Annotated in this window: 45 protein-coding genes, 1 tRNA gene, 5 rRNA genes and 2 riboswitches (1 of these 53 only partly in view); of the genes, 46 read left to right on the top strand and 5 right to left on the bottom strand. The window is 31.5% G+C overall.

The window, feature by feature from the left end:
- From H5J23_RS02505 to H5J23_RS02475, 7 genes are all read left to right on the top strand, one after another.
- The coding region (locus H5J23_RS02505) for a chromosomal replication initiator DnaA (protein ID WP_185890880.1) at positions 1–1,426 on the top strand (1,426 nt) is incomplete at its 5' end.
- A gap of 225 nt (positions 1,427–1,651) precedes the next feature.
- The gene (locus H5J23_RS02500; RefSeq protein WP_023050032.1) at positions 1,652–1,915 is read left to right on the top strand and encodes an HPr family phosphocarrier protein; all 264 of its coding nucleotides are present in this window, start codon (positions 1,652–1,654) and stop codon (positions 1,913–1,915) included.
- Positions 1,916–2,006: 91 nt separating this feature from the next.
- Entirely contained in the window at positions 2,007–3,749 is a 1,743-nt protein-coding gene (gene ptsP, locus H5J23_RS02495) for a phosphoenolpyruvate--protein phosphotransferase (RefSeq protein ID WP_023050031.1), read from the top strand.
- A gap of 84 nt (positions 3,750–3,833) precedes the next feature.
- A complete protein-coding gene (locus H5J23_RS02490) occupies positions 3,834–4,883 on the top strand; it encodes an alanine racemase (RefSeq protein WP_185890878.1) in 1,050 nt (349 codons plus the stop codon).
- Between the two features lie 70 nt (positions 4,884–4,953).
- A riboswitch (SAM riboswitch) is annotated at positions 4,954–5,041 on the top strand.
- 76 nt (positions 5,042–5,117) lie between these two features.
- Positions 5,118–6,125 carry a methionine ABC transporter ATP-binding protein gene (locus H5J23_RS02485; RefSeq protein WP_185890876.1) on the top strand — a complete coding sequence of 336 codons (1,008 nt, stop codon included), beginning with the start codon at positions 5,118–5,120 and terminating at the stop codon, positions 6,123–6,125.
- Positions 6,115–6,765, top strand: a complete 651-nt coding sequence (locus H5J23_RS02480; RefSeq protein WP_023050028.1) for a methionine ABC transporter permease — start codon at positions 6,115–6,117, stop codon at positions 6,763–6,765. Before H5J23_RS02485 ends, H5J23_RS02480 begins: the two co-directional genes overlap by 11 nt.
- A 2-nt stretch (positions 6,766–6,767) precedes the next feature.
- Positions 6,768–7,538 (top strand): MetQ/NlpA family ABC transporter substrate-binding protein, encoded by a 771-nt coding sequence (locus tag H5J23_RS02475; protein ID WP_023050027.1) that lies wholly within the window; start codon positions 6,768–6,770, stop codon positions 7,536–7,538.
- Positions 7,539–7,574: 36 nt separating this feature from the next.
- Here H5J23_RS02475 and H5J23_RS02470 read toward each other — a convergent pair whose 3' ends face one another.
- Positions 7,575–8,018, bottom strand: a complete 444-nt coding sequence (locus H5J23_RS02470) for a DUF134 domain-containing protein (RefSeq protein WP_023050026.1) — start codon at positions 8,016–8,018, stop codon at positions 7,575–7,577.
- A gap of 2 nt (positions 8,019–8,020) precedes the next feature.
- Positions 8,021–8,392 (bottom strand): NifB/NifX family molybdenum-iron cluster-binding protein, encoded by a 372-nt coding sequence (locus tag H5J23_RS02465; RefSeq protein WP_051364130.1) that lies wholly within the window; start codon positions 8,390–8,392, stop codon positions 8,021–8,023.
- Between the two features lie 153 nt (positions 8,393–8,545).
- Here H5J23_RS02465 and H5J23_RS02460 point away from each other — a divergent pair, with 153 nt between their 5' ends.
- The 4 genes from H5J23_RS02460 (at position 8,546) to H5J23_RS02445 (ending at position 14,666) form a co-directional block, all read left to right on the top strand.
- Positions 8,546–10,303, top strand: a complete 1,758-nt coding sequence (locus tag H5J23_RS02460; protein ID WP_185890874.1) for a sigma 54-interacting transcriptional regulator — start codon at positions 8,546–8,548, stop codon at positions 10,301–10,303.
- 225 nt (positions 10,304–10,528) lie between these two features.
- Positions 10,529–11,815, top strand: coding sequence for a serine dehydratase subunit alpha family protein (locus H5J23_RS02455; RefSeq protein ID WP_147524928.1), 1,287 nt, complete (start codon positions 10,529–10,531; stop codon positions 11,813–11,815).
- A gap of 27 nt (positions 11,816–11,842) precedes the next feature.
- On the top strand, positions 11,843–13,186 hold the full coding sequence (locus tag H5J23_RS02450) for a CoA-disulfide reductase (RefSeq protein ID WP_185890872.1): 1,344 nt from the start codon (positions 11,843–11,845) through the stop codon (positions 13,184–13,186).
- 49 nt (positions 13,187–13,235) lie between these two features.
- Entirely contained in the window at positions 13,236–14,666 is a 1,431-nt protein-coding gene (locus tag H5J23_RS02445; RefSeq protein ID WP_023050021.1) for a cation:dicarboxylate symporter family transporter, read from the top strand.
- A gap of 35 nt (positions 14,667–14,701) precedes the next feature.
- Here the strand turns inward: H5J23_RS02445 and H5J23_RS02440 are convergent, their stop codons facing one another.
- Positions 14,702–16,411, bottom strand: a complete 1,710-nt coding sequence (locus tag H5J23_RS02440) for an ABC transporter ATP-binding protein (RefSeq protein WP_023050020.1) — start codon at positions 16,409–16,411, stop codon at positions 14,702–14,704.
- Between the two features lie 160 nt (positions 16,412–16,571).
- Positions 16,572–16,749: riboswitch (cobalamin riboswitch) on the top strand.
- Between the two features lie 124 nt (positions 16,750–16,873).
- Between H5J23_RS02440 and H5J23_RS02435 the strand changes: the two genes are divergently transcribed.
- The 29 genes from H5J23_RS02435 (at position 16,874) to H5J23_RS02295 (ending at position 42,926) form a co-directional block, all read left to right on the top strand.
- Positions 16,874–17,716 (top strand): sirohydrochlorin cobaltochelatase, encoded by an 843-nt coding sequence (locus H5J23_RS02435; protein WP_185890870.1) that lies wholly within the window; start codon positions 16,874–16,876, stop codon positions 17,714–17,716.
- Positions 17,717–17,760: 44 nt separating this feature from the next.
- Positions 17,761–18,621 (top strand): ABC transporter substrate-binding protein, encoded by an 861-nt coding sequence (locus H5J23_RS02430; RefSeq protein ID WP_185890868.1) that lies wholly within the window; start codon positions 17,761–17,763, stop codon positions 18,619–18,621.
- The gene (locus H5J23_RS02425) at positions 18,618–19,649 is read left to right on the top strand and encodes an iron ABC transporter permease (protein ID WP_185890867.1); all 1,032 of its coding nucleotides are present in this window, start codon (positions 18,618–18,620) and stop codon (positions 19,647–19,649) included. The genes H5J23_RS02430 and H5J23_RS02425 overlap by 4 nt, the downstream gene beginning before the upstream one ends.
- A gap of 2 nt (positions 19,650–19,651) precedes the next feature.
- Complete coding sequence (locus H5J23_RS02420; RefSeq protein WP_023050015.1) at positions 19,652–20,401, top strand: ABC transporter ATP-binding protein; 750 nt, start codon at positions 19,652–19,654, stop codon at positions 20,399–20,401.
- 135 nt (positions 20,402–20,536) lie between these two features.
- Positions 20,537–21,667 (top strand): M23 family metallopeptidase, encoded by a 1,131-nt coding sequence (locus H5J23_RS02415; RefSeq protein ID WP_185890865.1) that lies wholly within the window; start codon positions 20,537–20,539, stop codon positions 21,665–21,667.
- 70 nt (positions 21,668–21,737) lie between these two features.
- Positions 21,738–22,730, top strand: coding sequence for an iron ABC transporter permease (locus H5J23_RS02410; RefSeq protein WP_185890863.1), 993 nt, complete (start codon positions 21,738–21,740; stop codon positions 22,728–22,730).
- On the top strand, positions 22,730–23,512 hold the full coding sequence (locus H5J23_RS02405; RefSeq protein WP_185890861.1) for an ABC transporter ATP-binding protein: 783 nt from the start codon (positions 22,730–22,732) through the stop codon (positions 23,510–23,512). The genes H5J23_RS02410 and H5J23_RS02405 overlap by 1 nt, the downstream gene beginning before the upstream one ends.
- Positions 23,509–24,363 (top strand): ABC transporter substrate-binding protein, encoded by an 855-nt coding sequence (locus tag H5J23_RS02400; protein WP_185890858.1) that lies wholly within the window; start codon positions 23,509–23,511, stop codon positions 24,361–24,363. Before H5J23_RS02405 ends, H5J23_RS02400 begins: the two co-directional genes overlap by 4 nt.
- A 95-nt stretch (positions 24,364–24,458) precedes the next feature.
- Positions 24,459–24,839, top strand: coding sequence for a hypothetical protein (locus H5J23_RS02395; RefSeq protein ID WP_023050010.1), 381 nt, complete (start codon positions 24,459–24,461; stop codon positions 24,837–24,839).
- Between the two features lie 89 nt (positions 24,840–24,928).
- Positions 24,929–25,537 (top strand): MotA/TolQ/ExbB proton channel family protein, encoded by a 609-nt coding sequence (locus H5J23_RS02390; RefSeq protein ID WP_023050009.1) that lies wholly within the window; start codon positions 24,929–24,931, stop codon positions 25,535–25,537.
- Positions 25,538–25,541: 4 nt separating this feature from the next.
- Positions 25,542–25,931, top strand: a complete 390-nt coding sequence (locus H5J23_RS02385; protein ID WP_185890856.1) for a biopolymer transporter ExbD — start codon at positions 25,542–25,544, stop codon at positions 25,929–25,931.
- Positions 25,924–26,628 carry an energy transducer TonB gene (locus tag H5J23_RS02380; RefSeq protein ID WP_185890854.1) on the top strand — a complete coding sequence of 235 codons (705 nt, stop codon included), beginning with the start codon at positions 25,924–25,926 and terminating at the stop codon, positions 26,626–26,628. The genes H5J23_RS02385 and H5J23_RS02380 overlap by 8 nt, the downstream gene beginning before the upstream one ends.
- 69 nt (positions 26,629–26,697) lie before the next feature.
- Positions 26,698–27,903: an RNA polymerase factor sigma-54 gene (gene rpoN, locus H5J23_RS02375; RefSeq protein WP_185890851.1), complete on the top strand. Its 1,206-nt coding sequence runs from the start codon at positions 26,698–26,700 to the stop codon at positions 27,901–27,903.
- A gap of 90 nt (positions 27,904–27,993) precedes the next feature.
- The gene (bioA, locus tag H5J23_RS02370; RefSeq protein WP_023050005.1) at positions 27,994–29,331 is read left to right on the top strand and encodes an adenosylmethionine--8-amino-7-oxononanoate transaminase; all 1,338 of its coding nucleotides are present in this window, start codon (positions 27,994–27,996) and stop codon (positions 29,329–29,331) included.
- A 12-nt stretch (positions 29,332–29,343) separates the two neighbouring features.
- On the top strand, positions 29,344–29,997 hold the full coding sequence (locus H5J23_RS02365; protein WP_040406402.1) for a GntR family transcriptional regulator: 654 nt from the start codon (positions 29,344–29,346) through the stop codon (positions 29,995–29,997).
- Between the two features lie 178 nt (positions 29,998–30,175).
- On the top strand, positions 30,176–31,561 hold the full coding sequence (locus H5J23_RS02360; RefSeq protein ID WP_040406399.1) for an oxaloacetate decarboxylase subunit alpha: 1,386 nt from the start codon (positions 30,176–30,178) through the stop codon (positions 31,559–31,561).
- Positions 31,562–31,585: 24 nt separating this feature from the next.
- Positions 31,586–31,897 carry an OadG family protein gene (locus H5J23_RS02355; RefSeq protein ID WP_185890849.1) on the top strand — a complete coding sequence of 104 codons (312 nt, stop codon included), beginning with the start codon at positions 31,586–31,588 and terminating at the stop codon, positions 31,895–31,897.
- Positions 31,898–31,915: 18 nt separating this feature from the next.
- Positions 31,916–32,272, top strand: a complete 357-nt coding sequence (locus H5J23_RS02350) for a biotin/lipoyl-containing protein (protein WP_023050001.1) — start codon at positions 31,916–31,918, stop codon at positions 32,270–32,272.
- Positions 32,273–32,302: 30 nt separating this feature from the next.
- A complete protein-coding gene (locus tag H5J23_RS02345; RefSeq protein WP_023050000.1) occupies positions 32,303–33,421 on the top strand; it encodes a sodium ion-translocating decarboxylase subunit beta in 1,119 nt (372 codons plus the stop codon).
- Between the two features lie 21 nt (positions 33,422–33,442).
- On the top strand, positions 33,443–33,724 hold the full coding sequence (citD, locus tag H5J23_RS02340; protein ID WP_023049999.1) for a citrate lyase acyl carrier protein: 282 nt from the start codon (positions 33,443–33,445) through the stop codon (positions 33,722–33,724).
- A gap of 10 nt (positions 33,725–33,734) precedes the next feature.
- Positions 33,735–34,634, top strand: coding sequence for an aldolase/citrate lyase family protein (locus H5J23_RS02335; protein WP_040406397.1), 900 nt, complete (start codon positions 33,735–33,737; stop codon positions 34,632–34,634).
- Position 34,635: 1 nt separating this feature from the next.
- Positions 34,636–36,186: a citrate lyase subunit alpha gene (gene citF, locus H5J23_RS02330; protein ID WP_185890847.1), complete on the top strand. Its 1,551-nt coding sequence runs from the start codon at positions 34,636–34,638 to the stop codon at positions 36,184–36,186.
- Positions 36,187–36,246: 60 nt separating this feature from the next.
- The gene (locus tag H5J23_RS02325; protein WP_023049996.1) at positions 36,247–37,599 is read left to right on the top strand and encodes a 2-hydroxycarboxylate transporter family protein; all 1,353 of its coding nucleotides are present in this window, start codon (positions 36,247–36,249) and stop codon (positions 37,597–37,599) included.
- A gap of 126 nt (positions 37,600–37,725) precedes the next feature.
- A complete protein-coding gene (gene mfd, locus H5J23_RS02320) occupies positions 37,726–40,497 on the top strand; it encodes a transcription-repair coupling factor (protein WP_255494338.1) in 2,772 nt (923 codons plus the stop codon).
- Positions 40,484–41,236, top strand: a complete 753-nt coding sequence (gene mazG, locus H5J23_RS02315; RefSeq protein WP_185890843.1) for a nucleoside triphosphate pyrophosphohydrolase — start codon at positions 40,484–40,486, stop codon at positions 41,234–41,236. Before mfd ends, mazG begins: the two co-directional genes overlap by 14 nt.
- A 73-nt stretch (positions 41,237–41,309) precedes the next feature.
- On the top strand, positions 41,310–41,600 hold the full coding sequence (locus H5J23_RS02310) for an RNA-binding S4 domain-containing protein (RefSeq protein ID WP_023049993.1): 291 nt from the start codon (positions 41,310–41,312) through the stop codon (positions 41,598–41,600).
- Positions 41,600–42,460, top strand: coding sequence for a 4-(cytidine 5'-diphospho)-2-C-methyl-D-erythritol kinase (ispE, locus tag H5J23_RS02305; protein ID WP_185890841.1), 861 nt, complete (start codon positions 41,600–41,602; stop codon positions 42,458–42,460). Before H5J23_RS02310 ends, ispE begins: the two co-directional genes overlap by 1 nt.
- 32 nt (positions 42,461–42,492) lie before the next feature.
- Entirely contained in the window at positions 42,493–42,804 is a 312-nt protein-coding gene (gene spoVG / locus H5J23_RS02300; RefSeq protein ID WP_023049991.1) for a septation regulator SpoVG, read from the top strand.
- A gap of 47 nt (positions 42,805–42,851) precedes the next feature.
- A tRNA-Gln gene (locus H5J23_RS02295) sits at positions 42,852–42,926 on the top strand.
- 106 nt (positions 42,927–43,032) lie between these two features.
- Here H5J23_RS02295 and H5J23_RS02290 read toward each other — a convergent pair.
- Both H5J23_RS02290 and H5J23_RS02285 read right to left on the bottom strand, forming a co-directional pair.
- A complete protein-coding gene (locus H5J23_RS02290) occupies positions 43,033–43,953 on the bottom strand; it encodes a pseudouridine-5'-phosphate glycosidase (protein ID WP_185890839.1) in 921 nt (306 codons plus the stop codon).
- Positions 43,950–45,035, bottom strand: coding sequence for a carbohydrate kinase (locus H5J23_RS02285; protein ID WP_185890836.1), 1,086 nt, complete (start codon positions 45,033–45,035; stop codon positions 43,950–43,952). Before H5J23_RS02285 ends, H5J23_RS02290 begins: the two co-directional genes overlap by 4 nt.
- Before the next feature lie 154 nt (positions 45,036–45,189).
- Here H5J23_RS02285 and H5J23_RS02280 point away from each other — a divergent pair, with 154 nt between their 5' ends.
- From H5J23_RS02280 to H5J23_RS02255, 6 genes are all read left to right on the top strand, one after another.
- Positions 45,190–46,524: a DUF1576 domain-containing protein gene (locus H5J23_RS02280; protein ID WP_185890834.1), complete on the top strand. Its 1,335-nt coding sequence runs from the start codon at positions 45,190–45,192 to the stop codon at positions 46,522–46,524.
- Positions 46,525–46,746: 222 nt separating this feature from the next.
- Positions 46,747–48,259: ribosomal RNA gene (locus tag H5J23_RS02275) — 16S ribosomal RNA — on the top strand.
- Positions 48,260–48,435: 176 nt separating this feature from the next.
- Positions 48,436–51,352, top strand: a 23S ribosomal RNA gene (locus tag H5J23_RS02270).
- An 86-nt stretch (positions 51,353–51,438) separates the two neighbouring features.
- Positions 51,439–51,555: ribosomal RNA gene (gene rrf, locus H5J23_RS02265) — 5S ribosomal RNA — on the top strand.
- 313 nt (positions 51,556–51,868) lie between these two features.
- A 16S ribosomal RNA gene (locus H5J23_RS02260) occupies positions 51,869–53,381 on the top strand.
- A gap of 176 nt (positions 53,382–53,557) precedes the next feature.
- Positions 53,558–54,857: ribosomal RNA gene (locus tag H5J23_RS02255) — 23S ribosomal RNA — on the top strand; it runs 1,617 nt beyond the window's last position.
- Together the 16S, 23S and 5S rRNA genes form the textbook arrangement of a ribosomal RNA operon.

The following is a 54,857-nucleotide window of genomic DNA, read 5'->3' as shown; positions in this document are numbered from 1 at the left end:
TGAAATTTCAGACTTTATAGTTCATTTTTTAGGAAATAAAATGAATAGAACTTATTACACAAAAGTTGAACAAGCTTTAAAGAATTTAAAAAATACAGAATATCAGTTTATAGTTTCAAATCATACAAAATTAGGGAAATATAAATTTGAAGATGAGGAATTTAAACTTTTAACTTATCAAAAATTAAAAAAGGGTAAAAAAATATATTATAGAGTTACTCTTAATAAAAATATAAGAAAAAAAATAAGTGATAAAAGATATATAAAATATAACTCAAAGGCTTTAATGGAAATTTTAGCAAAAGATCCTATAGCTGGAAGAATTTATAAATACATTAGTAAAATTAGATATGAAAAGCAAGAAGATAGAATAAATCTAAGAACAATTGCTGCAATTATTCCATTAAAAACAGAACAAACAACAGAAAGAGTAAATAAAAATGGTGATACAAAAACTTATGTTCTTTGCAGAATGAAACAGGTATTAAAAAGAGTTGAAAAAGCATATGATGTATTAGTTGAGCTTGGATATGTAGAGTATTACAAATCATATCAAGATAAAAGTGAAGATACATATTATATAATTTATAAATTTAATAGTAAAAAAGATGGTGAATGTCATGTTTCATCATTTATAGAAAATTCAAAGTCAAATAAAACTAAAGAGATTACTTATTCAAAAGAGAAAGAGAGATATGTAGAAAAATCTAATTTTAATTCTGATGATATAGAAGAAGCTGAAATTGTTGAGATTATAGATGAAAAACCAAAAAAAGAAGAAAAATTAAAGATAGAGAGTAAAAAAGAAGTAAAAAAAGAAGTTGTAAAAAAATCTGAAAAAAATAATGAATTTATTTATCCAGATGAAGTAATAAAATATATTCAAAAAGCTAAGAAAAATATATATGTTTCAAGATCATGGGATAAAAGAACAGACACAAAGATAAAGAAAATTTTTATAGAAGAAGGAGAGATTATTCTAATCGAAGTCTTGAAAATTATATATAAAAATTTAAATTCTAATATTAAAACAACTTTAGTTCAATACATAAACGGTGTTCTAAAAAATCTCTTAAGTCAAGAAAATGATGTTTCAAAACAAAACTTAACTTTATTTAACAATATTGTTAAAGAAAAAGGATTAATAAGTAAAAAGAAAATAAATCAAGCGAGAAGAACAGTTAAAAAACCGGTTATAAATAGTTTAAAAGAATTGATTGATGAAACTGATATCTCTGTAGATATATTAAAGGTTTTTGACGAATATGATGAGTACGAAAAATTAAAAATTGAGGAGCAAGCTATTAAACTTTGTTCTCTAGAAGAAAATATAGATGTGAATTTTTTACTTACTATGAAAAGAAAATCAAAAAAAATCTATTTTAATACAATAAAAAAATATATTGAGAGAGTTATTAATGAGTAGATTTAACAAAACGTTAAATATGTTAAATCAGAGTGTATAAAATAGTTAAAATATCATAAAATACACAATTAAAGACTTAAAAATGAACATTTTTTGACAAAAAAACAATTCAAAATAAAAATTGACAAAATTTTGAAAATTAAGTATTCTATATTAGAATAATAGATTTAAACTTTATGTTTTTATATAATAATAAACAATAAATGTAGAAAGGTGAGTAGGATTATGGTAAGTAAAACAGTTGAAATTAAAAATGAAACAGGACTACATACAAGACCTGGTAACGAATTTGTAAGTTTAGCAAAAACATTTACATCTCAAATTGAATTAGAAAATGAAGAAGGAAAAAAAGTAAAAGGAACATCTTTACTAAAATTACTTTCTTTAGGAATTAAAAAAGGTGCAAAAATAACAGTTCATGCTGCAGGAGAAGATGAGAACGAAGCAGTTGAGAAGTTAGCTCACCTACTTGAAAATCTAAAGGACTAATAAATAGGACGATAGTTTAAAGTGTGAGAAGGATGGGGGTGACTCTGTCCTTTTTTTTGTCAAAAAATTAAAGTTTTGGGAGAGATAAAATATGAGAAAATTTGTAAAAGGTATAGACGCATCTCCAGGGGTAGCAGTAGGAAAAGTATTTTTATATAAAGAAGAGGAGCTTTTCATAGATAAAAGCGAATGCTCAAATATCGAGATTCAAAAAGAAAAGTTAATCGAAGGTAGAGAAAAAACTAAAGAGCAATTATTAAAAATTAGAGAAAAAACAGCTAGACAACTAGGTGAAGATAAAGCGGCAATATTTGATGGACATATAACATTATTAGAAGATGAAGATCTATTTGATGAAGTAACAGAGCTAATTGAAGATGAAAAAATAACAGCAGAAAATGCTTTAGAGCAAGGTATCAGCGGATATTGTGATATGTTAGCAAACTTAGAAGATGAGTATTTAAGAGAAAGAGCAGCAGATTTAAGAGATATAGCTAAAAGATGGTTATACAACATAGTAGGAATAGATATTGTTGATTTATCTTCACTTCCTGCAAATTCAGTTGTAGTAGCAAGAGACTTAACTCCATCAGATACTGCTCAATTAGACTTAAAAAATGTTGTAGCATTTATAACTGATATTGGTGGAAAAACAGCTCACTCATCTATTATGGCTAGATCTTTGGAGATTCCAGCAGTAGTTGGAACTGGAAATATAACTGAATTAGTAACTAATGAAGCTTCGATAATAGTTGATGCTTTAACTGGTGATGTTATAATTGAACCTACACAAGAGGATGTAGAAAAGTATTCAAAGAAAAGAGAGAAATATTTAGAAGAAAAAGAGTTATTAAAGCAATTAAAAGATAAAACAGCTACATCGAAAGATGGAATAACTGTTGGAGCTTGGGCAAATATAGGATCTCCAAAAGATGTTGCAGGAGTTCTAAGAAATGGTGCTAATGGAATCGGTCTTTATAGAACAGAGTTTTTATTCATGGCAAATGATAGATTCCCAACAGAGGATGAGCAATTTGAAGCTTATAAAATTGTTGCTGAATCAATGAAAGATGAAAATGGAAAATCATATCCAGTAACAATTAGAACAATGGATATAGGTGGAGATAAATCATTACCGTATATGGAGCTACCACATGAGGAAAATCCGTTCTTAGGATGGAGAGCTTTAAGAATATGTCTAGATAGACCTGAAATCTTAAAAACACAGTTTAGAGCGCTTTTAAGAGCATCAGCATTTGGATATATTAAAATAATGTTACCTATGGTAATTTCAATAGAAGAGTGTAGAAAATCAAAAGCTTTATTAGAAGAGTGTAAAGCTGAATTAAGAGCTGAAGGAATAAAATTTGATGAGGATATTCAATTAGGAATTATGATTGAAACTCCAGCTACAGCATTTAGAGCTAAATGGTTTGCACAAGAAGTTGATTTCTTCTCAATAGGAACGAATGACTTAACTCAATATACATTAGCAGTAGATAGAGGAAATGAGAGAATATCTCACTTATATGATACATACAATCCAGGAGTTTTAGCAGCTATTAAAGCAGCAATAGATGGAGCTCATGAAGGTGGAATCTCTATATCAATGTGTGGAGAGTTTGCAGGAGAAGCTAGAGCAACAGCTTTATTATTTGGAATGGGATTAGATGCATTCTCAATGTCAGCTATTTCAGTTGCAAAAGTAAAGAAAAATATAATGGCTATCGATAAAGCTTCAGCAGAGGCGTTAGTTGAAAGAGTAATGTCAATGAGTACAACAGAGGATATATTAGCAGAAATAGACAAATATAATGAAGAGCTATTAGGATAATACTTTCTAAAAAAGGTGAAACAATGTTTCACCTTTTTTTGTTTTTAGAGTATACTATTGTAAAAAAGTAATAGGGAGGGTGTTATGGGATTAAAAGATTTTAAAATAAAAGTTTCTAAAGAAAATATTCTACATAACTATCACTATTTAAAAAAACTTAGAAATAAAGAGATAATAGCTGTTGTAAAAGCTAATGCTTATGGGCATGGAATAGAAAATATAGTTAGATTTTTATCAGAAAATGGTTGTAAATATTTTGCAGTAGCTAGAGAGTGCGAAGCTGAAAAAATATTAAAGTTAAAAATAGAAAACATAAATATTATTATTTTAGAAACAATAGATGAAATAGAAATTTTAAAAAATAATAAAAATATTCATATGGTAATAAATAGTTTTAAAGATCTTTTAAATCTTTTAGATAAAGGAGTTTCAACACAACAATTACATTTAAAATTAGATTTTGGATTTGGAAGAAATGGAATTTTAGAAAAAGACTTTTTTAAACTAAAAGAGCTAATAAGAGAAAAAAATTTAAAATTTAAGGGTCTTTGTACCCATGTTTTTGCTGCAGATTATGATGATATGATTTTAATAGAAAAAAGATTTTCTCAGATGTTAAAAGAGTTAGGAGATGAGAGATTTGAGATTATTCATATGCAAAATAGTGCTGGAGTTATTTCAATAGAGGGTGAATTTTGCACTCATATACGGTGTGGAACTATTTTATTTGGACTTCAAGAAATAGGATACTATGATCCATGTATAAAAAGAGCTTTTAAGCTAAATGGTAGAATATTAGATATAAAAGATATAGATGATTTAAAATATATAGGATATGAAAAAAAAGAAAATTTAAATATAGGAAAATATAGAAAAGTAGCAAAAATTCGTTTAGGTTATGGAGATGGCTTTTCAAAAAGAAGTGAAGGTATTATGTCTATAATCAATAATAAAAAGTTTAAAATAGTTCATATTAGTATGGATAGTTCATTTATTTTAGTTGATGATTCAGTAAAAGAAGGGGATAATATTGAAATATTTCATGATTTAGAAGAAAGTATAAATCATTTAAAAGTTCCTCATTATGAATTTTTATCTTGTATAAATGACAGAATAAAAAGAGAATTAATATGACTATAAACAAAAATAAAATTTTATTTTAAAAAAATATTGACATTTTTTTTCAAATAAGATATTATACAGCAAACCATCAAGAGAGACCGAGGGACTGGCCCGATGACGTTTCAGCAACCTACCATTATGGTGTGGTGCTAACTCCAGATAGATGGGAGAAGTAGAAGTCTTGTTTACTTACTCTCATCTTAATTAAATATTAAGATGGGAGTTTTTTTTATACGGGAGGATAAAATGATTACTTTAGAAAGAGTGAATAAAATTTATAATAATGAGTTTCATGCTGTAAAAGATGTTTCTTTAAAGATTGAGAAAAGTGAAATATTTGGAATTATTGGATTAAGTGGAGCTGGAAAATCCTCTTTAATAAGATTATTTAATGGGTTAGAGCCATTGACAACAGGAAAAATAGAGATTGAAGGAGTAGATTTATCAAAACTTTCAAAAAAAGAACTATTAAATAAAAGAAAAAAAATTGGAATGATATTTCAACATTTTAATCTATTAAAATCTAGGACAGTTAAAGAAAATATAGCATTTCCTTTAGAAATTGATGGTTGGTCAAAAGTAGAAATTGATGTAAGAGTTAAAGAACTTTTAAAGTTAGTAGAACTTGAAGATAAAGAGGAATTTTATCCGACTCAACTCTCTGGAGGACAAAAACAAAGAGTTGCAATAGCTAGAGCCTTAGCTAATAATCCAGATATTCTCTTATCAGATGAAGCAACATCCGCTTTAGATCCAAAAACTACAAAGTCTATATTAAAACTAATTAAAGATATTCAAAAAAAAATGGGATTAACAGTTGTCTTAATAACTCATCAAATGGAAGTTATTAGAGAGATTTGTGACAGAGTAGCTGTTATGTCAAATGGTGAAGTTGTAGAAACTGGAAAAACATATGAAATATTCTTAAGTCCAAAAACAGAGATTACAAAAGAACTAATATCATATGTTCCACCTCAAGAAAAAGAGGAGATTGATTACATAAAAAAATCTGGAAATAAAGTTATAAAATTAATGTTTTTAGGCTCAGTAGCAGGAGATCCTATATTATCTAAAGCTGTAAAAAAGTTTAATATAGATATAAATGTCTTAGGTGGCGCAATTGATCTTTTATCAACTATGCAGGTAGGACATTTAATGGTTGAATTAATAGGGGATATGGATAAACAAAATGAAGCAATAGCTTGGTTTCCAAGTTTAGATGTAGGAGTGGAGGTTATTTACGATGGTATTTAATATGTTAATACAAGCGACGATAGAGACAATATATATGGTTTTATTATCTGCTGTGGTTTCATTAGGAATAGGATTTCCTTGTGGAATTTTAGCAGCAATTACATCAGATGGACATATATTTGAAAATAAGGGAATAAATAGAATTTTGAATGGAATTATAAATATAACAAGATCATTTCCTTATATAATTTTAATGATTTTATTATTACCACTATCTAGACTTATAATAGGAACGACAATAGGAAGTACAGCAGCAATAGTTCCTCTTTCTATATCGGCAGCTCCCTTTGTAGCAAGAATAGTTGAAAATTGTGTTTTAGAAGTGGATAGAGGAGTAATAGAAGCAAGTGAAAGTTTAGGAGCTAATAATTTTACAATAATAACTAAAGTAATGATTCCAGAATCGTTACCATCTCTAATCCAAGGAATAACACTATTAGTTATTAATTTAATAGGTTTATCTGCAATGGCTGGAGCTATTGGTGGTGGTGGACTTGGAGATTTAGCTATCAGATTTGGTTATAATAGATTTAAGTTAGATATAATGATTTATTCGGTTTTAATTATTATAGTTTTAGTTCAAGGAGTTCAATTAATTGGAAATTTAATATCAAATAGATTGAAAAAAAATGGGAGGTAGTTATGAAAAAATTAGTTTTAGTATTAGGTTTATTAGGATCAGTTATAAGTTTTGGGGCAAAATTAAAAGTTGGAGCTTCTCCAGTTCCTCATGCACAACTTTTACAATTAGTAAAAGATGATTTAAAAAATGAAAATGTAGAATTAGAAATAATAGAATTAACAGATTATGTAACACCAAATTTACTATTGGATTCAAAAGAGTTGGATGCTAATTTTTTCCAACATAAACCATATTTAGAAACTTTTTCTAAAGAAAAAAATTTAAAATTAGTATCAGCAGGTAATGTTCATGTAGAACCTTTAGGAGTTTATTCTAAAAAAGTTAATAAAATAGAGAATTTAAAAAAAGGTGGAGTGGTAGCAATACCAAACGATCCAACAAATGGTGGAAGAGCTTTAATTCTTTTACATAATAACGGTATTATAAAATTAAAGAATCCTCAAGATTTATTAGCTACAGAGTTTGATATTGTAGAAAATAAAAATAATTTAAAATTTAAGTCTTTAGATGCTGCTCAAATACCAAGAGCATTAGAAGATGTTGATTTAGCAGTAGTAAATGGTAACTATGCAATCGAAGCAGGACTTAATCCTTTAACAGAAGCTTTGATAATTGAAGGAAAAGAATCACCTTATGCTAACTTAATAGCTGTAAGAGAGGGAGATGAGAAAAAAGAGGATATTCAGAAATTAGTAAAAGCTTTACAAAGTGAAAAAGTAAAAGTTTTTATAGAAAATACTTATAAAGGTGGAGTAGTTCCAGCTTTTTAGAATAAAATAAAAAAGTGAGTTTTCAAACTCACTTTTTTATTTTATATCTAATTTGCAAACTTTTCTACATTTAACTTTCTTTTTTGTACAAAATATATCTTCTGAATTACAATTAGGACAAAAATCTAAATCTTTTTTTAATGTGGGAATAAAAGTTTGACCACAAGAGTTACATATAAATTGACAATGAGGAGTTTTAAAATCTCCTCCCTTTAATTGAATTCCATATCCCATAATAAGAGCTTCGGTTATTTTAACTCTTGCTGAATTAAGTATATTTTGAAAAGTTTGTCTTGAAACTCCCATTTTTTCAGCACACTCTTCTTGAGATAAATTTTCTAAATCTTTAAGTCTGATTGCTTCTAATTCTTCAATTTTTATATTATTAAAATGAATATTACAATTTTTACTTCCCTCAGGGATAAACTTTGTTTCATTTGGAATAAATTCTACACTTCTAACTTTAGTAGGTCTAGCCATATTTATTTTCCGCACTTACAATTACAAGAGTGTCCATGTCCATGATGATGTTCATGGTGATGCTCATGACTATTACATACTGCTTCTCCGTTAACTAGTATATGTTTAAAGAATCCATCAGCTATATCGTCACAAAATCCTTCTAGGCCAGAAAAAACTTTAATATCAAGAGATTTTAAGTTATTTAAAGCTCCTTCACCAATTCCACCACAAGCTACAAATTCAACGCCTAATTCCTTTAATTGTCCAGGAATAGCTCCGTGTCCATTACTTTTATGGTATTCTTTATTTGTACCATCATAAACAAAAAAACCTTCTGCTCTTCCAAAATGTTGACTAATTTTGTTATTTTCAGAAACAACTGCAATTTTCATAAAAACACCTCTTTTTTTAGTTATTGGCATATGCTATAATTAATATTAATTTTTTTTAGTAAAAAAGTCAAGAATTATTTTTTTAAAATTGACTGTTACGATTATTTTTGATAATATACATATATAAAAATGGTATAAATTAAAGGGAGTATAATGAAAACTGATTTATTAGTAATAAAAGATGAGTTAAAAAAATATGCAAAAACAATATCGAAACTATTTGCAATGGATGTTGGGATTTGTGATAAAAATCTTATAAGAATAACAGGAAGTGGACCTCAAAAAATAGGTGAAAAAATAAGAGGAAGAGCTAATAAAAAAACATTAGAAACCAAAGAAACAACAGTTATTTTAAATCCTAGAGAGGATGAGATTTGTAGTGGTTGTTCAGAAAAAGATTGTTGTTTAGAAGTATTAGAAATATCAACTCCAATAATGTATGAAGGAAAATTAATCGGTTTAATAAGTTTAGTTTCTTTTGATGAAAATCAAAAGAAAAGAGTTTTAGAAAATTTAAAAAATTATTTAGATTTTGTTGAACAAATGGCTGAACTGATAAGTATAAGATTTATTGAGTACAATGAAAGTTTAGAAAAAACAGAAAGAGAAAATGTTCTTACAACAATATTGAATACAATTCAAAAAGGTGTTTTGAGATTTAATAGTGAGGGGATAATAACAAGTATTAATAATTTTGCTTTGAAAAAGATAGAATCAGATAGTAGAATTCTTGGGAAAAAAATACAATTAAGCTCACAAAATGATTTTCTTATGGAAGAAGAGATATATAAATTGAAAGTTCAAGAAAAAGAGTTAACAGTTCTTGGAAAAATATTACCTTTTGAAGCTTTTGGAAAAAATGAAAAAATTTTTATTTTTGATGATATGAATAAGGTAAATGATGGAATTAGAGGCCTAGTTGAAACATCAAATAGTGTTTCATTAGAAAATATAATAGGTGATTCAGAGTTTACTAAACTATTGAGAGAAAGAATAAAACATGTTGCACCTTCAAAGTCAACGGTGTTGATAACAGGAGAAAGTGGAACAGGAAAAGAGCTAGTAGCGAGAGCTTTACACTATCATAGTTCAAGAAGAAATGCCCCCTTTGTTGTTATAAACTGCGCAGCAATTCCTGAGTCTCTTTTAGAAAGTGAACTATTTGGATATGTGAGAGGAGCTTTTACAGGTGCTGACAAAAATGGGCGTATGGGAAAGTTTGAGTTAGCAAATGGAGGAGTTATATTTTTAGATGAAATTGGAGATATGCCTTTATATTTGCAAGCTAAAATATTAAGAGTACTTCAAGAGAGAAAAGTAACAAGAGTAGGTTCAAATAGAGATATAGAGTTAGACATTAGAATTATTGCAGCAACAAATGTAGATTTAGAGAAAAAAATTCTTGAAAAAGAATTTAGAGAAGATCTTTATTATCGATTGAAAGTTATTCCTTTTGAAATAGCACCTTTAAGGGACAGAAGAGAGGATATTTTACCAATAACAAAAAATCTCATAAAAAAATATAATAGAATAACTGAAAAATACATAAGCTTTATTGATATAGAAGTAGAAAAGTTATTTTTAAATTATTCTTGGCCAGGAAATATAAGAGAATTAGAAAATGTAGTAGAGTTTATGTTTAATCTTTCAGATAATAGTGATATTTTAAGTTTATCCACAGTTCCTGAAAAGCTATTAGAAAATAGAAGAATAAATAATGAAATAGTTGTAGAGAAAAAAGAATCAAAAGATGTATCTTATATGGAAGATTTTCAAGTTGTGGAAAAAAGTTACATTGAAAAAGCACTCAAAATTTTTGGAAGAGATACAGAAGGAAAGAAAAAAATTGCAGATAAAATGGGAATAGGATTGACAACTTTATATAGAAAAATACAGAAATATAATATTTAGAATTTTCAAAATGAAAAAAACTATTTTCAAAATGAAAAAATTTTCAAAATGAAAAAAATAAAAATTAAATTTATATAAATATTGTTAAACTATATTTAAAGTTTACAGAAAATAATACAAAAAAAAATAAAAAATTACATAAATTTAATAAAAATATCTATTGGAATGAAAATTGCTTATTATATACTTGTATATTATAAAATAATTAGGTATTTAAAGGAGGAATTGAGAGTTATGATAGATAAAATTTTAAGTATTTTAAATGAAGAGATAGTTCCAGCAGAGGGGTGTACAGAACCGATAGCTTTAGCATATATAGGAAGTAAATTAACATCAATATTAGGTGGAGTTCCAGAGAAGGTTGATATCGCTTTATCAGGAAATTTAATAAAAAATGTTAAAAGTGTAAAAATACCAAACTCAGAAGGAATGGTAGGAATAGAGGCAGCTGTAGCTCTTGGAACAATTTTAGGAGATTCTAAAAAAGAGTTAATGGTTATATCAAGCGTTGATAAATCAAGATTAAATGAAGTTAAAGAGTATTTAGATAATAAAAAAGTTGTAGCTACTAAAATAGAAGGGGATGTAAAGCTTCATATGAGAGCTACAGGAGTTTTAGGACAAGATACAGTTACAATAGAGATTAAAGATTATCATACAAATATTGTTAAAATAGAAAAAAATGGTGAAATAATAAAAGGTGCATCTTGTGACGAAGTTGTTACTGGAGATATGATGACAGATAAAAGTTTTTTAACTGTTGAGTTAATCCATGATTTAGCTAAAACTATAGACTTAGCCTTAATTGCTCCAATTTTTGAAAAGGTTATAGCTTATAACTCAGCTATAGCAAACGAAGGTTTAAAAAATGATTATGGAATAAGTATGGGTAAAAGTTTATATGAAGGTATGCAAGAGGGAGTTTACGGTAAAGATTTAAAAAACAAAATTGTAAGTTTTGCAAGTGCTGGAAGTGATGCAAGAATGAACGGGTGTTCTATGCCAGTAATGACAACAAGTGGAAGTGGAAATCAAGGTATGTCTGCATCTTTACCAGTTATAAAGTACTGTGAAGAAAAAGGATTAACACATGAGCAATTAATAAGAGGACTATTCTTTTCGCATTTAACAACAATACATATAAAATCAAACGTTGGAAGATTATCAGCATATTGTGGAGTTGTTTGTGCTGGTGGAGGAGTAGCAGGAGCTTTAGCCTTTTTAGATGGAATGCCTTTAGACAGAATAGATGCAGCAATTGAAACAACTTTAGCAACATTATCAGGAATGCTATGTGATGGAGCAAAGAGTTCTTGTGCAACAAAAATAGCGAGTTCAATTGGAATGGCATTTGATTCATACTATTTATCTAAAAAGAAAAAGAACTTTGAATATGGAGAAGGAATAGTTGGTAAAGATGTTGAAGCAACTTTAGCCAATGTAAAGGTTTTAGCTCATGAAGGATTAAGACAGACAGATGAAGTTGTTTTAGAAATAATGTTAAATAACTAGTTTTAATATATGGTTTTAGGAGGAAAAATGAAAATAATAATTATCGGTGGAGTTGCCGCTGGAATGTCAGCAGCAGCAAAAGCAAGTAGACTTAACAAAGAAGCAGAGTTAGTAATTTATGAAAAAACTGAGGTTGTTTCATGGGGAGCTTGTGGGCTTCCATACTATGTTGGAAACTTTTTTGAAAGTCCAAATAATATGATAGCAAGACCAGTAGAGAAATTTATAGAAGCTGGAATGAACATAAAAATAAAGCACGAAGTTATAGCAATTGATGTAGATAAAAAAGAGGTAACTGTTAAAAATTTAGTAACAGGTGAAACTTTTATAGACAATTATGATAAATTAATGGTAGCTACAGGAGCTCATGCAATAATGCCACCAATTAAAAATTTATCTACTAAAGGTGTGTATACTTTAAAAGATTATACAGATGGAATAATCTTAAAAGAAGAAATGCTAAAAGATGAGAACCAAGATATCGTTATAGTTGGAGCTGGATATATTGGACTTGAAGTAGCAGAGGCAGCTAAACATTTAGGAAAAAGAAGTGTTAGAATAATTCAATTAGGTGATAGAGTTCTTTTAGAAAGTTTTGATAAAGAGATAACTGATGTTATGGAAGAGGAAATAAGAACTCACGAAGGTGTAGGACTGCACTTAGAAGAGATTGTACAAGAGATTGTAGAGGAAAATGGAAAAGTTGTAAAAGTAAAGACTAACAAAGGGGAATACCCAGCTGATATAGTTGTTGTATCAACAGGAGTAAGACCAAATACAGCTTTCTTAAAAGAAACAGGAATTGAAATGTTAGGAAATGGAGCTTTAGTAATAGATAACCATGGAAGAACAAGTATTGATTCAATCTACTCAGCAGGAGATTGTGCAACAGTTCCTCATTTAGTAAGAAAAGAAAATGTGTATATTCCTCTTGCAACAACTGCTAATAAAATTGGTAGAATAGTTGGAGAAAACTTAGCAGGAGTAGAAACTGAGTTTCAAGGAACTTTAGGATCAGCAGCAGTAAAAGTTATGGATGTAGAGGCTGGAAGAACTGGAATAACAGAATCTGAAGCAATAAAAATGGGAATAAACTATAAAACTGTATTTATAAAAGATAAAAATCAAACAAACTATTATCCAGGTAGAGAGGACATATTTGTAAAGTTAATTTATGATGCAGATACAAGAGTTCTTTTAGGAGGACAAATTGCAGGTAAAAAAGGCGCAGTTTTAAGAGTAGACTCTTTAGCAACAGCGATTTATGCTAAGTTAACAGTGGATGAGATTGGAATGATGGATTTCTGTTATGCTCCACCATTTGCTAGAACTTGGGATGTAATGAACGTAGCTGGTAATGTAGCAAAATAAAATAGGCTTCAATAAAAATTAAAATATAGAAACGGGAGAAAAAAAAACAATGAACAATGTATTTTTTGAACAATTTTTAATGATTAGTGATTTGAAAACTGTTGGTTTCTTAGTAGCATTATTAGTAATTTTATTTCTAATAAATATGTTACCAAAGAAAAAATTTAACTTTTCAGCAAAAGTTATGGTTGCAACAGTTGTTGGTTTAATTTTAGGATTAGCAATTCAATTTGTAGCTGGATTCCCAGAGAATCCAATGAATTTAACATTTGTAAAAGAGACAACACTATGGTATAGCTTACTTGGTGGAGGATTTATATCTTTAATTAGAATGTTAGTTATTCCATTAGTTATGGTATCAATCATACATGTTATTATTAACATGAAAGAGGATGCGAATTTAGGAGATTTAGTAAAGAAAAGTTTAATTATTACTTTAGTAATGGTTGCAATTTCTGTAGGTGTTGGATTACTTTTAGGAAATTTATTTGAAGTTGGAAAAGTTTCAACTGATGCAGTACAAGCTGTAGCAACAGAGGGTGGAAGAAAAATCAGAGAGGTTAGCAATATTGTTGATACATTGAAAGCTCTTATTCCTTCAAACCCAGTTGAAGCAATGGTTAAGTTAAATATTGTTGGATTAGTTATATTCTCAGCAGTTGTTGGAGTAGCAGCAAAGAGAATGTCAAAGAAATATATGGATACTGTAAAGCCATTCTTTGATTTAATAAATGCTTCTCAAAAAATTATAGTATCAATGGCAATGAGTATTATTAGATGGATGCCTTTAGCAGTAGTACCATTATTAGCAAACACAATTGCACAAAAAGGTATTGGAGCAATAGCAGAAGTAGGAAAATTCATAGCAGTTTTATACTTAGCAACAGCAGTTATGTTTGTAATACAGATGATAGCAGTATCATTCTTTGGATTAAATCCATTTACATATGTAAAGAAAAGTATCTCTTTAATGATTTTAGCATTTACGTCTAGATCAAGTGTTGGATGTTTACCAGTAACAATTTCAACATTAACTAATAAACTAGGTGTTAGTGAATCAACAGCAAGTTTTGTTGCAAGTTTTGGTACAACAGCAGGAATGCAAGGTTGTGCAGGAATATTCCCAGCATTAACAATTGTATTTGTTACAAATATGAGCGGACATCCAATTGATGCAACATTAATAGTAATGTCTATAATTGTTGTGGCAATTAGTTCATTAGGAATTGCAGGAATTCCAGGAACAGCAACAATGGCAGCTTCAGTTGCTTTATCAGGAACTGGATTAGCAGCTATGTTCCCTCTAATTAACCCAATCTTAGCAATCGATCCTATTATCGATATGCCAAGAACAATGTTAAACGTAATTGGATCAGTTACAAACGCATTAATGGTTGATAAGAGTTTAGGAAACTTAAATCATGAAGTTTATCAAGATGCAGAAGCAGGAAATGAAGCAAACTCTTCTGAGATTGAGTAATAATAAAAAAAGCCACCTTCAAGGTGGCTTTTACTTTATCTAATTCCATGATATAACCTATAGAATTTACCTTCTAATTTTAAAAGTTCTTTAAATGAACCAGATTCAACAATATTATCATCTCCCAAGACATAGATTTTATCAAAATCTTCAAGGATACTAAGTCTATGAGTTATTGCGATAACAATTCTATCATTATATTCCTCTTTTATATTTTTTAAAATAGATTTTTCATTGATAATATCTAAGGCATTAGTTGCTTCATCTAAAAGAATCAAATCAGGATTTTTTAAGAATAACCTAGCCATAGCAATTTTTTGTCTTTGTCCAGAGCTTACATGTACTCCACCTTCACCAATTATAGTATTTTCCTCTTGAGGAAATTTGTCAAAAATTTCATAAACATATGATTTTTCAATTGCAAAGTTTAATTCCTCTTCAGTACAATTTTCTTTTACAAGAGTGATATTATCAATTAAACTTCCATTTATAATATAATCACTTTGATCTACGATTCCAAGTCGTTCTAAATATGTTTTAAAAGTTATTTTATTTAATGGAATATTATTAATTAAAATTTCCCCATTTGTAGGAAGTAAAGCTCTTTTTAAAAGAGAAGCAGTAGTACTTTTACCAATTCCACTTTCACCAACTAGAGCTATTTTTTCTCCTTTTTCTATTTTTAAATTAAAGTTTTGTAAAATAGATTTCTCATCATAAGAAAAGCCTATATTTTTAAATTCAATTGAAGTGATAGGTTCTATTAGTGGTATATCTCCATCCATTCTATTGTTAAGATTTATAATTTCAGTAAATCTATTAACTCCAGATATTCCTTTTTGATAGATATCAACAAGTCCAACCATTCTCATAATTCTAAGTCTAAAACGATCAACTAAAAGCAAAAAAGATAAGATAATTCCCATTGTAACTCCATCTTTTATGTATAAATAACCTCCAGCAAGAATAATTATAAGTTGAGTTATATTAGAGTAAAAAGTTACTCCTGAAACAATTAAGCTAGATGGAATCATATTCTTCTTTTCACTTTCTAAAAGAGTATCATTTTTTTCAAGAAATCTTTTTTGAGCATAACCTTCTAAATAGTTATCTTTTAAAAAGGAGATAGTTCTCAAAATATCATGAAGATTAGCAGATAATAAACCTGAATTTTTTCGAACACTTCTATGACCAGCTTTCATTTTTTTATTTTCCTTATAAACAAAGATTAATGTTAGTGGTAAAGGAAATAAAGTAATTAGTGAAAGTTTTAAATCAAAATCTATCATTATAAAGATAGAAGCAATAATAGTTATAACTGAAAATATAAAATCCTCTAATCCTCTATGACAAAGAGTGGAAACACTATCTAAGTCATTAATAACTCTAGAAATTAAATCACCACTTTGATTTTTTTTAAAAAACTCACTAGGTTGATTTAAAAGTTTTTTTAATAGATCATTTCTCATACTTTGTTTTATTTTACTTCCCATTAATTTTCCGTTTGCTTGAGAATTAACGGCAAAAAATAGACGCAAAATATAAAGAATAATTAGTATAATAGAAAATTTTAACAATAAATCAATATTTTTAGATGGAAGAGCATCATCTATTAAATTTTTAATTAAAAGTGGTGAGTAAACATCAATAGCAGTCATAGCTAATCTCACACCTAAAAATAGAAGAAGAAGCTTATTTTCCTTTTTTAAATAGTAAATAAGAGTTCCAAAAGATGTTTTTTTCATAAAAAGTTCTCCTTAAAATACATTTATTTCTAAATTAATAGTAACTTTTTTTATACCTAAAAGTCAATACTTCATGATATAAATAATATAAATAATAGATGATAATGTTATAAATTTTAGATAATTTGATTGAAATTTGTACGATAAAGTGTTAATATTAATTAGATAAAAATGTAATGGTTCAACTTGATTAAAAGGGAATTGAGTGAAAATCTCAAACGGTCCCGCCACTGTATAGAGGATGAAAACAGTAATACCACTGAGGATATAAACCTTGGGAAGGGCTGTGAGTAGGATGAATCTAAGTCAGGAGACCTGCCATTATTTAGAATTCTGCGAGGACAGAGAAGGTAAAGGTTTTTACACTTCTCTTTTAGTATTTTCAAAAGGGAGGTTTTTTTTATTGGTGAGAAATTTTAATTTAAAATAAAAATAAAGAAAAATAATACAGGGAGATTAATGATGAACTTTTACAAAACTATGGAAAAGGGCGCGATTGTAGCAGCACATTTTGGAACGACACATGAAGACACAAGAGAAAAAACAATAGATATAATAAATAAAAAATTAAAAAATGAGTTTGATAAATTAGATTTTTTTCAGGTTTATACATCAAGAATTATAAATAGAATACTTTCAAAAAGAGGTATTGAAAATTTAAATACCACTCAAATTTTAGAAAAACTAGTAGAGCAAGGATATCAACATGTAATTATTCAACCAACATATATAATAAATGGAACTGAAATGGAAGCTTTAAAAAGAGAAGTGGATATGTTTTCTGATAAATTTGAAGATATAAGAGTTGGAACTCCATTATTAACAGAAGTAGATGATTATTTTAAGTTAATTGAAGTAATAGAAAAAGAAGTTGGAGTTTTAAAAGAGGATGAAGGAGTTGTGATGATAGGGCATGGCACAGAGCATCCTGCATTGTCAGCTTATCCAATGTTAGCTTATGTTACAAAAGACTTAGAAAAACCGATATACATAGGAACGGTAGAAGGATATCCAGGGCTAGATAATGTAGTAAGAGAGTTAAAAAGAGATAATAAAAGAAAAGTTACGTTAATGCCTCTTATGTTTGTAGCTGGAGATCATGCTAAAAATGATATAGCTGAAGATTGGAAAGAATCATTGGAAGAGAATGGATTTGAAGTAGAGGTAAATTTAAGAGGTTTAGGTGAAATTGAATCTATTCAAAATATTTTTATAGAGAGAGCTAAAAAATTAGAGAATTCTCAACCAGAGGATATACTAGTAAAAAAAGCTGAGTATGCTAAAGGAAGAAAAGCTTCTCATTAATTGGAAGAGTTTAACTCTTCCGCTTTTTATTAAAAGGAGAAATTATGAAGAAAATATTGTTACTATTTTTACTGATAACTACTTTAAGTTTTTCTAAAGAGAATGTAAGGGCAGTTTCAACATCACAGTTTACAACAGAAATTTTATTAGCTATAGGAGCAGAAAATCAGATTTTAGGAACAGCCTATTTAGATGATGAAATACTTCCAGAATTAAAGGAGAAATATGATAAGATACCAGTTTTATCAAAAGGAGCTCCAACTAAAGAGCAATTTTATGCTTTAAATCCTAACCTTTTAACAGGATGGAAATCTATAGCAACTCCTAAAAATTTAGGAACAGTAGAGGAACTAAAAGAAAATGGTGTAAAAGTTGTGTTTACAAAATCTCAAGATACATCTAAAATTGAGGATATATATGACGATATATTGATGTTTGGAGATATTTTTGATTTAAAAGATAATGCTAAAAATGTTGTTGAAAATATGAAAAAAGATATTATTAAAGTTACAGAAAATAATAAAAACAAAAAAAGTATCAAGGTTTTTGCATATGATAGCCAAGAATCAGCACCATTTGTAGTTGGAGGAAGTGGAATTGGAAATACTATGATTGAAATAGCTGGAGGAGAAAATATTTTTAAAGATACAAATTTCTCATTTGGACTTGGAACATGGGAAAAAGTATTGGATGAAAATCCAGAAGTTATTATAGTTATAGATTATGGAAATATAAGCTATAAGAATAAAATAGAATATTTAAAAAATAACTCTCCAATATCTCAATTAGAAGCTGTTAAAAACAATAGATTTATAAGAGTTCCATTAAGTTATATATCGGCAGGAGTTAAGGTTGGTAAAGGTATTGAGATAATTTCAAGTGGATTAAGAGAGGAAAAAAAGTGAAAGTAAAAGATAGAAATATAATTATAATATCTCTTATTTTAATTATAATTTTAGGAACAGTAGCAGTAACAATTGGAAGTGTTTCTCTATCTCCAATTCATGTTTGGAAAATATTGGTAAATAAACTCTCAAATAAAGAGATTTTTTCTATTGAATGGAAAAAATCAACAGAGATGATTGTTTGGAACTTAAGAGTCCCAAGGGTTATTTTAGCTTTGTTAGGTGGTGCAGGATTATCTTTAGTTGGAATTTTAATGCAAGCATTAACAAAAAACTCTTTAGCAAGTCCATATATTTTAGGAATATCTTCAGGAGCTAGTACAGGTGCAGTAATCTCCATTGTATTGGGAAGTATTTTAGGAATATCCTTTTCACCAGGTGTTGGAGCTTTTGTTTTTGGGACCTTCACAGCTTTTTTAGTTTTCTATTTAGCTGGAAATGGAGGATATTCGAGTACTAAATTAGTTTTAATAGGTGTGGCTGTATCCTCTTTATTTTCTGGAATTACAACATTTTTAGTAACAACTGCTAAAAATGAATCTCAATTAAGGGGAGCTATGTTTTGGATTTCTGGAAGTTTAGCAGGTGCTAGATGGGAAAGTTTAATGACACTATTTTTAGTATTATTGATATCGGCAATTTTAGTTATATTTAAATATAGAGAGTTAAATATTTTAATTGCAGGAGATGAATTAGCAGAAACCTTAGGTGTCGATGTAAAAAAACTGAGATTTTTTATTGTAATTATATCTACTTTTTTAACTGGATTTATAGTTTCTGCAACAGGAGTAATTGGATTTGTAGGATTGGTAATTCCTCATATATGTAGAGGATTAGTTGGAAGTAATCATAAAAGATTAATTCCATGTGCAATACTTTTAGGAGCTTTATTTTTATTAGGAACAGATACTTTAACGAGAGTTATGTTTAAAACACAAGAGATTCCAATAGGGGTTGTAACATCTATGCTAGGTGCCCCATTTTTTATGAGTATGTTAAGAAAAAATAGCTATAATTTTGGAGGATAATTGTGATAAAAATAGATGATTTAGATTTTAAAATAGAGAAAAGAGATATTTTAAAAAATATTAAATTAAATATAAAAGAGAAAAAGTTTATTGGAATAATTGGTGAAAATGGTTGTGGTAAAAGTACACTTTTAAAAAATATATATAGAAATTATATTCCTAAAAAGAATAGTATTTATGTAGATGGAATAGAATTAAATGATTACTCTGTAAAAGAGTTATCTAAAAAAATATCTGTTTTAAGTCAAAATCAAAAGATTATTTTTGATTTTACGGTTAAAGAGATAGTTGAAATGGGAAAATATAACAAGAGTTCTTTATTTTCAAAAAAAGATTACGAAAAAGATATTGATGAAGCTTTAGATAAGGTTGGAATGAAACATTTAAAAGATTCTAGTTTTTTAACTCTTTCTGGTGGGGAGATGCAGAGAGTTTTAATAGCTAGATCTATAGCACAAGAGAGTCAAGTGTTATTATTAGATGAACCAACAAATCACTTAGATGTAAGATATCAATACCAAATTATGGATTTAGTGAAAAGCCTAGATAAAACAGTTGTTGCAGTAATTCATGATATAAATATAGCAAGTCGTTACTGTGATTATATTTTTGCCATAAAAAATGGTGAAATAAAATACGAAGGAACACCAGAAGAGGTAGTTGTATCTGAAAAAATAAAGGAGATATTCCAAATAGAGGTAGAAGTGATTAAACACCCTTTAAATAACAAGCCAATAGTCATTTTTTTATAGATTCTTTGTGAAAAAAGCTAATTGTATTCAGAAAAAATACAAAAAAAATAAAAGCTAGACTAAAAAGATAAAAATATGGTAAAATTTATAAAAATTTATAAAAATACTAAAAAATAAAGAAAAGAATGGTGGATTATGAAAAAAGGGAAAAAATTAGTCATAGGTATTTTAGTCTTTTTAGTAACATCAATTTTTTATAGAGAGTTTACATTAAAAAATAACGAGGCTAAAAATAACGAGGTAATTGAAAATAAAGAAACAGAAAAGAATGGAGAGGTTGCTGAAACTGAAACTCTAGCTATAGAAAAAGTTGAAGTTACAGAAAAGAAAGTAGGAGAAAAAATTGTTTCTACTCAAGAAAATTCAACTAAAGTAATAGAGGAAAAAGTTACACAAAATTTAGCAGAGGAATCTACTTTAGAGGATTTAGAATTAGAAAATAAAATTGCTAAAGAGTGGGATGATCAAGAGGGACAAGAGTTAGCCGATCTTGATAGCAGTATTGACTTAGAAGAAAAAATTGTATTAGAAAATATGGAATATGTGATTAAAAAAGGAGATACTATTTCAGATTTATCTAAAGAATATAAAATAAAAACTGACTATATCTATGCAAATAATATTGATAAAAACTTAAGAGTTCTTCAAATAGGGAAGAAGATTAATATTCCAACAGAACCTGGAATATTCTACTCAATTAAAAAAGGAGATACTTTTGAAGGGTTGTCAAAGAGATTTGAAGTGGATGTTAAAACAATAAAAGAAGATAATGAGATTGATAGACTTTTAGTTGGAGCTAAAATCTTTTTAAGAGAACCTAAAGTTTCAAGATACTTAAGCAGTTTTAAGCAAGAATATGTTAAAAAAACTAACTTAGGTACTTTTTCTAATCCTTTAATGGCAATGAGTTTAACAAGTAGTTTTGGTTCAAGAAAACATCCTGTATTAAAGAAAGTTTTAAATCATGCAGGTGTAGATTTAAAAGCTAAAACTGGTACAAAAGTTGTTTCTGCAAGAGAGGGTGTTGTATCTTTTGCTGGAAGAGCTAGTGGGTATGGAAAACTTATCATAATAAAACATTCAGATGGTTATGAAACAAGATATGCTCATCTTAGTCAAATAGATGTTAAGAAAGGTCAAAAAATATCTCAAAATCAACATATAGCTTTAAGTGGAGCAACAGGAAGAGTAAGTGGTCCTCACTTACATTTTGAAATAAGAAAAAATGGAAAAATAGAGAATCCATTGACATATTTAAAATTTTAATAAAATAAAAAATCCCCCGAATAAGTTTGGGGGATTTTATTTTTTGATAAAAGGTAAAGGGAGAAGTACAATGATTTCAAAAAATAAAAGTATAGCTATAGTTTCAGTTGGAATTTTAATTTTTCTTTTTTGTTTCTCACTATTTATAGGGAACTATGAAATAGATTTTATCAAGGGGTTAAATTTGCTTTTGGGAAATGGAAATAAAGATTTATTAGAGTATAAAATAATTTGGAATTTAAGAATACCTAGGGCAGTTATGGCAATAATAATTGGGATGTTATTAGGAAGTAGTGGAGCTATAACTCAAACACTTTTTAGAAATCCTATGGCAGATCCATATATAATTGGAATATCAGCTAGTGGTACTTTTGGAGCGGTTATAGCTTTTTTACTAGGACTTTCAGAGGTATATTTTGGTGTTTTTGGCTCGATATTTTCTTTTATAACATCATTATTAATTTTTAAGCTTTCTAATAGTAAAAGAGGAAGTTTAGATTTGTCTACTCTTTTAATAATAGGAATAGCTATTTCAGCTCTCTTAAGAGCAGTAATCTCTTTAGTCATGTATATTGTTGGTGAGGATAGTTTTAGAGTTGTTCTATGGACTATGGGGTATTTAGGAGGAGCAGATTGGAAAAAAATAGTAATTCTTTTAGTTCCACTTTTATTTTCATTAATATATTTTTATATAAATAGATATAATTTAGATATAATTTTACTTTCAGATGAAGAGGCTCATAGTTTAGGTGTAGATATAAAAAAATTTAAATATAAAGTATTAATGATTTCTACATTTATGGTAGGATTTTCAGTAGCTTTTACAGGAATGATAGGTTTTGTAGGTCTTATAATACCACATTTAGTGAGAATTATATTTGGAAGTAGTAATATAAAGTTAATTCCACTATCAATGTTATATGGGGGATTATTTCTGTTACTGTGCGATACGATTTCAAGAGGAGTATTAACAACTATGGAAATACCAATAGGAATTGTAACAGCTATATTTGGAGCTCCATTTTTTATATACTTAGCTTTTAAAAATAGAAGAGGTGTGTAATGGAAAGTTTAAAATTAAAAAATTTAAAATATTCATATGGAGATTATAAAGTTTTAAATGATATAAGTTATAATTTTTTTCCAGGAGAACTTGTAGGTATATTGGGAGCTAATGGTTGTGGGAAAAGTACTTTATTAAAAGTTATAATGGGCTTTTTAGAAAAGGAAGAGGGAGAAATTTATTTAGATAATCTAGAAGTTGAAAAACTTTCAAGAAAAGAGTTTGCTAAAAAAATCTCTTTTATAGCACAAAAATCCAATCAAAATTTAAATTTTACAGTACTAGAGATATTAAAACTTGGAAGAGTACCTCATATAAAAAATAGCTTTAAAGGTTTAGATTTAGAAGATGATAAAATAATAGATGAAGTTATAAAAAAATTAAATTTACAAGAGTATTTAAATAGAGATATAAAAAGTTTAAGTGGAGGAGAGTTTCAAAGAATTTTATTAGGAAGAGCATTTATTCAAAATAGTGAGGTTATTTTATTAGATGAGCCAACATCAGCTTTAGATATAAATTATTCCTTAGAATTTTTAGAACTTTTAAAAGAAGAGATTAAGGCTAAAAGTTTAATTGGAATAATTGTAATACATGATATAAATCTAGCTTCATTATTTTGTGATAAAATTCTTTTTATAAAGGATGGAAAAATACCAATATCAGGGGAGCCAAAAGATGTAATAAAAAAGGAGTGGTTAGAAAAAGTATATAATTTTACACCAGAAATTTTAAATTTAGAAAATAATATATATATATTACCAAAGCGAGGTAAAAAATGAAGAACTTAATTTTATTATTTTTGATGTTATCTTTAAAAATATTTTCATTAGATATAGTTGATAACTATGTGGTAGGAGAGAAGGGTGAAAAAATTTTATTAAAAGAATATAAAAGAATAGTTATTTATAATTTTGGAGCAGTAGAAATCTTGTATAAACTAGGAGCAGATAAAAATATTGTGGCTATTGCAAACCACAGTAAAAAAATATGGCCACAGGAAAAAACTCAAGAATTACCTTTAGCTGGAAGCATATCTAAGCCTTCATTAGAAAAAATTTTATCTTTTAATCCAGATTTAGTTATTTTTAATGTTATGGGAAATGAAAAGAGTGGATTAGAAAAGTTTAATATACCTTCAATAACTTTTTCAAATAAAAATTTAGATGATATTTTAAAAAATACATTAATTTTAGGAAAATTAGTAAATAGAGAAAAAGAGAGCAAAGAACTTGTAGAGGAGTTAAATAATAAATTGAAATATATAAGAGAAAACTTTAGATTACAAGGGAAAGCTGTAGTTTTATATTCAGATTCTCCACCTACATCTTTTGAAAAAAACTCTCTTCCTGTAGAGATTTTAGAAACTTTAGGATTAGATGTAATAGTTCCAAAAGTAGGAAAAAAACCAATAATATCTTCAGAATATATTTTAAAAGAAAATCCAAAATATATTATAGGAACTAGAGGAGTAAAAAATATTGATGGAATAAAAAATAGCTTAAAATTAATTGAGGAAACAGATGCTTATAAAAATAAAAACATACATGTTATTGATTCTAGTGAGATACTTAGAGCATCACATAGAGTTTTTGATGAAATTGAAAAAATATATGTAGAATTAAAAAAATAAAAAAGTCAAAAAAAGTTTTTTTGCCATATTTTAGCCATAAAACTTTGTTAGTATATTTGTGTAAAGACAAAGAGAAAACTTAGGAGGTATAAAAAATGAAAAAATTTTTATTAGTATCTATGATGGCTTTAGGATTAGGAACAGTAGCAATGGCAAAAGGAAATAATGGACACAGAATGTCAGCTGATGGAATGGGACATAACAATGGTGGAAAAATGATGGTTGGTCAGTGTCAAACAAATGAAGAAAAAGCTTTAATGAGAGAAAAAATGAGAACAAATCCAAAACTTCAAGAGGGAAGAATCAAACTTCAGGAAAACAAAGTAGCTATGATGAAAGAGATGGCAAAAGAGAATCCAAATTTTACAAATATTGAAAAAATAAACAAAGATAGAGCTAACATCCAAGCTGAGATGAAAACAGAGCAAATGAAAATGAGATATGAGATGTTAAAAACAAATAAAACAACAAATTAATTATCAGAGAGCAAGGTTAATACCTTGCTCTTTTTTATTGAATAATATATACTTTAATTATAAATATTATTAAAAATTTGGAGGGTGAGATGTTATATTATATAAAAGCTGGAGGACCAATACTATATGTATTACTTATTTTATCAGTGGTTTCTTTAGGGGTAATTTTTGAAAGGTCTTTGTGTTTTATAAAAAATAAAACATCAGTAGATTCTATGTTTAAAAAAGAGATAAAAGAACTTTTAATAGATGGAAAGTATAATGAAGCTATAGAGTTTTCGAAAAAAGAAAAAGGTGTAGTTGGAAAAACTTTAACAAAATTTTTAATCCGTTATTGCTTAGTTGGAGATTATAAAAATAGTGATGAACTTTTAAGAGAGATTGAATTAGAAGAGATGGATATATTAGAAAGAAATACATATATTTTAGGAATTATTGCATATACAGCTCCTATGATTGGACTTTTAGGAACAGTTACAGGAATGATTCAAGCCTTTGGAAAAATTGCAGTTTCTGGAACAGGGGATCCCAATGCTATAGCAGGAGGAATATCTCAAGCTTTATTAACAACTGCAGGAGGACTAATAATAGCTATACCGTCAATAATAGCTTATAATATATTTAATAAAAAAATAGAAAAAATGAGTTTAGAAGTAGAAAAAATAGCTACATTTATAGTAAATATAGTGAAGAGGTAAGAATATGAAAAGAAGAACAAAAAGAAGAAGTTTGGCAACTCCAGATTTAACACCTTTAATTGATGTTGTTTTCCTGCTTTTAATTTTTTTCATGTTAGTTACAACTTTTGACAAGTATAGTGGATTTAAATTAGAGCTTCCTAAGGGTGGTGTGGTTTCTGAAACATCTAAGGATGTATATGAATTAGTTATAGATAAAGATGAAAACTATTTTCTACTAGTAGATAAAACTTCTAATCCTATTACCTTAGAAACTTTAGGAGAAAAAGTAACTAATATAAATGAGATAACAATAAGTGCAGATAAAAATTTGAAATATGAAGTTGTAGTGAAAGCTATTGGAGCTTTAAAAAGTAGTGGTGTTGATAAAGTGGAGCTGAATTTTTATGAATAAATTTTATATTCTATCAGCTATTTTGCATGGTATAGTTATATTTTTTCTATTTGGATTTGCAAAGGATGAAGGGTTAAAGTTTAGAGAGAAAAATACGATGATAGTATCAGTAAAAAATAGAAGAGCAGTTAGTAATAATAGTAATATTAGCTCAGTAAAACAGAGTGAACAAAAAGAAGAGGTTCAAGATGAAAAGGTTATACCTGAAGAGAAGCCAGTAGAAGAAGAAAAAACAAAGGAAAAAGTTAAAAAAATAATAAAAAAAGAAGAGGTTAAGAAAAAAAAGTCAGAAACTAAAAAGTCAGATAATAAAGAGAAAAAAACTAATTCTAATAAAGTAAAAGAAAGCTACAATGAGTTTGAAGACCAAAATAGATTTTTACAAGGAGAGGATGGAGTATTCACAGCGATATCATTAGATGGTATAGAATATGAGATATTAAAAGAAGTAGATCCTCAATATCCTATAAAAGCGAGAAAAATAGGATATAATGGAGTTGGTAGTATTAAGGTTAATTTTCTTGTAGATATTGATGGTACAGTAAAAGATGTAAAGTTTATATCTGGTGAAAGTAAGTTTGGATTTAGAGAAGAAGTAGAGAAGGCTTTGAGGAAATGGAAGTTTAAGCCAATTATATACAAAGGGAAGATAATTAAAGTTCATTTTGAAAAAGAGTTTAAATTTAAAAAAAATTAATAATTAGGTAGAGTCTAGACACAAGATTAAAACTCTACCTATTTTATATTTATAGAAAGGGGGATAATAATGGATTTTAAATTGGGGTTAGATCAAAGTTTAAAATTAAATCTTTCTTTAGAGATGAAAATATCTATAGAGATTTTAAAAATGAGTTTAAAAGAACTGAAAGAATACTTGGAGAAAGAAAGTGTAAAAAACTCAAATATAGAGATTATTTTTCCAAAATCTAATTTTTCAAAAAATGAAGATTATGAAAATTTTATTGAGAATATAGGTGAGGAAAATGAGAGTTTAATAAGTTATTTAGAGGAGCAAATAATTTATTTAGAAATAAAAAGAGAAGTTAGAGATATTTTAGAGTATCTAATAAATAATTTAGATGAAAGAGGTTATTTAATCTCTAATTTAGAAGAGTTAAGGAAAAATGGTGGTTTTAAATTAAATATATTTAAAGATGCTATAAAAATTTTACACACATTAGAGCCTATAGGAGTCGGTGCCACTAATCTTATAGATTGTTTAAAAATTCAACTTGAAAATAAAGGCATTTTGACTGATACATTATCTAATATTTTAGATAAAAATTTAGAGGATATTGCAAATGCAGATTTAAAAAAAATCTCTTTAGAAAGAGATATTCCATTAGCTAAAGTTAAAGAGTATATAAATACAATAAAAAATTTAAATCCTAAGCCTGCGAGAGGTTTTTATGTAAATAAAAAAACAGATTATATTATTCCAGATTTGTTTGTAGAGACAAATAATGAAGAGCTTATTGTAAATTTAAATGAATCAGGGATTCCAAAAATAAGGTTAAAAAACGAAAATAAAAAAGATCAAATACTAGCTTTGGCTTTAGAAAGAGGTTTAATAAAAAGACAAGAAACACTCTTAGAAGTTGGAAGATATGTTTTAAATTATCAAAAAGAATATATTCTTTTTGATAAAAATTTAAAAACATTAAAAGTTAAAGATATTGCTTACAGCTTAAATCTTCATGAATCTACAATTTCAAGAGCTTTAAAAGATAAATTTATAAAAATAAATGGGAAAATAGAAAGTTTAAAAAAATATATTGTTTTAGATGATAAGGCTGAGCTAATAAAAAGAGAAATTTTAAAAATTATTGAGACTGAAGATAAAAATAATCCTTTATCAGATGAAAAAATTTTAATAAAACTTATGGAAAAAAATCTACTAGTACAGAGAAGGACGGTAGGAAAATATAGAGAGGAGCTTGGAATTCTATCTAGTAGAAAAAGAAAAAAATAGGTAATAAAAAAGTATTTATGCTATAATAGGCACTAAAGATTATTTTTGTATTAAATATATGAATTTTATAATTGAAGAGGTGTACCTTAAATGAAAAACCTAAGTGATTTACAGAAAAAAGATTTAGAACATATCTTTCACCCATGCTCGCAAATGAAAGATTATGAACAACTTCCTCCTATGGTAATAGTAAAAGGAGATGGACTATACGTAGAAGATGAATTTGGAAATAGATATATGGATTGTGTTTCAAGTTGGTGGGTGAATCTATTTGGACATTGTAATCCAAGAATAAATGCAGCTATAAAAGAGCAAATAGATAAATTAGAGCATATAATTTTTGCAAATTTTTCTCATGAAGCAGCAATTGAATTGGGAGAAAGATTGACAGCTGTCGCACCAAAAGGATTAAATAAACTTATATTTACAGATAATGGTTCTTCAAGTACGGAAGTAGCTATAAAATTGAGTTTTCAATATCATGTTCAAACAGGAAATCCACAGAAAAAAACATTTGTTTCAATAGATGGGGCGTATCATGGAGAAACAATTGGGGCTTTAGGTGTTGGAAACATGGATAGATTTACAGATGTTTATAAGCCGCTTTTAAAAGAAGGAGTAAAAGTAAAAGGACCAGATTGTTTTAATTGTTCTTTCGATAAAAAAAGAGAAAATTGTAACGCAGAGTGTTTCGTTTACATGGAAGAGTATTTAAAAGAAAATGGAGATATAATTTCTGGAGTAATAATTGAATCAATGGTTCAAGGTGTTGCAGGAATGAGAATATATTCGCCAATATATTTAAAAAAATTAAGAGCATTAACACAAAAATTAAATATTCACTTAATTGCAGATGAAATAGCAATGGGATTTGGAAGAACAGGAAAAATGTTTGCTATAGAACATGCAGGAGTTAGTCCTGATATTATGTGTGTTGGAAAAGGTTTAACAGCAGGATATTTTCCAATGTCTATAGTTTTAATAACAGATAAATTATATGATGCATTTTATGCAGATTATTCAGAAGGAAAATCATTTTTACATTCTCACAGTTACTCAGGAAATCCTATAGGATGTAGAATAGCTGTGGAAACTTTAAAAATTTTTCAAGAGGAAAATATTTTAGAAGTTATAAAAGAAAAAGGTGATTATTTAAGAAAATCTGCTACAGAGAAATTAAAGGATATCCCTTATTTTGGAGAATATAGACAAATAGGATTAATTGGAGCTATTGAATTAGTTGGAATTCCTGGAGAACGAGCAGGATATGAAATATACAAAATAGCCTTAAAAAAAGGAGCTATTTTAAGACCATTAGGAAACATTGTTTATTTTATGCCACCCTATATAATTAAAAGGGAAGAGATAGATAAAATGTTAGATATCTTCAATGAATCACTTAGGGAGTATCTAGAGACAATTGAATAAAAGGGGAATATGATGGTTATAAAAAAGAAAAAATCAATCCGTGAGCAAGTATATGATTATCTAAAGGATGAAATTGTAAATGGAAAGATAAAAGAAGGAAGTAGAATAGTAGAAGAGGAATTTGCAGAAAAGCTTAATATAAGTAGAACACCTTTAAGAGAGGCAATTAGAATGCTTGAATTAGAAGGGCTTATTGAGGCAAGAGAAAAGGGTGGGGTAACAGTACCAAAAACCACTAAAAAGGATGTAGAGGAAGTAGTAAAGATTAGAATAGCTTTAGAAACAGTTATCTTTGAAGAACTATTTGAAAGAGTGACAAAAAAAGATATTGAAAGATTAGAGGAAAATGTAGCTAAAGCAGCAGCTATAGTTAATGATGAAGAGAAATCTTTAGAAGTTTTTAAATACTTCTCTGAATTTAATAAAATACTTTATAGTATTTCTGATCTTCCAAGAGTGGTAACTTTAATAAATAATTTGAATCTATATTTAAAAAAGTTTAGAAAAATATCAGCTGAAAATAATAATAGAAGACTAAGTGCTCATAGAGATCATGCTAAGATAGTAGAATTAATAAAAGCTGGTAATAAAGAAGAAGCCATAGCTGTAAATAGAAAGCATCTATTAGAGGCTAAAGAGTTCTTAATAAAACAGGTTGAAAGTTAAAATCAGAAGAAATTCTGATTTTTTTTTGGAAAAGTAGTTCACACTGTACTAAAATTATATTTTTTACCATATTAAACATACAAAAAATAATTTGACAAATATAAAAAATGTTGTATACTTTAGTGTAGATAATAAATTGTATACAGAATACGGGACACCGGATACCAAGGAGGATATTTTGAAAAATAAAGTTAAAATAACAGAAACTTGTCTAAGAGATGGACATCAATCTCTAATAGCCACAAGATTGACAACTGCAGAGATCCTTCCAATTGTAGAAAAAATGGATGAAGTTGGATATCATGCATTAGAGGTTTGGGGAGGAGCCACTTTTGATGCTTGTATTAGATTTCTAAATGAGGATCCTTGGGAGAGATTAAGAGAGATAAAAAAGAGAGCAAAAAATACAAAGTTACAAATGCTATTAAGAGGGCAAAACCTTTTAGGATATAGACACTATGCTGATGATATAGTAGAAGAATTTGTAAAAAAATCAATAGAGAATGGTATTGATATAATTAGAATATTTGATGCTTTAAACGATACAAGAAACTTAAAGGTTGCAGCAGAAGCTACTAAAAAATATGGTGGGCACTGTCAGCTTTCAATTGCTTATACAATAAGTCCTGTTCATACAACAGAGTACTATAAAGAGTTAGCAAAAGAGATGGAAAGTATGGGCGCTGATTCAATCGTTATAAAAGATATGGCTGGAATATTACTACCTGAAACAGGATATAACTTAATAAAAGAGATTAAGTCAGTAATTAATGTACCATTAGAATTACACACTCATGCTACAAGTGGAATAGCAAGTATGCTATATTTAAGAGCTGTAGATGCAGGAATTGATATTATAGATACATCAATTTCAACTTTTGCAGGAGGAACAGCACAACCAGCAACAGAATCTATGGTTAGAACTTTTGAAGGTGGAGAAAGAGATCCAGAACTTAATTTAACACTTTTAAAAGAGATTGCAGAGTACTTTAAGCCAATTAGAAAAAAATATATGGATGAAAAAGTTTTAAATATGCAAGCTTACTTTGTTGAGCCAAGTATTTTAGAATATCAGCTACCAGGAGGAATGTTATCAAATCTAGTTTCTCAACTAACAGCTCAAAAAGCAGCTGATAAATATGAGGATGTTTTAAAAGAGATTCCAAGAGTTAGAGAGGATTTAGGATACCCTCCATTAGTAACACCGTTAAGTCAAATGGTAGGAACACAGGCAGTATTTAATGTACTGACAGGGGAAAGATATAAAATGGTTCCTAAAGAGATAAAGGATTATGTAAAAGGTCTATATGGAAAATCTCCAGCACCAATGTCTGAAGATATAAAGAAGAAGATTATAGGAGATGAGCCAGTATTTACAGGAAGACCAGCAGATCTTTTAAAACCTGAATATGCTGAAATAGCAAAGGAGATAGGAGATTTAGCAAAATGTCCAGAAGATGTTTTAATGTATGCTATGTTCCCACAAATTGCTAAGCCATACTTAGAAAATAGAAATAAACCTAAAGTAGAAAAAGAGTACAGAAATATAAATATAATTTTTTAGTTGAAAGGAGAATGATTTATAAGAATGTTTAAAGGAGCAATATCACTTATAACGTCTCTTGAAATAACTTTAATAAGTATGCTAGTTGTATTTACAATATTAGCTATATTAGCTTTTGTTCTTTCTCTGTTTAAATATATTCCAGCAGAAAAAGTTCAAGAGATAAAAAAAGCTACACCAGCAGCAGCACCAAAAAAAGTTGAAAGAGAAAAGTTTGATCCATCTAAAATAACAAGTGAAGAGATGAGAGTAGCAATGATGGTAGCATGTATAGAGGCAGCTGGAGAAGATAAAGATGCCAATGTAAGAGTTGTAGGAATAAAAGAATTAAACTAAATAGGAGTGTAACTAAAGATGATAAAAGTATATAAAGTTAAAATTGGAGAAAAAGTATACGAGGTAGAAGTAGAATCAGTTAAAGAAGTAAATGGGACAATATCAACACCAGCATCAACAACTGCAGCACCAGCTGCTCCAGTATCTGCACCAGCAGGAAATGGAACAAAAGTTGAAGCACCTATGCAAGGTTTAGTAGTATCAATAGAGGTAACTCCAGGAGCTAGAGTAAAAGCAGGAGACACTTTACTAATATTAGAAGCTATGAAAATGGAAAATCCAATCGTATCACCAGTTGATGGAGTAGTAGAGTCAATTACTGTAAATAAAGGTGACACAATTGATGGTGGAGTAGTAGTAGCAACAATAGCTTAATAATAATGAACGAAGTAGAGAGGAGTTAAAATGGAGTTTTTAAATAATCTATTTGCAACAACAGGAATTGCAATGATGACAGTAAATCAAGGGATTATGATATTAGTTGCCTTATTCCTATTGTTTTTAGCAATAAAGAAGCAGTATGAACCATATCTTTTACTTCCAATAGCTTTTGGAATGCTATTAGTTAATCTACCAGCACCAGTAAGTGAAGGAATAATGGATAAAGATGGACTTTTAAATATTTTATATCAAGGAGTTAAATATGGAGTTTATCCTCCGTTAATATTCTTAGCAATTGGAGCAAGTACAGACTTCGGTCCGTTAATTGCAAATCCTAAGAGTTTACTTCTTGGAGCAGCAGCACAACTTGGAATTTTTGGAGCTTTCGTAGGAGCAGTTCTATTGGGGTTAAACGGTAACGAAGCAGCATCTATCGGTATTATAGGTGGAGCAGATGGACCAACAGCAATTTACTTAACTTCAAAATTAGCACCACATATGTTAGGACCAATAGCGGTTGCAGCTTATTCATATATGGCGTTAGTACCAGTAATTCAACCACCAATTATAAGATTATTTACAACTAAAGAGGAAAGACAAATAAAGATGACTCAGCTTAGAACTGTAAGTAAGAGAGAAAAAATTCTTTTCCCAATAGTAGTAACAATAGTAGTAACTTTAATAATTCCATCAGCAATTCCGCTAGTAGGAATGTTAATGTTTGGAAACTTAGCTAAGGAGAGTGGACTTGTTCCAAACTTAGTTGAACATATAAAAGGAGCTTTAATGTATATAATCACAATATTTATTGGATTAACAGTTGGAGCTACAACAAATGCAGAAGCATTTTTAAATCTTGCAACAATAAAGATAATAATTTTAGGACTTTTCGCTTTCTCTTTTGGAACGGCTGGAGGAGTAATCTTTGGAAAGGTTATGTGTAAACTTAGCAAAGGTACAATAAATCCAATGATAGGAGCAGCAGGAGTAAGTGCTGTACCAATGGCAGCTAGAGTTGTTCAAAAAGTAGGACAAGAGGAAAATCCAAGTAACTTCTTACTGATGCATGCAATGGGACCAAACGTAGCGGGAGTTATAGGTTCAGCAGTAGCAGCAGGAGTGTTACTAGCAATGTTTAAATAAAAATAAATTGGAGGCCAGGAGATGGAGATCAAAGTAAAAGCAGTGGCAGGTACTCTTGAATCGAGTGATATGTACGTAATAATTGAGCCAAATGCTACAGGAATTGAATTAGAAATTGAAAGCGTTGTAATGGGACAATACGGAGATGACGTTAGAAGAGTAATTTTAGAAAGCTTAGAAGAGCTTGGAGTTACTTCAGCTAAAGTTTTAGTTAATGATAAAGGGGCTATTGAGCCAGTAATCAAAAGCAGAATCCAGACAGTTGTTACAAGAGCAGCTCAACAAAAATTCACTTGGAAGTAGGAGGAAAAAAATGAAATTAAGACGTTCGATGCTTTTTATTCCAGGAAATAATCCAGGAGTAATAAAAGATGTACATATATATAGACCAGATTCAATAATGTTTGACTTAGAGGATGCAATTGCTGTAACAGAAAAGGATTCAGCTAGATTTTTAGTTTACAATATGTTACAAAAAATGAGACCAGTATATAAGAGTTTAAATATAGAAACTGTTGTAAGAATCAATGCTTTAGATACAGAGTATGGAGTAGAGGACTTAGAATTTATTGTAAGAGCTCAGCCAGATATCATAAGAATACCTAAAACAGATACACCAAAAGATGTTTTAGATGTTGAGGCTCATGTAGAAAGAATTGAAAAAGAAGCTGGAATTCCAGTTGGAACAACAAAGTTAATGGTAGCTATAGAGAGTCCTTTAGGAGCTTTAAATGCTTACCAAATTGCAACTTCTTCAAAGAGACTAGTAGGAATGGCTATTGGTGGAGAGGACTATGTAACTAACTTAAAAACAAATAGATCTCCAGAAGGTGTAGAGTTGTTTACAGGAAGAGGATTAATAGTAATGGCAGCTAGAGCAGCAGGAATAGACGCTTTAGATTCTGTTTACTCAGATGTAAATAATGATGAAGGATTTATAAAAGAAGCAACAATGATTAAGCAGATGGGATTCTCAGGAAAATCATTAATTCACCCAAGACAGATTGAGTTACTTCATAAAGTATATACTCCTTCAGATATTGATATAAAGAAAGCTAAGAAAATTGTAGATGCAACAAGAGAAGCTTTAGAGCAAAATAAAGGTGTATTTACAGTGGATGGTAAAATGGTAGATAAGCCAATTATTGAAAGAGCTGAACATGTTTTAAGACTAGCAAAGGCAGCTGGGGTAAGATTAGGAGGAGACGAGTAATATGATAAATAAAAGAGTTGACGAAAATCTTTTAAAAACAATAAAAGGTTACGGAGAAAGAAAAGCATATAAAGCTCCATTTACTAATCAACCTGAAGGATCTGTTAATGAAAATGCAGAATCTTTAAAAGGTGCTATAAAGAGAACTAAAGTTGTAGATTCTTTAGAAGAAGCTATAAGAAATTCAGGATTAAAAGATGGAATGACTATATCTTTCCACCACCACTTTAGAAATGGTGATAAAGTTTTACCAATGGTTTTAGATAAATTAGCTGAGATGGGATTCAAAAACCTAAGAGTAGAAGCTAGTTCATTTACTAAAGCTCATGAAGGAATTGTAAAGCATATTAAAGCTGGTGTAGTAAATAGATTAGGTTCAAGTGGATTAAGAGGAGATTTAGCAAAAGAGATATCTAATGGAATGTTAGGGGATTACCCAGCAGTTATAAGATCTCACGGAGGAAGAGCAAGAGCTATTGTTGAAGGAGATATAAAAATAGATGTAGCGTTCTTAGGAGCATCATCATCAGATTGCATGGGAAATGCTAACGGAGTAAAAGGAAAATCACTTTGTGGATCATTAGGGTATGCAAAGGTAGACGCAGCTCATGCTGATAAAGTAATCATAATAACAGATACTTTAGTTGACTATCCAAATAGCCCAATGAGTATTCCACAAACACAAGTTGATTATGTTGTAGTAGTTGACGAGATTGGAGATCCAAATGGAATAATGTCTGGAGCTACAAGATTTACATCAAATCCAAAAGAGTTATTAATGGCTAAAAAAGTTTTAGATGTAATGTTAGCATCAGGATACTTTAATGATGGTTTCTCTATGCAAACAGGTTCAGGAGGAGCTTCATTAGCAGTAACAAGATTTATAAGAGAAGAGTTATTAAAAAGAAATATAAAGTGTAGCTTTGGTTTAGGGGGAATAACAAAAGCTTTCGTTGACTTATTAGAAGAGGGACTAATGGGACAGCTTTATGATACACAATGTTTTGACTTAGCAGCAGTTGAATCAATAGGAAGAAATGAAAAGCACGTAGAAGTAAGTGCTGATTTCTATGCAAATCCATTTAACTGTTCACCAGCTGTAAATAAGTTAGACTTTGTTATCTTAAGTGCTTTAGAAGTAGATAAGGACTTTAATGTTAACGTTATATCAGGTTCAGATGGAGTTATTAGAGAAGCTTCAGGAGGACACTCTGATACAGCAGCAGCAGCAAATGTATCAATTATAGTTGCTCCATTAACAAGAGGAAGAATACCTACAATAATTGATAAAGTAACAACTGTAGTTACTCCAGGAAGTACAGTAGATGTAGTTGTAACAGACTATGGAGTAGTTGTAAATCCAACTAGAACTGACTTATTAGAAAGATTCCAAAAAGCCGGAATTGAGCTAGTAACTATGGAGAAATTAAGAGAATTAGCAAACTTTATTGTTGGAGAGCCAAAAGAGATAGAGTTTGAAGATCAAGTTGTAGCTGTTGTTGAATATAGAGACGGTAGCATAATTGATGTTGTTAGAAAAATAAAAAGATAGTAGGGTATAGAAATCAAAATTCAAAAAACATATATAAATTAAAGAAATAAGGGGAGAAAAATGGCACAAAAAAATTTCAAAGAACTGTTTGATCCAAGACAGTCAAAGTGGAGCGGATTATCAATTCAGATGTTCCTAGGTTTATTAGCAATAGTTGCATTAACTGTGTATGTACCTTTTGGTGGAAAAGAAGCAGCTTTTTTAAGAGGTAACTTTCTAGTAATATTCGGTATATTAGCAGTATTTGGTATCTTATTTGGAGAAATTGGTGATAGAATTCCAATATGGAATGACTACATTGGTGGAGGAACAGTTCTAGTATTCTTTGCATCGGCAGTAATGGGTACTTATAATTTAGTTCCAGCAAAAGTTTTAAAAGCAATTGATGTTTTCTATGGTGAGCAACCAGTAAACTTCTTGGAGTTATTTATTCCAGCTTTAATAGTTGGTTCAGTTTTAACAGTAAATAGAAAAACACTTCTTCAATCAATAGCTGGTTATATTCCATTAATTTTAATTGGAGTAGCTGGAGCTACATTAGGTGGAGTAGGAGCTGGACTTTTATTTGGAAAAGAGCCTTTAGATATTATCATGAACTATGTTTTACCTATAATGGGTGGAGGAACTGGAGCAGGAGCTATTCCTATGTCAGAGATGTGGGCTCAAAAAACTGGTGGAAATCCAAAAGATTGGTTTGCATTTGCAATTTCAATTTTAACAATAGCTAACGTTATAGCTATATTTACAGGAGCATTCTTAAAAGAACTTGGAAAGAAACATCCAGGATTAACAGGAAATGGAAATTTAATATTAGATGATACTAAAGAAGCTGTAAAAGAGGAAGCAGGACCTAAAGTTGTAGTTACTGCAAAAGATATCGCATCAGCGTTCATTTTCATCGGAGTATTATTTATGTTCTCACATATATCAGGAGTAATTTGGACTTCATTAAAGTTCCCATTTGAAATGCATAGATTAGCATTCTTAGTAATTTACTCTATCATTCTAAATATATTAAACGTTGTTCCTGCAGCATTAAAAGCTGGAGCAAAAGAGATTCAAGCGTACTTCTCTAAATATACAATTTGGGTATTAATGGGAGCAGTAGGATTTGGAACAGATGTACAGGAGATTATAAACTCTTTATCTATAGCTAACTTAGTAATCGCTTTAGCAATCGTTTTAGGAGCAGTAATATTAATTATGTTAGCGTCTAAAAAGATGAAATTCTATCCAGTAGAAGCAGCTATTACAGCAGGACTATGTATGGCTAATAGAGGAGGATCTGGAGATATCGCAGTTCTTGGAGCAGCAGATAGAATGGAACTTATTTCTTTCGCACAAATCTCTTCAAGAGTAGGAGGAGCAATGATGCTTATCCTAGGATCTATGGTATTTGGATTCTTTGCATAATTTAGCTCTTAGTTAATTTAATTTACATACATTAAAAGAGGTTGGAGTAATCCAATCTCTTTTTCTTTTAATTTGAAATAAATAATGTATAATAAAGATAAAATGAAGAAGAATCAGGAGGCGTATATGTTTAGAAAAGATATTCCAAAATTTTTAATAGAGAATAAAAATAGTGTAGTATATATAGGGTCTTCTAATAAAAATATAGATATTTATTTTGAAAATCTAATTGATCAAAAAGAAATAGATTTAATTGAACTTTCAAATATACAAGAGGAAGATGATTACTATAAAGTGAACTATCAACTTTTAGAAAGTTTAAAAAGTAATAAAAAATTAATAATTTTAACATCTTTAGAAGGACTTTTAACAGAATATTCTTTAAATAGTGATATTTTAACTTTAACACTAGGAACTGGAATAACGAGAAAAAGTCTTATAGAGCTTTTAGAGAAAAATGGATATAAGAAAAATTATTTAGTAGAAAAAAGAATGGAATTTTCAGTTAGAGGAGATATTGTAGATATATTTCCTTTAAATGGAGAAAATCCAATTAGAATAGAGTACTTTGGGGATGAAATTGATAGAATAACATATTTTTCTATTTTTGATCAAAAAAGTTTTGAAAAAATAAGCAGAGTAAATATGTATATAAACAAAAATAATTTATTGAAAATAGATTTTATAAAGCTCTTAGAAAAATTAAAAGAGAATAGAGTATGTGATATTTATTTAGAAAATTCTGAAATATTAAATTATAAATTAGAAGAAGCTATAGTAAGAGAAAGAGATAAAGAACAACAAATAAGAGAGTTGTACGAAAAAATAGAGAGAGTTTCTAAAAAAATAGATGTAATTAAAAGTGAAGGAGACACTGAAAGAGTAAAGTCTTTAAATAAAAAAGATGGAATAAAATATGAAAATATCTCTCAGATAAGAGAGGGAGATTATATTATTCATGAAAACTATGGTGTTGGAATTTATTTAGGAATTCAAGAGATTGATGGAAAAGATTACTTGGCGATAAGATATGCAGATGAAGATAGACTTTTTGTTCCTATTGAAGGATTAAATAAAATAGAACGATTTTTAGTATCAACTGGAAAAACCCCAGAATTGTATAACTTAGGAAGAAGAGGATTTAAAAGAAGAAGAGAAAAATTAGAAGAGGATATGCTTAAATTTGCGAAAGAGATTGTAGAAATTCAAGCTAGAAGAGCTCTTCGTACAGGTTATAAATTTTCTCCAGACACAGTTTGGCAAGAGGAGTTTGAAGAGAAGTTTCCATACATAGAAACTAGAGATCAAAAGAATGCTATAAAAGATGTTAAAAGAGATATGGAGTCCTCAAAAGTTATGGATAGAATTGTGTGTGGAGATGTAGGATATGGAAAGACAGAAGTAGCTATAAGAGCAGCATTTAAATGTGTTATGGATGGAAAACAAGTTTTAATAGTAGCACCAACAACAGTTTTAGCTCAACAACACTATGATAGATTTGTAGAAAGGTATGAAGATTATCCAATAACACTTGAACTATTAAGCCGATTAAGTGGAGATAAAGAACAAAAAGAGATAATAAAAAAGGTTGAAAATGGAAGTGTAGATATTGTTATTGGAACTCATAGAGTTTTATCAGGAGACCTAAAGTTTAAAAATTTAGGACTTATTATAGTTGATGAGGAACAAAAATTTGGAGTAAAAGATAAAGAAAAACTAAAAAAAATGAAAAATAATGTAGATATGTTAACTTTAACAGCAACTCCTATTCCGAGAACTTTAAATTATGCGTTATTGGGAATTAGAGATATATCTGTTATAGAAACTGCCCCTGAGGGAAGAGTTCCTGTAGAAACTAGTTTTATAAATGATAATAAGAAAGATATTAGAGAATCTATTATGAAAGAGATAGCACGAGAAGGACAAGTTTTTTATATATTTAATAGAGTTAAAAGAATAGAGGATAAATTAAATGATTTAAAGAAAATTTTACCTAAATTTGTAACTATAGATTATATTCATGGAAAAATGACTCCTAAAAATATAAAAGAGAAGTTAAAAAAATTTCAAGATGGAGATATTGATATTTTATTGAGTACTACAATTATAGAAAATGGAATTGATATAGAGAATGCAAATACCATTTTAATAGAAGGAATTGATAAATTAGGACTTTCTCAAGTTTATCAACTGCGTGGAAGAGTGGGGAGAGGAAAAAGAAAAGGTTATTGTTATTTAATAGTTGATAAGGAAAAGAAGCTAGGTAAAAAAGCTTCAGAGAGAAAAGAAACTTTAAAAGATATAGGAGAGTTTGGAGGAGGTTTTAAACTTTCTTTAGAAGATATGAGAATAAGAGGAGCAGGTGAAATACTGGGAGATAAGCAACATGGTGCCTTAGAAACTTTTGGATATAATCTATATACAAAATTATTACAAGAGGAAATAGCTAAAGTAAAAGGAGATTATAAAGAGGATTTTGAAACAAAAATTATTTTGAAAGAGGATTCGTATATTCCAAGAGATTATATAGAGGGAGATGAAAGATTAATAATCTATAGAAGATTAGTTGATACAAGGGATTTAGAAAAACTGTCAGAGATAAAAGCAGAATTAATAGATAGATTTGGTGAACTCCCTAAAGAAGTAGTAAGTTTATTAAGATATTTAGAAATAAAAATATTGGCTAAAGATTTAAAAATTGAAGAAATAGTAGAAAAGGATGAAGAGTATTTCTTAAAATTTAATAATGATTATGTAAATTTTGAAAAATTAATGAAGCTAATTGAGGAAAAAAAAGCTAGATATTCTCAAAAAGAGGGTGGATTATATTATTTTGAAGATATTTTAAAATTTTTATATTGGTATAAGGGAGATGATGATTTAAATGAAAAAGTTTGATGAATTTGTAGAAATTATAAAAAAATTAAGAGAACCAAATGGTTGTCCTTGGGATAGAGAGCAAACTTTAGAAAGTTTAAAGCCTCATTTATTAGAAGAAACATATGAAGTTTTAGAAGCTATGGATGAGGGAGGAGAAAAGCTAAAAGGTGAGTTAGGAGACCTGTTACTTCAAGTAGTTTTTCAATCTAATATATGTGAAGAAAAAGGTGAATTTAAAATAGAAGATGTCATTGATAGTATCTCAGAAAAAATGATAAGAAGACATCCGCATGTTTTTGGAAATGGGATAGATGTAAAGACATCAGATGAAGTTTTAATTAATTGGGAAAAAATAAAAAAAGATGAAAAAGAGCATGCAGAAAGAATCTCTATTTTAGATGGAGTTCCAAAGGGAATGTCAGCACTTTTAAGAGCTGAAAAACTTCAAAAAAAAGCATCTAAGGTAGGATTTGACTGGCCTGAAATTCATGGAGTTATAGATAAAGTAGAAGAAGAGATAGATGAATTGAGAGATGAAGTTATGGTTGGAGATGAGAAAAAAGCTAGAGAAGAGTTAGGAGATTTGTTCTTTGCTTTAGTTAATTTATCTAGGCATTTAGGAATAAATCCTGAGCTTTGTTTAAATGAAGCGTCTAATAAATTCGAGAGACGTTTTAGGTATGTTGAAAAGAATTGTAATGTGGAAGAAGCAACTCTTGAGGAGATGGATAGAGTTTGGGAAGAGGCTAAAAAATAAAAATATTTTTTAGAACTATTGACATATGAAAAAAATAAGGTATATATAATATTACGAAAAAGGAAGTGGCAAGATGAGATTAGACAAGTTTTTAAAAGTAAGTAGAATAATAAAAAGAAGACCAGTTGCTAAAATAGTAGTTGATGGTGGAAAAGCAAAATTAAATGGTAAGGTAGCAAAAGCTAGTACTGAAGTTAAAGTTGGAATGGAATTAGAGCTTGAGTATTATAATAAATATTTCAAATTTAAAATATTGGAGGTACCAGAAGGAAATGTAGCTAAGAGCAAAACATCTGAATTAGTAGAATTACTAGATAGTAAGGGTATAGTTATTGATTTAGATGGTGAGGAGGATATATTTTAATGAAAATATTTAATCTTCAATCAAATGCTAAAATAAATATTGGTTTAAATATAGTTGGTGTCTTAGAAAATGGATATCATCTTTTAGATATGACTATGATACCGATTGATTTATGTGATAATTTAATAATAAAAGTTGAAGATAAAAGTGGTGATTTAAAAATAAAAACAAATAAAAAGGATATTCCAGTAGATTCAAGTAATATTCTTTATAAAATATATATAAAATTTTATGAAAAAGTAAAATTAGCTCCTTTAAGTATGGAAGTTTTTTTAGAAAAGATTATTCCACATCAAGCAGGATTAGGTGGTGGGAGTTCCAATGGAGCGATATTTTTAAATTTTTTAAATAAATTTCATGGTAATATCTTATCTTTTGGAGAGTTGGTAGAATTAGGGAAAAGTATAGGAGCAGATATTCCTTTTTTTATACTAAATAAACCTTCAAGAGTTCAAGGAATAGGTGAAAAACTACAAGAAATTGAAAATAATTTAAAAGTTTCTTTGGTTATAATTAAACCTCCTTTTGGAGTATCCACAGTTGAAGCTTATAAACAAATGAAAAATATAGATAAGCCTAGAAAATCAAATATAGATAATATAATACAAGGTTTGAAGGAAAATGATTTATCATTAGTTGAAGAATATATTGAAAACAATTTAGAAGAAGCACTGTTAAAATCAGATAAAAATTTGATTGAGTTTAGAAATAAACTAAAAGAAGTAGAAGAGTTAAAGTTTTTTATGTCAGGAAGTGGAAGTGCATTTTATGCATTTTTAATAGAGGATATTGATGAGAAAATTAGTAAACTAAGACACAGATTTAACGATTGCGAGATATTTCTTTGCAATTTTAAATAAAACTACTAAATCATAAGGAAGGTGCATTTAGAATGAGAATTACAGATGTAAGATTGAGAACAGTGAAAAATGAAAACGAACTTAAGTTAAAAGCTTATGCAGATGTTACTTTTGAAGAATGTTTTGTAATTCATGGATTAAAAGTAATTGATGGTCAAAAAGGAATGTTTGTTGCTATGCCTTCAAGAAAAATGCCTGATGGAGAATACAAGGATATAGCTCACCCGATAACACCTGAACTTAGAAAGGATATAACAGATTCTGTTATAGCTAAGTATAAAGAGGTTATGTCGCAGGAAATAACACCCATAGAAGTAGTAGAAGAAGAAATTGTAGAAGAATAAAAAATCGTTGACAATGTCAAAAAAAAATGATATTATTTTATTGATGTTGGGGTGTCGCCAAGCGGTAAGGCAACGGACTTTGACTCCGTCATGCGTTGGTTCGAATCCAGCCACCCCAGCCATTTAAAATAGTATTTAACGGGAACTTATATGTTCCTGTTTTTTTTATATTTTTATAAAAATAATAAATCCCTCTTTTAGAAAAACCTAGAAGAGGGATTTGTTATTTTATAATTCGCAATAATTTTTAGCTATTTCAGAAGCCAGTTTAGCATTATTGAAAACTAATTGAATATTAGATTCTAAACTCTTTCCTTTTGTAATATCTTTAACTTTAGCAAGTAGGAATGGAGTACTATCTTTTCCTTTGATACCTTTTTCTTCAGCCTCAGCAACAGCGTTGTTAATAGCATTAGTAATTGTATCAAAATCCATAGCAAACTCTTCAGGAATTGGATTTGCAATAACAACTCCTCCTTTTAAGTTAACATCCCATTTAGCCTTTAAAGTTTTAGCAATCTGCTCAGGTGTATCCATTTTGTAATCTACTTTAAATCCACTTTTTCTAGTATAGAAAGCAGGTAATTCTTTTGTTTGGTAACCTAGAATAGGAACACCTTTTGTTTCTAAGAATTCAAGTGTTAAACCAATATCAAGAATTGATTTAGCTCCAGCACAAACAACAGCTACATCAGTCATAGCTAACTCTTCTAAATCAGCAGAGATGTCCATTGTTGTTTCAGCTCCTCTATGAACTCCACCAATACCTCCTGTAGCAAATACTTTAATACCAGCAAGAGCTGCAATAATCATAGTAGATGCAACGGTTGTAGCACCATCATCTTCAGAAGCTAATATAGCAGGAATATCTCTTCTACTAGCTTTAGTAACTTCTAATCCTTTTTTTCCTAAGTAATCAACCTCTTCTTTACTTAAACCAACTTTAAGTTTTCCATTTAGAATAGCGATAGTGGCAGGTACAGCACCATTTTCTCTAACAATTTCTTCAACTTTTAAAGCAGTCTCAACATTTTGTGGATAAGGCATACCGTGAGATATTATAGTTGACTCAAGAGCAACAACTGGTTTGTTATTTTCTAATGCTTCCCTAACTTCTTTTGAAATTTCTAAATATTTTGCTAAATTCATAAATTTTCCTCCTTGATTCTATTAATATTTTCTAAAGACATGTTATCACTTATTGTTTTTTCACTTGAAATAGCTATTGCAGCACATGCAATACCATTTTTACAACTTTCAATAATATCTAAATTTTCTAAGTAACTATAGGCGATTCCAGACATAAAAGCATCACCAGCACCAGTAGTATTTATAACTTTTGTTTTAAATGGTTTCATATGACCGCATATTTCTCCATTAGAGTAGAACACCCCTTTTTCACCTAAAGAGATAAAAACTTGCTTAACTCCTTTTTGAATGAAGAAATTAGCACATTCTTGTAATGAAGTTTGATCTATAATACTTATGCCAGAAAGTGTTTCAGCTTCAAGTTGATTAGGCTTTATAGTATGGAATTTTCCAATAAATTCTTTTATTTTTAAAGCTTTAGTTGTAGAAACACAATCTAAAAATAATGGAATTGAAAAATTATTAACTATATATTCAATAGTTTCTTTTGGTATATTAGTGTCAATTATACACAGCTTTGATTCATCTAAAATCTCTTTCTTAGATTTAATAAAATCTATCGAAAGGTTATCATAGAGGTCCATAGCTGATATAGCTAGTTTCATATCATTATTATCATCTAAAATTGATATATAAGTTGATGTTGGTGAATTTGGAATTGTTAAGGAGTTAGATATATTTATTCCTAAAGACTTACAATTTCTCTTAATTTCTTCACCGTTAAAATCATCACCTAATACTGTTATTAGTTCGACATCTTGATTTAATCTTGATAAATTATCTGCAATATTTCTTCCAACTCCACCAAAAGATGTGCTAACTTTCCCAGGATTAGAATCGTAGTCTTTTAAAGATGAATAAGATTGAGCTGAAATATCAATATTAGTTCCACCAATAACAGAAACGAAAGATTTTTTTTGTATAATATATCCTTTTCCAATTATTTTACCTTTTTTTATTAAGTTAGAAATATGTACTGCAACAGATGAACGAGCAATATCAGCTTTTTCTGCTAATTCAGATTGAGATATAAAAGGATTTTCTTCAATCCACTTTAAAATTTCTTTTTCTCTGTTGGTCATAAACACCTCCGTTTAAACAAATGTTTATATACATAAACTTTTGTTTAAATATTATCATTGAAGTATTGAAAAGTCAATGATTTATATATAAAAAAATTGATTTTTAATGGAAAAAATATTAAAATTTTAATAGAGAGTTAAAAGGGGTGATAGATTGGATAATTTTAAAGGGAATAGAAGCAAAAAGATTTGGCTTCTAACAGAAGTAGTAGCAGGAATACTTTTTGCTATGTTTGTTTATTTTGTTTTAAGAGGGAAAGAAAATGTATTAGCAGGATTTATAAGAATTCTGACATCTCCAACGGTATTGATAACTGATTTTTTAGTTATTGGTGGAATGGGAGCGACATTTTTAAACGCTTTTTTAATTTTTATATTTAACTATACTTTAATGAGGCTTCTAGGAACTCCGTTAAATGGTATAGCAATAGCATCATTTTTTACAGTATTTGGATTTTCCTTTTTTGGAAAAAATATTTTAAATATTTTACCATTTTATGTTGGTGGAATTCTTTACTCAAAGTATGAGCACATAGACTTTAAAGATATTTTAGTAACAATATCTTTTACAAGTGCACTAGCTCCATTTATAAGTGAAGTTGCTTTTAATATTCATGTATTAAGTGAATATGCATATATAAATGCAATTGTTTTAGGTATTGTAATTGGATTTATTGTAACACCATTAGCTAAAAAAATGGCAGGATTTCATGAAGGATTCAATCTTTATAATCTAGGATTTACTGGAGGAATATTAGGAGCTGTAATAGCTTCAGTTTTAAAGCTTTACCAGTTTGTTGTTGTTCCTCAAAGAATAATTTCAACAGAACACGATTTAGAATTAAAAGTTATATCTAGTGGAGTATTTTTATCATTAATATTTATAGGTTACTACATAAATAATAAAAGTTTTTCAGGGTATAAGACATTATTAAAAGATACGGGATTAAAAAGTGATTTTGTTATAAAATATGGATATGGAATTACTTTTATAAATATGGGAATTATGGGGTTTGTAGCTATGATGTATCCAATTTTATTAGGTCAAACTTTAAATGGTCCTTTATTAGCAGGAATATTAACAATAGTTGGATTCTCAGCTTATGGAAAAACAATTTTAAATATAACTCCGATACTACTTGGTGTATTTTTAGGAAAGTTTGGAAGTACTACAGATGGCTTTACAATAGCTTTATCAGGATTATTTGGAACTTCTTTAGCTCCAATTGCAGGTGTGTATGGACCTATATGGGGAGTTGTAGCAGGAATGTTACATATAGCTGTAGTCCAAAGTATTGGTGTAATTCATGGAGGACTTAATCTTTATAATAATGGATTTTCAGCTGGAATTATAGCTGGTTTCTTATTACCAATAATAAATACAACTAAAGAAAGTGTAAATAAAAGAAGAGCTAAATATCTTCAAAGACAAAAAGCGTTGCATGATTTAATTAGAAAAACAGAGGATAATCTTAATGAAAAATGGTAGACTAAAAAAAGTTTTTAAAAATAAAAAAATAAATCATTGACGAAGTTTAAAATTTATGGTACTATAATTTTTGTCAGCGGGAAACACCGCCGACAAGAATTGTAGATAAGGACATTAACAACCGAATAGAGAAAATAGTCAGAAGTTATGAAAATAACAAAATGCCAGAAATGGCAAACCAATAAATGGTGTAAACGTAAGTCTTAGGACTTTAAATATATTTGAATGAAGAGTTTGATCCTGGCTCAGGATGAACGCTGACAGAATGCTTAACACATGCAAGTCGATTCGATTTACCTTCGGGTATTGAGGATGGCGGACGGGTGAGTAACGCGTAAGGAACTTGCCTCTTGGTCTGGGACAACTGTTGGAAACGACAGCTAATACCGGATATTATGAGATTCTCGCATGGGAAACTTATGAAAGCTATATGCGCCAAGAGAGAGCCTTGCGTTCCATTAGCTAGTTGGTGGGGTAACGGCCCACCAAGGCGACGATGGATAGCCGGCCTGAGAGGGTGAACGGCCACAAGGGGACTGAGACACGGCCCTTACTCCTACGGGAGGCAGCAGTGGGGAATATTGGACAATGGGCCACAAGCCTGATCCAGCAATTCTGTGTGCACGATGAAGGTCTTCGGATTGTAAAGTGCTTTCAGTTGGGAAGAAGAAAGTGACGGTACCAACAGAAGAAGCGACGGCTAAATACGTGCCAGCAGCCGCGGTAATACGTATGTCGCAAGCGTTATCCGGATTTATTGGGCGTAAAGCGCGTCTAGGCGGAAAAATAAGTCTGATGTTAAAATGCGGGGCTCAACTCCGTATTGCGTTGGAAACTGTTTTTCTAGAGTACTGGAGAGGTGGGCGGAACTACAAGTGTAGAGGTGAAATTCGTAGATATTTGTAGGAATGCCGATGGAGAAGTCAGCTCACTGGACAGATACTGACGCTAAAGCGCGAAAGCGTGGGGAGCAAACAGGATTAGATACCCTGGTAGTCCACGCCGTAAACGATGATCACTAGGTGTTGGGGGTCGAACCTCAGCGCCCAAGCTAACGCGATAAGTGATCCGCCTGGGGAGTACGCACGCAAGTGTGAAACTCAAAGGAATTGACGGGGACCCGCACAAGCGGTGGAGCATGTGGTTTAATTCGACGCAACGCGAGAAACCTTACCAGCGTTTGACATCCTAAGAAGTTTCCAGAGATGGATTCGTGCCGGCTTGCCGGAACTTAGTGACAGGTGGTGCATGGCTGTCGTCAGCTCGTGTCGTGAGATGTTGGGTTAAGTCCCGCAACGAGCGCAACCCCTATTGTATGTTGCTACCATTAAGTTGAGCACTCATGCGATACTGCCTGCGATGAGCAGGAGGAAGGTGGGGATGACGTCAAGTCATCATGCCCCTTATACGCTGGGCTACACACGTGCTACAATGGGCAGTACAGAGAGTTGCCAACCCGCGAGGGTGAGCTAATCTCTTAAAGCTGTTCTTAGTTCGGATTGTACTCTGCAACTCGAGTACATGAAGTTGGAATCGCTAGTAATCGCAAATCAGCATGTTGCGGTGAATACGTTCTCGGGTCTTGTACACACCGCCCGTCACACCACGAGAGTTGGTTGCACCTGAAGTAGCAGGCCTAACCGTAAGGAGGGATGTTCCTAAGGTGTGATTAGCGATTGGGGTGAAGTCGTAACAAGGTATCCGTACGGGAACGTGCGGATGGATCACCTCCTTTCTAAGGAGACTAACTTTTTCTCTATTCGATTGATAGTGTTCTTTACTATCAAACTTGGACATTGGAAACTATATAGTAGATATTGAGAAAATATTCTAAATTAACTAACAATTCATTTTTAAGTCAATCTTAAATTGAGTAGTTAGTCTGTCTAAATAATATGAATTATATTACAAGGTTAAAATATTAAGGGCACACGAAGGATGCCTAGGAAGTAAGAGCCGATGAAGGACGTGGTAAGCTGCGATAAGCTTGGTGGAGTTGCAATCGAACTGTGATGCCAAGATTTCCGAATGGAGAAATCTGCTAAGATGGAGTCTTAGCACGAAAGAGGGAACCGGGTGAACTGAAACATCTAAGTAACCCGAGGAAAAGAAAGTAAAAACGATCCCCTAAGTAGCGGCGAGCGAACGGGGGTGAGCCCAAACCGTAGATGTGCCAAGGATGCAGCCGTTGCATCTACGGGGTAGCGGGAAGATCGTCTGAAGAACTGCAAGGTATTCGACATTATGATACGCCGAACTGGAAGGGTCTGGAAAGGCCTGCCGTAGAGAGTGAAAGCCTCGTACAGGTAAACCGTATCAAATGTATGATCTCTCCCAAGTAGCACGGAACACGAGGAATTCTGTGTGAATCTGCGAGGACCATATCTCGTAAGGCTAAATACTCTTACTTACCGATAGCGCATAGTACCGTGAGGGAAAGGTGAAAAGAACCCCGGGAGGGGAGTGAAATAGAACCTGAAATCGTGTGCTTACAAGCGGTCAGAGCCCTTTGGGGTGATGGCGTGCCTTTTGGAGAATGATCCTGCGAGTTACGTTCAGTGGCAAGGTTAAGTTTAACGGAGCCGAAGGGAAACCGAGTCTGAATAGGGCGACATAGTCGCTGGGCGTAGACGCGAAACCTGGTGATCTAAGCCTGTCCAGGGTGAAGCTGTGGTAAGACACAGTGGAGGCCCGAACTCACCGCCGTTGAAAAGTTGGGAGATGAGGTAGGTTTAGGGGTGAAAAGCCAATCGAACCAGGAGATAGCTCGTTCTCTCCGAAATGCATTTAGGTGCAGCCTTGAGTGTTCAATTATGGGGGTAGAGCACTGAATGACCTAGGGGGCATACTGCTTACCGAAGTCAATCAAACTCCGAATACCATAATTCTAGAGCTCAGGAGTGAGACTATGGGAATTAACTTCCATGGTCAAAAGGGAAACAACCCAGACCACCAGCTAAGGTCCCTAATTATAACTAAGTGGGAAAGGAGGTGGAGATTCACAAACAACCAGGAGGTTGGCTTAGAAGCAGCCATACCTTTAAAGAGTGCGTAATAGCTCACTGGTCGAGAGTCTCTGCGCCGACAATGTAACGGGGCTAAGTTATAAACCGAAGCTGTGGAGTTGCGTAAGCGACTGGTAGGAGAGCGTTCTGTAGGCCGTTGAAGGAGAATCGACAAGAGACTCTGGAGGTATCAGAAGTGAGAATGCAGGAATAAGTAGCGAGAATGGGGGCGAGAATCCCCCACGCCGGAAGACCAAGGGTTCCAGGGTAAAGTTTGTCTCCCCTGGGTAAGCCGGGTCCTAAGCCGAGGCTAGATTGCGTAGGCGAATGGAAAACAGATTAATATTTCTGTGCCACTGATATCAAGTGATGGAGGGACGCAGGAGGTTATGCACGCTGGCGAACGGAAGTGCCAGTTCAAGCATGTAGCGTGGTCTAGTAGGAAAATCCGCTAGACTAAACGTGAGGTGTGATGAGGAGTCGTAAGATGGAAGGTGCAAATACCACACTGCCGAGAAAAGCTTCTAAGCGTTATAAAGATATTAGTGCCCGTACCCCAAACCGACACAGGTGGTCAGGATGAGAAATCTAAGGCGGACAGGCTAACTCTCGTTAAGGAACTCTGCAAAATAGCCCCGTAACTTCGGGAGAAGGGGTGCCTTTTATGGTGAGCGTACACGCGACGCAAAGCTATGAGAGGCCGCAGTGAAGAGTCTCAGGCGACTGTTTAACAAAAACACAGGTCTATGCTAAGCTGTAAGGCGACGTATATGGGCTGACACCTGCCCAGTGCCGGAAGGTTAAGAGGAGGAGTGAGAGCTCCGAATTGAAGCCCCGGTGAACGGCGGCCGTAACTATAACGGTCCTAAGGTAGCGAAATTCCTTGTCGGGTAAGTTCCGACCTGCACGAATGGTGTAACGATCTGAGAGCTGTCTTGACGGGAGGCCTGGTGAAATTGTATTACCGGTGAAGATACCGGTTACCTGCAGTAGGACGGAAAGACCCCATGGAGCTTTACTGTAGCTTGGTATTGGGTTTTGGCATCGTATGTATAGGATAGTTGGGAGACTATGATGCGTGGTCGCTAGATTACGCGGAGTCACTGGTGGAATACCAACCATACTATGTCGGAATTCTAATTTGAGGTTTGTACCCTCGAAGACAGTGCTAGGTGGGCAGTTTGACTGGGGCGGTCGCCTCCGAAAGAGTAACGGAGGCGTTCAAAGGTTCTCTCAGGTTGGATGGAAATCAACCGCAGAGTGCAATGGCATAAGAGAGCTTAACTGCGAGACTGACGGGTCGAGCAGGTGCGAAAGCAGGACATAGTGATCCGGCGATTCCGAATGGAAGGGTCGTCGCTCAACGGATAAAAGCTACCCTGGGGATAACAGGCTGATTCTACCCGAGAGTCCATATCGACGGTAGAGTTTGGCACCTCGATGTCGGCTCATCGCATCCTGGGGCTGGAGAAGGTCCCAAGGGTTGGGCTGTTCGCCCATTAAAGCGGTACGTGAGCTGGGTTCAGAACGTCGTGAGACAGTTCGGTCCCTATCCACTGTAGGCGTTAGAGTATTGAGAAGATCTGTCCTTAGTACGAGAGGACCGGGATGGACAAACCTCTGATGTACCAGTTGTCACGCCAGTGGCACAGCTGGGTAGTCACGTTTGGAACAGATAACCGCTGAAAGCATCTAAGCGGGAAACTGACTTCAAGATAAGTACTCTTTAAGATACCTTCGAGACTAGGAGGTTGATAGGTTGGGGGTGTAAGAGTTGTGAGACTTTTAGCTGACCAATACTAATATATCGAAGTTTTAACCTTAATATACTACTATATAGTTTTGAATGATCCAAGAAGTGACAAAGTCACGACTATGGAAAATTCATAGTTCACACAAATAAATATTGATTGGCAACGATAGCTATGGAGGTACACCCAGTAACATTTCGAACCTGGAAGTTAAGCCCATAAACGCTGAAAGTACTTGGGGGGCAGCCCCCTGGGAGGATAGGAAGTTGCCAATCTTTTTTATTTTTTGTAAAATTCAAATTTTTTCATATAAAAAAATATTTTTTTAACAAACAAACCCAATGAAAACAATGGTTAATGATAAAAAACAATATAATACTTTAAAATAAATAAAAAAACTTTGTTGACAAACTTTAATCGTTGTGGTATGATTATATATGTCAGTGGGAAACACCACAGACGAAGTAAAACTAAAGGACATTAACAACCGAATAGAGAAAATAGTCAGAAGTTATGAAAATAACAAAATGCCAGAAATGGCAAACCAATAAATGGTGTAAACGTAAGTCTTAGGACTTTAAATATATTTGAATGAAGAGTTTGATCCTGGCTCAGGATGAACGCTGACAGAATGCTTAACACATGCAAGTCGATTCGATTTACCTTCGGGTATTGAGGATGGCGGACGGGTGAGTAACGCGTAAGGAACTTGCCTCTTGGTCTGGGACAACTGTTGGAAACGACAGCTAATACCGGATATTATGAGATTCTCGCATGGGAAACTTATGAAAGCTATATGCGCCAAGAGAGAGCCTTGCGTTCCATTAGCTAGTTGGTGGGGTAACGGCCCACCAAGGCGACGATGGATAGCCGGCCTGAGAGGGTGAACGGCCACAAGGGGACTGAGACACGGCCCTTACTCCTACGGGAGGCAGCAGTGGGGAATATTGGACAATGGGCCACAAGCCTGATCCAGCAATTCTGTGTGCACGATGAAGGTCTTCGGATTGTAAAGTGCTTTCAGTTGGGAAGAAGAAAGTGACGGTACCAACAGAAGAAGCGACGGCTAAATACGTGCCAGCAGCCGCGGTAATACGTATGTCGCAAGCGTTATCCGGATTTATTGGGCGTAAAGCGCGTCTAGGCGGAAAAATAAGTCTGATGTTAAAATGCGGGGCTCAACTCCGTATTGCGTTGGAAACTGTTTTTCTAGAGTACTGGAGAGGTGGGCGGAACTACAAGTGTAGAGGTGAAATTCGTAGATATTTGTAGGAATGCCGATGGAGAAGTCAGCTCACTGGACAGATACTGACGCTAAAGCGCGAAAGCGTGGGGAGCAAACAGGATTAGATACCCTGGTAGTCCACGCCGTAAACGATGATCACTAGGTGTTGGGGGTCGAACCTCAGCGCCCAAGCTAACGCGATAAGTGATCCGCCTGGGGAGTACGCACGCAAGTGTGAAACTCAAAGGAATTGACGGGGACCCGCACAAGCGGTGGAGCATGTGGTTTAATTCGACGCAACGCGAGAAACCTTACCAGCGTTTGACATCCTAAGAAGTTTCCAGAGATGGATTCGTGCCGGCTTGCCGGAACTTAGTGACAGGTGGTGCATGGCTGTCGTCAGCTCGTGTCGTGAGATGTTGGGTTAAGTCCCGCAACGAGCGCAACCCCTATTGTATGTTGCTACCATTAAGTTGAGCACTCATGCGATACTGCCTGCGATGAGCAGGAGGAAGGTGGGGATGACGTCAAGTCATCATGCCCCTTATACGCTGGGCTACACACGTGCTACAATGGGCAGTACAGAGAGTTGCCAACCCGCGAGGGTGAGCTAATCTCTTAAAGCTGTTCTTAGTTCGGATTGTACTCTGCAACTCGAGTACATGAAGTTGGAATCGCTAGTAATCGCAAATCAGCATGTTGCGGTGAATACGTTCTCGGGTCTTGTACACACCGCCCGTCACACCACGAGAGTTGGTTGCACCTGAAGTAGCAGGCCTAACCGTAAGGAGGGATGTTCCTAAGGTGTGATTAGCGATTGGGGTGAAGTCGTAACAAGGTATCCGTACGGGAACGTGCGGATGGATCACCTCCTTTCTAAGGAGACTAACTTTTTCTCTATTCGATTGATAGTGTTCTTTACTATCAAACTTGGACATTGGAAACTATATAGTAGATATTGAGAAAATATTCTAAATTAACTAACAATTCATTTTTAAGTCAATCTTAAATTGAGTAGTTAGTCTGTCTAAATAATATGAATTATATTACAAGGTTAAAATATTAAGGGCACACGAAGGATGCCTAGGAAGTAAGAGCCGATGAAGGACGTGGTAAGCTGCGATAAGCTTGGTGGAGTTGCAATCGAACTGTGATGCCAAGATTTCCGAATGGAGAAATCTGCTAAGATGGAGTCTTAGCACGAAAGAGGGAACCGGGTGAACTGAAACATCTAAGTAACCCGAGGAAAAGAAAGTAAAAACGATCCCCTAAGTAGCGGCGAGCGAACGGGGGTGAGCCCAAACCGTAGATGTGCCAAGGATGCAGCCGTTGCATCTACGGGGTAGCGGGAAGATCGTCTGAAGAACTGCAAGGTATTCGACATTATGATACGCCGAACTGGAAAGGTCTGGAAAGGCCTGCCGTAGAGAGTGAAAGCCTCGTACAGGTAAACCGTATCAAATGTATGATCTCTCCCAAGTAGCACGGAACACGAGGAATTCTGTGTGAATCTGCGAGGACCATATCTCGTAAGGCTAAATACTCTTACTTACCGATAGCGCATAGTACCGTGAGGGAAAGGTGAAAAGAACCCCGGGAGGGGAGTGAAATAGAACCTGAAATCGTGTGCTTACAAGCGGTCAGAGCCCTTTGGGGTGATGGCGTGCCTTTTGGAGAATGATCCTGCGAGTTACGTTCAGTGGCAAGGTTAAGTTTAACGGAGCCGAAGGGAAACCGAGTCTGAATAGGGCGACATAGTCGCTGGGCGTAGACGCGAAACCTGGTGATCTAAGCCTGTCCAGGGTGAAGCTGTGGTAAGACACAGTGGAGGCCCGAACTCACCGCCGTTGAAAAGTTGGGAGATGAGGTAGGTTTAGGGGTGAAAAGCCAATCGAACCAGGAGATAGCTCGTTCTCTCCGAAATGCATTTAGGTGCAGCCTTGAGTGTTCAATTATGGGGGTAGAGCACTGAATGACCTAGGGGGCATACTGCTTACCGAAGTCAATCAAACTCCGAATACCATAATTCTAGAGCTCAGGAGTGAGACTATGGGAATTAACTTCCATGGTCAAAAGGGAAACAACCCAGACCACCAGCTAAGGTCCCTAATTATAACTAAGTGGGAAAGGAGGTGGAGATTCACAAACAACCAGGAGGTTGGCTTAGAAGCAGCCATACCTTTAAAGAGTGCGTAATAGCTCACTGGTCGAGAGTCTCTGCGCCGACAATGTAACGGGGCTAAGTTATAAACCGAAGCTGTGGAGTTGCGTAAGCGACTGGTAGGAGAGCGTTCTGTAGGCCGTTGAAGGAGAATCGACAAGAGACTCTGGAGGTATCAGAAGTGAGAATGC

Source organism: Cetobacterium sp. 2G large (assembly GCF_014250655.1).
GTDB lineage: Bacteria > Fusobacteriota > Fusobacteriia > Fusobacteriales > Fusobacteriaceae > Cetobacterium_A > Cetobacterium_A somerae.
The sequence above is the reverse complement of the archived record's forward strand: the minus strand, read 5'-3'. Positions and strand labels throughout refer to the sequence as shown.

Bases quoted from the DNA above. Each gene is read 5' to 3' on its own strand.
- H5J23_RS02500 (WP_023050032.1), top strand. From the start codon at position 1,652: ATGGTAAGTAAAACAGTTGAAATTAAAAATGAAACAGGACTACATACA.
- ptsP (WP_023050031.1), top strand. From the start codon at position 2,007: ATGAGAAAATTTGTAAAAGGTATAGACGCATCTCCAGGGGTAGCAGTA.
- H5J23_RS02490 (WP_185890878.1), top strand. From the start codon at position 3,834: ATGGGATTAAAAGATTTTAAAATAAAAGTTTCTAAAGAAAATATTCTA.
- H5J23_RS02485 (WP_185890876.1), top strand. From the start codon at position 5,118: ATGATTACTTTAGAAAGAGTGAATAAAATTTATAATAATGAGTTTCAT.
- H5J23_RS02480 (WP_023050028.1), top strand. From the start codon at position 6,115: ATGGTATTTAATATGTTAATACAAGCGACGATAGAGACAATATATATG.
- H5J23_RS02475 (WP_023050027.1), top strand. From the start codon at position 6,768: ATGAAAAAATTAGTTTTAGTATTAGGTTTATTAGGATCAGTTATAAGT.
- H5J23_RS02470 (WP_023050026.1), bottom strand. From the start codon at position 8,018: ATGGCTAGACCTACTAAAGTTAGAAGTGTAGAATTTATTCCAAATGAA.
- H5J23_RS02465 (WP_051364130.1), bottom strand. From the start codon at position 8,392: ATGAAAATTGCAGTTGTTTCTGAAAATAACAAAATTAGTCAACATTTT.
- H5J23_RS02460 (WP_185890874.1), top strand. From the start codon at position 8,546: ATGAAAACTGATTTATTAGTAATAAAAGATGAGTTAAAAAAATATGCA.
- H5J23_RS02450 (WP_185890872.1), top strand. From the start codon at position 11,843: ATGAAAATAATAATTATCGGTGGAGTTGCCGCTGGAATGTCAGCAGCA.
- H5J23_RS02445 (WP_023050021.1), top strand. From the start codon at position 13,236: ATGAACAATGTATTTTTTGAACAATTTTTAATGATTAGTGATTTGAAA.
- H5J23_RS02440 (WP_023050020.1), bottom strand. From the start codon at position 16,411: ATGAAAAAAACATCTTTTGGAACTCTTATTTACTATTTAAAAAAGGAA.
- H5J23_RS02435 (WP_185890870.1), top strand. From the start codon at position 16,874: ATGAACTTTTACAAAACTATGGAAAAGGGCGCGATTGTAGCAGCACAT.
- H5J23_RS02430 (WP_185890868.1), top strand. From the start codon at position 17,761: ATGAAGAAAATATTGTTACTATTTTTACTGATAACTACTTTAAGTTTT.
- H5J23_RS02415 (WP_185890865.1), top strand. From the start codon at position 20,537: ATGAAAAAAGGGAAAAAATTAGTCATAGGTATTTTAGTCTTTTTAGTA.
- H5J23_RS02410 (WP_185890863.1), top strand. From the start codon at position 21,738: ATGATTTCAAAAAATAAAAGTATAGCTATAGTTTCAGTTGGAATTTTA.
- H5J23_RS02405 (WP_185890861.1), top strand. From the start codon at position 22,730: ATGGAAAGTTTAAAATTAAAAAATTTAAAATATTCATATGGAGATTAT.
- H5J23_RS02400 (WP_185890858.1), top strand. From the start codon at position 23,509: ATGAAGAACTTAATTTTATTATTTTTGATGTTATCTTTAAAAATATTT.
- H5J23_RS02395 (WP_023050010.1), top strand. From the start codon at position 24,459: ATGAAAAAATTTTTATTAGTATCTATGATGGCTTTAGGATTAGGAACA.
- H5J23_RS02390 (WP_023050009.1), top strand. From the start codon at position 24,929: ATGTTATATTATATAAAAGCTGGAGGACCAATACTATATGTATTACTT.
- H5J23_RS02385 (WP_185890856.1), top strand. From the start codon at position 25,542: ATGAAAAGAAGAACAAAAAGAAGAAGTTTGGCAACTCCAGATTTAACA.
- H5J23_RS02380 (WP_185890854.1), top strand. From the start codon at position 25,924: ATGAATAAATTTTATATTCTATCAGCTATTTTGCATGGTATAGTTATA.
- rpoN (WP_185890851.1), top strand. From the start codon at position 26,698: ATGGATTTTAAATTGGGGTTAGATCAAAGTTTAAAATTAAATCTTTCT.
- bioA (WP_023050005.1), top strand. From the start codon at position 27,994: ATGAAAAACCTAAGTGATTTACAGAAAAAAGATTTAGAACATATCTTT.
- H5J23_RS02365 (WP_040406402.1), top strand. From the start codon at position 29,344: ATGGTTATAAAAAAGAAAAAATCAATCCGTGAGCAAGTATATGATTAT.
- H5J23_RS02355 (WP_185890849.1), top strand. From the start codon at position 31,586: ATGTTTAAAGGAGCAATATCACTTATAACGTCTCTTGAAATAACTTTA.
- H5J23_RS02350 (WP_023050001.1), top strand. From the start codon at position 31,916: ATGATAAAAGTATATAAAGTTAAAATTGGAGAAAAAGTATACGAGGTA.
- H5J23_RS02345 (WP_023050000.1), top strand. From the start codon at position 32,303: ATGGAGTTTTTAAATAATCTATTTGCAACAACAGGAATTGCAATGATG.
- citD (WP_023049999.1), top strand. From the start codon at position 33,443: ATGGAGATCAAAGTAAAAGCAGTGGCAGGTACTCTTGAATCGAGTGAT.
- H5J23_RS02335 (WP_040406397.1), top strand. From the start codon at position 33,735: ATGAAATTAAGACGTTCGATGCTTTTTATTCCAGGAAATAATCCAGGA.
- citF (WP_185890847.1), top strand. From the start codon at position 34,636: ATGATAAATAAAAGAGTTGACGAAAATCTTTTAAAAACAATAAAAGGT.
- H5J23_RS02325 (WP_023049996.1), top strand. From the start codon at position 36,247: ATGGCACAAAAAAATTTCAAAGAACTGTTTGATCCAAGACAGTCAAAG.
- mfd (WP_255494338.1), top strand. From the start codon at position 37,726: ATGTTTAGAAAAGATATTCCAAAATTTTTAATAGAGAATAAAAATAGT.
- mazG (WP_185890843.1), top strand. From the start codon at position 40,484: ATGAAAAAGTTTGATGAATTTGTAGAAATTATAAAAAAATTAAGAGAA.
- H5J23_RS02310 (WP_023049993.1), top strand. From the start codon at position 41,310: ATGAGATTAGACAAGTTTTTAAAAGTAAGTAGAATAATAAAAAGAAGA.
- ispE (WP_185890841.1), top strand. From the start codon at position 41,600: ATGAAAATATTTAATCTTCAATCAAATGCTAAAATAAATATTGGTTTA.
- spoVG (WP_023049991.1), top strand. From the start codon at position 42,493: ATGAGAATTACAGATGTAAGATTGAGAACAGTGAAAAATGAAAACGAA.
- H5J23_RS02290 (WP_185890839.1), bottom strand. From the start codon at position 43,953: ATGAATTTAGCAAAATATTTAGAAATTTCAAAAGAAGTTAGGGAAGCA.
- H5J23_RS02285 (WP_185890836.1), bottom strand. From the start codon at position 45,035: ATGACCAACAGAGAAAAAGAAATTTTAAAGTGGATTGAAGAAAATCCT.